The organism is Microbispora rosea (genome assembly GCF_900156315.1).
Classification (GTDB): Bacteria; Actinomycetota; Actinomycetes; order Streptosporangiales; family Streptosporangiaceae; genus Microbispora; species Microbispora rosea.
In genome coordinates this window covers 228955-281226 of sequence record NZ_FTNI01000008.1, presented here as the reverse complement: position 1 = coordinate 281226, position 52272 = coordinate 228955, and the positions used below count along the sequence as shown (strand labels likewise).

The window sequence follows — 52272 nt, the reverse complement described above, 5'->3', positions numbered from 1 at the left end:
CTCAGAAGGTCCCACGCTCCGGGGCGTTTCACCGTTTGTTTTTCTTTTGTCTTGCTGGTCTTAATTCTTCCCGACCGGCTCTTTCGTGTCAAATCCGCCCCACCGGGACTTCTTGACCCGAAACCCGCCGACCGACAGGAATTTCGACCCCCCGTTTCCGGGGCAACCCCTCTAACTTACCCGAACCCCCACCCCGACGCAAAACCACCGAGAACCAGAAGATCGAAAAACCAAAGGAGCCGCCGGCAACCACCGCGCACACACAAGACAACCACCGAAGTGATCGAAGAGGAGTGCGCCGAACCGCGCCGACACCACAAGATTACCAGGGCCTGCCGACGACTTGGCCCGGGTAGTCTCCAACGCACCCGCGCGGAAACCTATTCCCACAGGTCACCCTGTGGATGGAAGTTCCGCACGAATCGAACGGCGTCCGGCCCGGCTTCATTCCCGTCACGACTCGCCCGCGCGGACAAGGGTAGGGGCCAGGGCGTGCTACGACTGATCCACCTTGCACAGCCTTTCCACAAGGAGAAGGGGTAGGAACGGACGTGACTCGACAGGGGTTACCTCGCGCCCTGATCGTGCTGGTCTGTGCCGCGGCCGCGGTGATCACCCTTGCCGGCGTTCAAGCCGTGGGCTCGATCGTCGGCCCGGTCGTCCTGGCGCTGACCCTCGTCATCGCCGTCGCCCCGATACGCGGCTGGCTGGCCCGCCACAACTCGCCGGTGTGGTTGCAGGTGGCCGTTCCCCTCGCGGTGGTGCTGCTGGTCCTGCTCGGCATGGTCGCGGTGCTCAGCGTCGCCGCCGCACAGCTCGCCATCCTTGCTCCCACGTACGCGGTGCAGTTCAACGCGATGGTGGCCGACCTCCAGCACTGGGCGGCGGGTCTCGGCTACGGAAGTGAACAGCTCAACAAGGCGCTGTCGTCACTCGATTTCGGCAAGTTGATCGGCCTCGCCCAGAGCGTGTTGAGCAGCCTTCTGGGAGTGCTGTCGAGTCTGTTCCTGATCGTCGTCCTGCTGCTGGCCATGAGCCTCGACGCCCCCGTTTTCGCTCGGGTCGTGGACGCCGCGTCGGCCGAACGGCCCGCCCTCGCCCGTGCGCTCAAGACCTTCACGTACAGGACTCGCCGCTACCTGATCGTCTCGACCGTCTTCGGCCTCATCTGCTCGATCCTGGACGTCATCGTGTTGTACGTGCTGAGCGTGCCGCTCCCCCTGCTGTGGGGAGTGCTCGCCCTCATCACGAACTACATCCCGAACATCGGGTTCATTCTGGGCCTCATCCCGCCGGCGCTGCTCGGGCTGCTGGAAGGCGGGCCCAAGACGATGCTGCTGGTGATCGTCGCCTACATCGCCATCAACGTGGTGATCCAGTCGTTCATCCAGCCGAAGTTCCTGGGTGACGCCGTGGGGCTGTCCACCACGGCCACCTTCCTCTCGCTGATCGTCTGGGCGTGGGTGCTCGGCCCGCTGGGCGCGCTGCTGGCGATCCCGCTGAGCCTGCTCGTCCGCGCCCTGCTCGTCGACAGCGATCCGGACGGCGCCTGGGCCGCCGCGCTCATCTCGGGACGGTTGCCGGAGCGCTCCCCCGGGTCCCGCCCCGACTCCCAGCCGGAACAGCCGGAACACCCCGAACCTCGGTGACATCGTCCGGCCGGGTCAGCCCGACAGCCGTTCGACGCCGCGGAGCAGTCGGGCCGTTGTGCCCCTCCCCCAAGTGACCACGCCTGCGGGGGGAGACGCTGGTGGCCGTGGGCGACATTTCGGGTGGACGGCACGGAGCGTCTGCTGAGTGCGCCGCCGCGCTCCGGCTTAGGGTCTGATCATGCGGCGATGGGACAACGACGAGCGCTTCACCGGGATCGCGGACGCTTCAGCGATGGAGCCACAGGTCTCCGCCCTGCTGGGCGTGATGGCACGAGACGGGTGGGTGGCGGAGGAGCCCGAGGCGCATCTGCTCCCCCACCTGCGCCGGGCGTGCGGGTCGGAGTGGCTGCTGACCGGTGAGCGCCTGCTCGATGACGGCGTGTACGAGGTGACGGTCTCGCTGGCCGGCGACAGGGAGGGCGTCCACGTGCAGCGCGACGTGATCCGGCTCCTGTCGGCGATCGCCGAGACCGTCTTCTTCGTACGGCAGGCCGCGCCGGGCGTGTTCGAGTGCGTGACCGGGATGCTCGACGGCGACACCGGCTTCGCGAGCCACGGCCACATGGTCCGCCTCATAGTGACCTGAGACCGGCAGGGGCCCGCCTCAGGCGGTGCGGATGCTCTCCCTCTCCCCCGGAAGCGACTCCGGCGTGATCTCCGCGTACCTGCGCCGCCACGGGATCGCCGCGATCAGCACCGGGAACAGCACCAGCGAACCGATCGCCCAGGGCGCGTGCAGCTCGCCCCACTCGGGCCCGTGGAACTGGGTGAGCACGATGTATCCGATCGCCGACCAGAGCGAGCTGCCGATGATCGCCGGCCAGGCCCAGCGGGTGGGCCGGGCGACCAGGAACGGCATGAACCACAGCAGGTACTGCGCGCCGAGGCGCGGTGTGAAGATCATGAAAGAGAGCAGGATCGCGATCGTGACGTCGACCGGATCGGCCTTGCGCCACCAGACGAGGCAGGCGACGATCGCGGCGTAGATCATGTACTGGCCGATCCTCGCCGGGGTCGGATCGAGGTTCCAGTTGCCGCCGCTCACCAGGGCGGTCCAGCCCCAGTCACCCGTGATCGGGCGGACGTCGCTGGGCCGCAGCCCGATGGTGTTGAGCACCTCGGGCAGCTGCCGCCACTCCGTCCAGCCGCCGATCGGGAGCGTCAGCAGGAAAAACACGGGCGCGACGCCGGTCGCGACCAGCGTGACCAGGCGGCTGCGCAGCCCCGGCAGGAACATCAGCAGGGCCGGCACGAGGATCACCGGCCAGCTCTTCGCACAGAGCGCGAGCCCCATGAGCAGACCCGCCCACACGGCCCGGCCGGTCGCCGCGCGGTCCTCCTCCGACGGGTGGACGACGCGCCGCATGATCTCGCCCGGCGAAATCCAGGGCAGCGGCAGGTCACGGTTCGCGAGCCGCATGTGGGCCCAGGGCAGGGGGTCGGGCCGCCGCCAGTCTCCCGGGCCGCGCGCCACGACGTACGCCGCGACCCCGAAGACCAGGGAGACCGGCTCGACCTGGCCGTGCACGGAGGCGACGAGGATCGCGAGGGGGTTGCAGGCGTACTGGAAGGCGCGCAGCTTCTCGGTCCGCGCCCCGGCCAGCTTGCCGACCAGCGGGATCAGCACGATGTCGGCGACCACGGTGACGATGCGACCGGCGTACTCCCAGGGGATGCCCAGCCACAGCAGCAGGCCGTACATGTACGGGATCGTCGGCAGGAAGTGCCATCCGCCGTTGCTCTCGAGCACCGGATCGCGGTGGTCGAGGATCGCCACGCCGGCGGGCTGGAAGCTGTTGACGTAGTCGACGGGCTGCCAATGGGTGTCCCAGGCCGACAGAACCATGATCAGCACGCGTACGGCGACGCCGAGCGTGAGCGTGACGGCCAGGGACGGCCGCCAGCCCTTCCATTGGGCGACGATGGCGAGCACGACGCCCGCGACGAGGACGATGCTGGTGGGGATCGCGTATTCCATGACGTGCCAAGCCTGCCTGACGAATGGCGAACAGGCGACTTGTTCCCCGATTCGAGGCACCGGCCGTCGCGGTCCGTCACAATTCGGGGTATTGTGACCACGGAGCGTTACATCCGGGAGACTTCGATGAAAATTCGCCTGTGGATCACCGTTGCCGTGGCCGTGATCGTCGGGATGTTGATCGGCCTGCTCGCCCCCACGAACGGGGGCGACCGGCACGGCGGGTAAGGGGGGTCGTCCCCGCCGGGCCGGCCGCCTGCTCATGGGCGCCGGACTCGCATCGGTCCGCACTCACATCGGTCCGAGCTCGCATCTGACCGAGCTCACATCGCGCGGGCGGCGAGGGATCCGGTCCGGCGGGCCGTGCCCGGATCCCTCTTGCCTTCGACAGGTGGACGGGTCAGAAGCCCGCGGTGATCCTCGTGAAGTCCCAGTCGTTCTGGGCGATGCCGCTGCAGTTCGACACCACGCCGCCGCCCGCGCAGCCGCGGTCGCGGTTGACCGCCCAGAAGGCGAGCCGGCCCAGGCCCTTGGACTTGGCCCAGTCGCGGATCTGGGTCCAGGTGGCCACAGAGGTGAGCTCCTGCTGGTCGGACAGGCCGTTCATGCCGGAGATGCCCATGTGCGCGTACGCCTGGGCGTCGGTCCAGCCCCAGGCCGCCTTGAGCGCGTTCTTCAGCCCCTCGGCCGCGTTGACGGTGTTCTGGTACATGTTCGCGCCGCCGCCGAAGTCGAACGGCATGATCGTGTAGTTGTCGATGTTCACGCCCAGCGCCTTGGACTGGTTGATCAGCCGGGTGCCCCACCAGCTCGGGCCGGTCGTGCTGGTGCCGAAGGTGACGACGACCTTGACGTTCGGGTTGTTCTGCTTGACGATCTTCAGTCCGCCGAGGATGCGGTCCTGGACGGCCTCGTTCTCGAACTCGTCGCTGTTCTCGATGTCGAAGTCGACCGCGGCCGGGTTGTAGGCGTTGATGACCTGCTGGACGGCCGAGGCGAAGGCGGACGAGCTGGAGCAGTTGGGGCCGAGCTTGTTGCCCGACCAGCCGCCGAAGGAGATCTGGACGTTGCCGCCCGCGGCCTTGATCTGCGAGATCGCGCTGGCGTCCGCGCTGCCGGACAGCGGGCGGGAGCCGTCCCAGGCCGGGGTGCAGCCGCCGCCGGAGAGCATGAAGGCCATCGTGAACTGCCTGACCCCGGTGGCGTTCATCACCGTCGCCGGGTTCGGCGGGTTGCCCCAGCCCTCGTACAGGTAGGGCGCGCCGGGGAGCTTCCCGCCGCTCGCGGGACAGCCCGTGGTGGTGCCGGTCACCGAGCCGCTCGCCGCGGACTCGCCGTTCGAGTTGTACGCCTTGACGGTGTACGTGTGGGTGGTGCAGGTGCCGAGGCCGGACACCGTGGTGCTGGTGCCGCCGACGGTCGCCTTGACCGAGGTGCCCTCGTAGACGCGGTAGCCGGTCACCGTCCCGCTCGACGCGCCCCAGGACAGCGAGATCGACGAGTTCGTGGTGCCGGTGACCGACGGGTTGCCGGGCTTGCCTGGCGCGCCCGACGGAGGCGTCGGCGACGGGCTCGGCGACGGGTTGCCGCCGCCGCTGACCATCTTCCAGAGGGCCGGGACGATCGGCGGCTCCCAGCCGGTCAGGGACGTGTGCGCCTGGATGCACTCGTAGTCGGCGCCGTTGTAGGTCACCCGGGCGCCGATGGCATACCAGGTGTTCGGGGCCCATGCCGGGTAGGCCAGCATGACCACGCTGTTCGGGGCCGCCGAGGCGGACGCGGCCGTACCCGCGACCAGTCCGGCGACGGCCAGGAGGAGGGAGGCGAGCAGAGCGAGGGCCGTCCTCGCGCGCCGGCCCGTACCGAAGCGAAGCTGCATTTCTCCTCGCAAGGGGTGGGGGGTGGGTGGGGGGGATCACTTCAGGGCGTCGAGATACGCCCTGTGGGAACGGGAGAATTCGGAGCCCGAGTACGTGTCCCAGTTGACGGACCAGGCCATGAGGCCGCGCAGGCCGGGGAAGGTTCCGTGCGGCCGGTAGGAGCCGCAGCCCGTCCCCTTCGCCAGGCAGCCGAAGGCGCTCTGTACCTCGGCTGTGCTCGTGTAGCCGTTGCCGGCGTACGGCGCGGCCGGCAGGCCGATCGCGACCTGGTCGGGACGCAGCGGCGGGAAGGTGGCGCCACCGGCCACGGGGAAGCCGGTGAGCAGCATGTCGGTCATGGCGACGTGGAAGTCGGCCACGCCCATCGTGTGGTACTGGTTGTCGAGGCCCATGATCGGCCCGGAGTTGTAGTCCTGGACGTGCAGCAGCGTGAGGTCGTCACGCAGTGCGTGGATCACGGGCAGGTACGCCCCGGAGCGGGCGTCGGCTGTGCCGTTCCGGCCCGGGCCGTAGAACTGGTAGCCGAGCTGGACGAAGAACGTCTCGGGGGCCATGGTGAGCGTGAACGTCGCGCCGTACCTGGCCTTGAGCGCCTTGATCGCGGAGATGAGGTTCACGACCACCGGGGTGGTCGGGTTGCGGAAGTCGGTGTCGCCGGGGTTCAGCGACAGCGAGTGGCCCTCGAAGTCGATGTCGAGACCGTCCAGGCCGTATCTGTCGATGATCGCGGCGACCGACTGGACGAATTTGTCCCGGGCGGCGGTGGTGGTGAGCTGGACGATGCCGTTCTGACCGCCGATCGAGATCAGCACCTTCTTGCCGGCCGACTGTTTGGCGCGGATGGCCGCGACGAACTCGGCGTCGCTCTCGACGTTCGGGCACTCGGTGGCCGGACAACGGGTGAACCGGACGTCGCCGGAGGTGGGCGAGGTCGGCTCGCCGAACGCCAGGTCGATGATGTCCCACGCGTCGGGGACGTCGGCCATCCGCACGTAGCCGGACCCGTTGGCGAACGAGGCGTGCAGGTAGCCGGCCATCAGCCGTTTGCCGCCCGGCGGCGGGCTCGGCGAAGCCGAGGGTGAGGGCGACGGGGACGGTGATGGGGACGGCCTCGGGCTCGGGCTCGCAGACGGGCTCACCGACGGGGACGCCGACGGAGATGGAGAGGGCGAGGGCGGGGTGCCGGGGCCGTCGAGGACGATGTCGTCGGCGTAGTAGGCGCCCTGGCCATACCAGCCGTTGACGTAGATCGTCACACTCGTCGTGGACGATCCTGTGGTGAAGGACGTCGACAACTGTGACCACGACGAACCCGGCGACCCCCACGTCTGGGTGTTCACCCCCGCGCCTGTCGCCCCGAGGAACACGTAGTTCCCTCGCACCCACGCCGACAGCGCGTACGTCGTGGACGGCCTGACGCTGATCGCCTGCTCACACCGGGCGTAGTCGCTGCCGGCCGGGGTCGCGGACAGAGCCCTCGACCCGCCGTGGACCGGGCTCGACACCGCCTGCGCCGTGGACGCGCACGTCCAGCCCGACAGACCCGACTCGAACCCCGCGTTGGCCGCGATGTTGGCGGCGAGGGCCGGGCCGGTGAACGTCGCCGTGAGCAGGTCGGCGAAGGCGACGGACGCCGCCGCGCCCAGGCCGATGAGCTTCTTCATGTGCCTCATCCCGTGTACGAAGCGAAGATCTTGGAGAACTCGTAGGGCGACTGGGCGATGTTGGTGCAGGAGTAGAGCGCGCCGGTGCAGGCGTTTCGGTCGCGGGTCGTCTCCCAGAAGGCCAGCAACCCGAGGTGCTTGTCCTTGGCGAAGGCGACGAGTTGACGGGCGTCGTCCTGGTTGTAGATCCGGCCGTCGTCGTTCTGGCCGAGCATCGGCGTGACCCCGGCCATCCGCCACACCTGGGCGTCGGACAGGCTCGGATACAGGCTCTTGAGCTGCCCGAATGTGCTGTTCGCCGCCTGGACCGCCGCGTCGCCGTAGTCGACGGACTGGTAGTAGTCCATGGCCATGACGTTGACGACGTCGAGCCTGACCCCGGCGTCGCGGGCCGACCGCACCACGTTGAGGCCGTCGGCGGTCAGGCCGCTCGGCAGCACGGGCAGCGTGAGCGAGATCTTCAGGTCGGGGTGGGCCTGCTGCAGCCGGGCGAGCGCCTGGGAGCGGCGGGCGATGGACGCGGGCTCGGCCGCCGCGGATCCCTCGATGTCGAGGTCGATGTACTTCAGGTCGTAGGCGGTGACGACGGCGTCGTACTCGCCGGTGAGCGCGTTCACGTCGGTGCACGCCTGGGCGAGCTCGATGCCGGTCGCGCCGCCGAAGGACACCTTGACGTCCCCGCCGCCGGCTCGGATCGCGTCGATCTGGTCCTTCGCCCACTTCTGCCGCGGGTCGTACGCGTTGAACCACATCGCCTTACAGCCCGAGGCGGTGACGAACGCGAGGGTGAAGCTCTTCAGGCCGGAGGCCGAGGCCATCGCGCTCAGGCTCGGCGTGGGCCAGGCGCCCATGTCCACGTACGGCGCGGCGCGCAGGGCCCCGGGCGCGGGCGGCGGCGAACTCGGAGACGGGCTCGCGGATGTGCTGGGGGACGCGCTCGGCGAGGGGGACGGCGAGGTCGTCGCGCCGTCGCACGGGCCGCCGTCCAGGCGGCAGGCGACCGGCCTGCCGGGTCCGCCGTTCACCCAGCCGAACGTCGTCGAGGCGCCCGGAGCAAGGCCGCCGTTGTACTCGCGGTTCCTGAACGCGTAATGGTCGCCGGAACGCGTCATGAGCGCGTCCCAGTAGGACCCGACCGTCGAGCCTGCGGGAAGGTCGAACTCGACCGTCCAGCCGGAGATCACGGCGGTTCCGGTGTTGGTGATGGTGTAGCGGCCCTGGTAGCCGGAGCCCCAGTCAGAATCGGCCGAGAAGACGGCCTTGACCGTGGCGGCCTCGGCGGGCAGCGCGACGAGAGCGAGCGCGAGTGCGGCCATCGCGGCGAGCGCACGCCAGACATGCCTGATCTGCATGGACACAACCTCAGTGGGGGGTGAACGGGGAGGTCATGGGAATCCGTACGGCCGGCGCCTGACGGAGGCGGCCGATCGGAACAGCACCGGCCGTACGGCACTCAAGGGCGTCTGGTGACGGGACGCGAGACGAGAACGCTAGGGGTGAGGAAGGGCCATTTCCGGCTCCCGATGTTTCTTCTTTTAGGAAAGTTTCCTAAGAGTTGTACGGATCGTAGCTTCGCGGTCGCTGGTTCACAAGACCCAATTCGACAGCGTTCCTAACGAACCGTGTCATCGCCGGTCGAGGCGCGGGGCCGGGTTATGCGCGTGTTAAGGACCGATTGCTCGTCCCTTGAGGCAGGCACGTTGTGGCGGCTCAGCGCGCTCCGGCGAAGCGGGCCCGGATCAGAGTGGGCGGCTTTCGAGGTGGGTGGCTCAGCGCAGGATCGCGCCCTCGCGGACGGCGTGCCGGCCGTCGCGCTGCGCGTTGACGAAGTCGACGAGGCCGACCAGCTTCTCCAGGTCGAACCCGGCGTCGATGCGATCGGCGTCGGCGGGGAGGTAGACCGTGAGCAGATAGTGGCGGCCGGTGGCCGCGCCGAGCGCGTCGAGTTGCGCGCGGAACTCGGTCAGCAGGGCCGTCAGGTTCCGCCTGTCGTCGGCACCGGTGTGGTTGCCCAGGTGGCCCTCGCCACCGGGCCACTCCCAGTCGACGTCGATGCCGTCGAAGACGCCCGCCGCGCTGCCCGGGCCGCCCCTGCCCTCGGCGCCCGGCAGGTCACCCCTGATGTAGGTGTCGAGACACGACTTCACGAACCTCTGCCGGGTGGCGGCGGTCCGCGCGACGTCCGAGAAGTATTTGGAGTAGGTCCAGCCGCCGATCGAGATGAGCGCCTTCAGGCCGGGATGCCGGGCCTTGAGCTTCTTCAGCTGGTTGAAGTTGCCGGCGAGCGGAGCGTCCGGAGGGTCGGCGACGCCGTCCAACGACTCGGCCGCCGTGAAACCGCGCTGGTAGTCGGCCCAGGCGTCGCCCGCGCCGTCGCCCTGGTCGGGGTCGTTCGGGTCGGGCGCGGGCGGCCGGGTGATCCCGCTGAGACAGGCCGGCGACTCGGGGTCGATGTTCGCGAAGGCGTAGAGGACGTGGGTCAGCCTGCCCGCCAGCCCGCTGGTGTCGAGGTCGCGCACGGTGGACGTGGCGCCGTACGCGCCGCGCTGCGAGACGTAGCCGACCCGGATGCGGCCCGGCGAGGGGGACGGCGACGGCGTGACGGTGACGGTGACCGTGACCGTCACCTCGGGCACGGCAGCGGGAGCGGCCGCATGTACCGGTGCCGCGTGTGCGGGAGCGACGGCCTGTACGGGAGCGGCCGCCTGCGCGGGGGCGACCGCGGCCCGCACCGGTGCGGGCTGTGCCGGTGCGGCGGCCCTGCGCACCACGACACGTGACCGGGCCTGCGTCTGGCCGACGGTCGTGGCGCCGGTCTCGGTGGCGCGGGCCGGGCCGTACCAGACCACGAACAATGAGGACAGCACGGCGCTCAGGACCACGACGGCGAAAGCGCCACGCATGATCGCTCCCATGGTGGCTCCGAACAGGGACGAGCCTCCGCGACGGGGCGCGGAGGCGTGAAGAGGAATGCCGCGGGAGCGTAGTGACGTCATCGCCGGGCGGACAAGCGGCGCAGTCTTAAGCCCGGATTATGCGTGACTCATGTCGCAGGTGGGCGCGTTCCAGCGGCCCAACCTGCGGTTACCCATGATGCCGCCCTTCTCTGCAAGTTTCACCTTCGCCGCGATCAGCGAGACCGCCGGTCCCCTGCCGGCGCCGTGCCCTCCCATGCTCTCCCGTGCTCTCTCGTGCCAGCCCGCGCCCTCCCGTGCTCTCCCTTGCCAGCGCCGTGCCAGCGCTGCGCCAGCCCCCTGCCAGCGCGGGCGGAGACCGTCGGAGCATGACGTACGCGATTGAGGTCCGCGGCCTCGTGAAGAGATACGGCGACAAGGCCGCGCTGGCGGGGGTCGACTTCGCCGCGCCGCCGGGCACGGTGCTCGGCGTGCTCGGCCCGAACGGCGCGGGCAAGACCACCGCGGTCCGGATCCTCGCCACGCTCGTCTCCCCCGACGAAGGCCGCGCGGCGGTCGGCGGGCATGACGTGGTGAAGGCGCCGGCGGTGGTACGGAAGCTGACCGGGCTGACCGGCCAGTACGCGTCGGTGGACGAGAAGCTGACCGGGCGGCAGAACCTGGTGATGAGCGGGCGGCTGCTCGGCATGAGCCGGGCCACGGCCCGGGGCAGGGCGGCGGCGCTGCTCGGGGAGTTCGGCCTGGAGGACGCCGCCGACCGGGCGGCGGGGTCCTACTCGGGTGGCATGCGGCGGCGGCTCGACCTGGCCGTCAGCCTCGTCGGCCGGCCGTCGATCGTCTTCATGGACGAGCCGACGACCGGGCTCGACCCGCGTGCCAGGGCGGACCTGTGGCGCATCGTGCGCGAGCAGGTGGCGGGCGGGGCGACCGTGCTGCTCACGACGCAGTACCTGGAAGAGGCCGACCAGCTCGCCGACGAGATCGTGCTCATCGACCACGGCGTGGTGGCCGCGAGGGGAACGCCGGGCGAGCTGAAGGCCAGGGCGGGCGACCGGCGCCTGGAGATCCGGCCCGAGCACGACGCCGAGAAGGCGGAACTGATCCTCGCCGAGGTCACCGGGCTGACCCCGCACCGCGGCGAGAACGGCCTGCTCAGCGTGCCGCTGCTCAACCCGGCGGTGAGCCTGGCCGTGTTCCTGCGGCTGGAGGAGGCCGGTGTCTCCCTCGCCGAGCACGCCGTCCGCCGGCCCACGCTCGACGAGGCGTTCCTCGCCCTCACCGACACCACGACCTCCGGGAGGACGCCTTGACCGCTGCACCCACGACACGAGTGAGACCGACCGACGACAGCGGGGAGAACGCGATGACCGCCGTGCCGTCCACGACCGGGCACCGGGGCGCGCTCGCGCAGGGCATGACCCTCGCCTGGCGGAGCCTGGTGCCGCTGCGGAACGAGCCCGGCCGGCTTGTCCAGCTCCTGCTTCAGCCGGTCTTCATGGTCGTGGTCTTCGTCCTGATGTTCGGGGCCATGTCCGGCGACACCGAGCACGCCGCGCGCTATCTGCTGCCCGGCGTGCTCACGCAGGTGGCCCTCATCTCGACGAACACCACGGGCATGAACCTCGCCGAGGACATCGTGAACGGCGTGTTCGACCGGTTCCGGAGCATGCCGATCGCCCGCTCGGCCCCGCTGATCGGGCGGGTGACCGCGGACGCGCTGACGACGACGGTGATCATCGTGGTGGCCCTGGCCGCCGGGCTCGCGGCCGGGTTCCGGATCACCGCTCCACCCCTGGAGGCGCTGGCCGGCCTGGCCCTGCTGTTGCTGTTCACGCTGGCCCTGAGCTGGGTGTCGGCCTGGCTCGGGCTGAAGGCCAAGTCCGTCGCCTCGATGCAGGGAATGGCGACCGCCGTCCTGCTGCCGCTGACGTTCGGCAGCAGCGCGTTCATCCCCCCGGCCAACCTGCCGGGCGTGCTGCGCTGGTGGTCGTCGCTCAACCCGATCTCGCACCTGGCCGACGCCGTCCGCGCGCTGCTCACCGGCACTCCCGTGGGACCGCACGTCTGGGTCACCCTGGCCTGGGCCGCCGCGGTCACCGCGTGTTTCGTCCCGCTCGCCGTACGCGCCTACGCCCGGAGGATCCGGTGAACGCCGTCCCCGTGCCGGCCTGGGCCGGTGAGCTCCCCGACGGCCGGGACGCGTGGACGCCCATGCGCGACGGCGCACGACTCGCCGCGACCGTCTGGCTGCCCGCGCCCCATGGGCGGCATCCCGTCCTGCTGGCCCGGACCCCGTACGGCAGAGGGCCCTACGGCCCGGGTCTGCGGCTCGACGTCGCCCGGCTGCTGTCCGCGGGGTACGCGGTCATGGTGCAGGACGTCCGCGGCACCGGCGAGTCGGAGGGCGACCTGCGGTTCCTCACCGGGGAGGCCGCCGACGGGTACGACACGGTGACCTGGGCCGCGCGCCAACTGTGGTGCGACGGGCAGGTCGGCATGTTCGGCGACTCCTATCTCGGCATCGCGCAGCTTCTCGCCGCGAGCGAGCGGCCGGACGGACTGCGGGCCATCGCGCCCTCCGTCTCCCCCGCCGGGCTGCACGACGTGGTGTACGCCGGCGGCGTCCTCAGGCTGGGCATCGTCCTGCCGGTCCTGGCGGCCGTCATCGCTCCCCTGCACCTGGCACGCCGCGCCCGGCGCGGTCCCGGGGAAAACGGTCTTCCGGCCGCCCCGGCGGCCCGGCTCGGCGAGATGCTCCGGCGCCTGCCCGTCGGGGACCAGCCGGAGATCGCGGACCTCTTCCCCTTCTACGCCGACTGGCTCGCGCATCCCGATCCGTCCCACGAGCTGTGGCGGGACGCCGATCTGGAGGCGCGCTACGACAAGATCGAGGTGCCGGCACTGCTGTCGACCGGGTGGTACGACTACTTCCGCGACAGCACCATCCACACCTACCGGGCTCTGCGCGACGGTGCACGTCTCAGGGCCCGCCTCGTCGTCGGCCCGTGGACCCACGCGTTCCGCGAGCGGACGCTGGCCGGGCGCGACCACGGCCCGCACGCGAGCGGGGAGGCCCTCGACTGGACGGGCCTCCACCTCGACTGGTTCGGCCACTGGATGCGCGGCACGCCGCTGGGGGACGACGCGAGGGTCCGGGTGTTCGTCACGGGCGCCTGCGAGTGGCGCGCGATGGCCGACTGGCCGCCGGAGGAGAGCGAGGCCGTCCGTTACCACCTGGGTGACGGCGGCACGCTCGGGCCCGAGGCGGCCCGCACACTCGTGCCCGAGGCAACGCTGCGGGCCTGCTTCCTGTCCGACCCCGGCGACCCCGTCCCGACGACGGGCGGCGACGTGATCGAGTTCCTCCCTCCGGGGCCGGGGCCCGTGGACCAGCGGCCGCTCGCCGGCCGGGCCGACGTGCTGCGCCACACGACCGCGCCGCTGCCGGCGCCGCTGGAGGTCATGGGTGCGGCCGAACTGGTGGTGACCGCCGAGTCAGACGCGAGGTGTTTCACGGTGACGGGCAAACTCGTGGACGTGCACCCCGACGGCCGGGAGGAGATCCTCGTGGACGGCATCGCCCGGGTCGAAGGCGGCGGCGCCCAGCCGGAGAGGGTGCGTGTCCTCCTCGGGAATCTGGCCCACGCCTTCGGGGCAGGACACCGGGTGCGGCTGGAGGTGGCGGGGTCGAACTTCCCCAAGTACGCCCGGCACCCGGGCTCGGCGCGGGTCACGATCAGCGCGCCGTCCTACCTGCTGCTCCCGGTGGCGGGCAGGCCGAGGTCCTCGGGCGACGCCGTGCGGCCGCGTTCGTAGGCGGCGTCGAAGTCCGGGCCCGCCGCCTCGCGCGCCGCCGTGAGCGCCTCGGCGGCCTCGGCGTCCGCCCGCCAGCCCTGGTGGGCGGCGTCGGCCGCGCCGAAGAGCGCCGCGGAACGCACCGCGTCGCCCCCTGCCAGGGCGATCATGGCCAGCCCGGCCAGCACGGTCGAGAGGACCGGCGGGTCGGGGGCGCCGCCGAGGGCGTCCAGCGCCTGGTGATGACGCGCGAGCGCGCCGCCGAGGTCGCCCCTGGCCAGCAGCGTCCTGCCATACTCGGCGTACGCCGACGCGAGCAGCTGCGGGATGGTGAGGTGTTCCCGCAGCACGGCCAGGGCCTTCTCGTACGCCGCCACCGCGCCGTCGAGATCGCCCCCGCTCCGCGCCACCTTCGCCTCGCCCATGCTCACCTGCACCAGCGCGTACGGCGAGACGCCGGCGGCCACGTGGGAGCGGGCGGCCGTCACGTCCGCCGCGGCGCCCTCGGCGTCGCCCGCCTGGAGGCGCAGCGCGGCCAGGCGGGTCAGCGTGGAGATCATGTCGTCCGCGCTGACCCATCCGGCGGTCAGCCCGGCGATCTCGCCGATCAGGTCGGTCGTCGGCGCGCCCCGGCGGGCGCGGAGGGCGGCCAGCGTGAGCAGGGCCTCGCTCAGCCCCCAGCGCTCCCCCAGCGCCCGGAACCTGCGCACCGCCTCCGCGACGTCCTGTTCGCTGCCACTGGGCGAGCCGAGCGACCCGCCCCTGATCATGAGCGCCGAGCCGGCCAGCCAGGGATCGTCCGAGCCGGTGTACGCGTCGAGCATCGCGGCCGCCTCCTCCCTGCGTCCGGCCATCGCCGTCACGACCGCCCGCAGGATCGGCAGCATCGGATGCACCTGGCCCTCGCGGAGGGCCTCGTCGATGAGGTCGCCGAGCTCCCGGCGGATCTCCTCGACCCGGGCGGGCTCCGTCCAGATCGCGCCGAGCCGGGTGACCGTGACCGCGAACCGGCACCCGGCGTAGGCGCGCACCAGCCCGGCGGGCGGGCCCTCGGGGACGAGTTCGAGCACCTGCCCGGCCCAGGCGGCCGCCTGCCCGCGATGTCCGCGCAGCCACCAATACCAGCTCAGCGTGCCGCACAGGCGCAGCGCGGTCTCCGCCTCCCGGGAGTCGACGGCCCAGCGCAGGGCGGCGTTCAGGTTGTCCTGCTCGGCGGTCAGCCTGGCCATCCACTCCAGCTGCCCGGCTCCGCGCAGGCGCGGCTCGGCATCCTCGGCCAGCCGCAGGAAGTGCGCCGCGTGCCGGCGCCGGTAGCGGTCGAGCTCACCGCTGTCCGTCAGCCGACGCAGCGCGTACGCCCGGATCGTCTCCAGCATCCGGAACCGGCCGTCGCCCGGCGTCTCCAGCAGGGACTTGTCGACCAGGGATGGCAGCACCGCCACCACGTCGAGGCCGTCGCCCCCGCAGACCAGCTCCGCGTCGTCCAGCGTGGCCCCGCCGGCGAACACCGCGAGCCGCTCCGCCAGCGTCCTCTCCTCGGGCGCGAGCAGGTCCCAGCTCCACTCGACCACCGCGCTCAGCGTGCGGTGCCGCGGCAGGGCCGTACGGCTCCCGCCGGTCAGCAGGCGGAACCGGTCGTCGATGCGGGCCGCGAGCCGCTCGGGGCCGAGCGCCCTGATCCGTGCCGCGGCCAGTTCGATGGCCAGCGGCATCCCGTCGAGGCGGCGGCAGATCGTGACGACGTGCGGGGTCGTGTGCTCGTCGAGGGCGAAGCCGGGACTCACCGCGCGGGCGCGGTCCACCAGGAGGCGTACGGCGGGATACTCGCCCGCCTCGCGGGGGGTGACGCTGGTGACCCCCTCCGGGGGCAGGCCGAGGGGCGGGATCGGGGCGAGGGTCTCCCCCGGCACGCCGAGCGGCTCCCGGCTGGTGGCGAGCACGCGCACTCCCGGGCAGCGGCGCAGCACGAGCTCGGCCAGGCCCGCCGCGGCGTCGATCACGTGCTCGCAGTTGTCGAGGATGAGCAGCGGCTCGCGCCCGGAGAGGGCGGCGACCAGGCGTTCCGCCGGGTCCTGCGGGTCCCGCCGCCAGTCCCCGCCCACCCGCGGCTCGGCGTCGGCGCCCAGCGTTTCGAGCACGGCCCGCACGACGTCCGCGGGGTCCGTCAGAGGGGCCAGCTCGGCCAGCCACGCCCCCTCGCCCGTGAGATCGGCGGCGCGCAGGGCGGTCTCGACCGCAAGGCGCGTCTTGCCCGCCCCGCCGGGGCCGACGACCGTGACCAGCCGGGAGTCACGCAGCAGGGCCGCGAGACGGGTGACCTCCTCCTCGCGGCCCACGAACGTCGTCGGCGGCGCCCACGCCCTGCCCGCCCGTATGCCGGGGACGCCCGTGCCGGGGATGCCGGGGATGCGCTTCAGCGGCGGGCTGGGCGCGATCGGATCCTGCTGCCCGCGCAGCACGTCGAGATGGGCGGCCCGCAGCTCCGGACCCGGATCGACTCCGAGTTCGTCCGCGAGCGCCCTTCGGACCCGCTCATACAGGGCAAGGGCCGCCGCCTGCCTGCCCGAGCGGGCGAGCGCGCGCATCGCCAGGGCGGACAGCCGCTCGCGCAGCGGATGGGCGGCCGCCTCGGCCGACAGGTCCACCTCACGGCCGAGCGCGAGGTGCGCGGCGGCGCGGGCCTCGACAGCGGCCAGCCGCCGCTCCTCCAGTCGCGCCGCCGCGGCCGCCAGATAGGACACCGTGCGCAGATCGGCCAGGGCGGGTCCGCGCCACAACGCCAGCGCCTCGTCCAGTTCCGCGCACGCGTCGTCCAGTTCCGCGCCGGGAACCTCGCCGTCCGCCATCCGGTCCGGCAGCGCGCCCGTCGCGTACGGCAGGGTCAGTGCGGTGAACACGTGGGAGTCGACCTGCGCGGGCTCGACGTCGAGCACATAGCCGCCGTCGCGCCACAGCACCGCGCCCGGGCGCCCGAGCGCCGCACGCAGGCGTTTCACCAGCGTCTGCAGCGCGTTCGAGGCGTTGGCGGGTGGGTCGTCCTCCCACAGCGCGTCCACGAGCCGGTCGGCCGGGACGAGGCGGCCGGGCCGCAGGGCCAGCGCGGCCAGCAACGCGCGCACGCGCGTGCCCGCCACCGCGACCGGAGCCCCGTCGTCGTCGAGGACCTCGAGCGCGCCGAGGAGACGAACCCGCACGCCGGTCTATCCTGCCAGCCACCGGGCGGCCCGCGTCGCCCGGCCGTCGCGCGGTCGCTCAGACGGCGCCCACGAGGGTGACGACGCCGGCTCCCACCAGGGCGAACGCCCACATCCTGTCGAGGTTGAACCAGGCCCGGCGCAGGACGGCGACGCCGAGGAACTCGTACACCACGACGGCGACGACGGTCGCCGTGAGGAACATCGCGAGCGTGTGCACCCCGGCGACGAGCATGCCGCCCGACAGGGCGTGCCCGTGGTGGCTCGCCGGCATGCGGGTCAGCACGGGCAGCAGCATCAGGCCCGCGCCGTGCACCGACGACATCAGGAACGACCAGGCGGCCAGTTGCGGCAGCGACAGCCGCATGCCCACCCAGCGGAAGTGCCGCCGGGAGAGCAGGTGCCACAGGCCGAACCCGACGAGCACGACGCCCGCCCCGATCGAGAGGGCCGTGGCCGTCACGATCGACCCGGTCGCCGACACGGCGAGCACCACGAGGGCCACCGACGCGAGGTGGCCCAGCGCGATGACCGGCAGGGACTGCAGCAGCAGGTCGCGGCTGCGCTCCTGCAACCCACGGGCGACGGCGAACAGCCAGCCCATCGCGGGGTTGATCCCGTGGAAGGCGCCGAGCAGGATCACCGCGGTCAGTGTCACGGGTAGCAGTAGGAGTCGGAGGACGCGTCGCCGCCCTGCAGCCGGACCTGGTGCGGGCGCAGGCCGCGGAAGTCGTCGCCGTGCGGGAAGAACCCCTCGTCCAGCGTGAACGGCTCGGCGTCGATCTTCGCCATCCAGGCGCCCACGCCGTCGGGGTAGAACTGGTCGTCCCAGGCGCCGTACAGCGAGTTGGTGACGTAGATCCGGCGGCCGTCGCGGCTCACCTCGACCATCTGCGGGCCGCCGGAGAGCCGCTCGTCCGGCGCGGCCGGGTGCGCCTGCCGCCGCACGATGCCGCCGAGACGGACCGAGCCGATCTCGACCGGTTTGAACGGGTCGGACACGTCAAACTGCTTGAGCTCTCCGGTGCCCCAGCACGACACGTACAGGCGCTGATCGTCCACCGACAGGTCGATGTCGGTCACCAGCGGCGGCACCGCGCCGAACGGCTTGAGCACGTCGGGCAGGTCGTCCGGCGAGGCGGGCTCGGCCGGGATGGTGATCACCTTCTGGGCCGCCCAGCGGGAGCCGTCCCCGTGCCTGACATCTCTGTGCCACACCCACACGGAGGCCGACAGGTCCTCGACGCTGACGACGACCCCGGCGAAGCCGTACGTCTTGGTCGGGTCGTGCGCGGGGCGCAGCTCCAGCGTCATCTGGTGCTGGTCGCCGAGGTCCACCTCCTGGACGTGCCTGCGCTTGCGCAGGTCCCAGAAGTGAATCTTGTGACCGTACTTGCGGCCGAGCAGCAGCTCGCCGACCACCCCGTTCTCGATCATGGAAGGCGTGCCCCACTCGGACGTGATCATCACGTCGTGGTTGATGTGCCACCAGAAGTCGTACGCGAGGTACTGCGGGCCGCGGTCCACCTCCCACCGGCCCAGGACCTCGAAGGAGTTGTGGTCGAGGATCGCGATGCCGCCGGGCCCGTCGTCGCCGTAGCCGCCGAGCGCGCTGACGTACAGGCCCTCGGGACCGCAGTGCACGGTGTGCGGGCGGGAGTAGCCGGCCCGCTTGCCCAGCTCCTCGGCCTCGATGACCTTCACGAGCACCGGGCTGACCCGGTCCTTGGTGTCGTAGACGTAGATCCGCGACGACCGCAGGCCGGGGACGATGAGGTAGCGCCGCTCGACGTGGGGGTGCGGCGCGTACGGGCACAGCGCGCTGCTGCACGCGTTCCAGCCGAAGTGGTGCAGCTCGTCCCCCGTGTACGGCAGGTCGGTCCAGCCGACCACGGTCCCGTACGACGGGGAGCCGGGGTCGGTGTCGAGCACGGCGAGCGCGTCGGGCCGCTGAGCCGACCGGTCGAAGGCGGCGACGTAGGCCAGCTTCTCCGGCGGCGCCTCGGCGGCGTCCCTGGGCGAGGGATAGAACGTGGGGTCAGGCTTCCACAACGTCATGCACCCCAGGATTCTCCCGAGTTCCCTACCAAGTCAATAGGAATCTACTGACTGTGACCGGCGCCTGGATAGGGCTATAACAGGACATGCGATTTCGTGACGGGAGCGAGCATGTTCTTCGGGATCACCAATATCTGGACCTACATCGCAGGATCGTTCCTGATCATCCTGCTGCCCGGGCCGAACTCGCTGTTCGTGCTGTCCACCGCGGCGCAGCGCGGCGTGCGGCAGGGCTACCGGGCGGCGGCCGGGGTCTTCGCCGGCGACTCGGTCCTCATGTTCCTGTCGGCCGCGGGGGTGGCGTCGCTACTGAAGTCGACGCCCGTCCTGTTCTCGATCGTGAAGTACTCGGGCGCGATCTATCTGGCGTGGATCGGCTTCGGCATGCTCCGCGGCGCGTGGCGCTCCCTGCGCGCCTCCCGCGACGGGACCGCGGCCTCCCCGATGACGGAGGCGGCCCAGGTCACGGAGACGGCACAGGTCACCGATGCCGCACAGGCCTCGGAGACGGCCCAGGCCATGGGTGCGGCACAGGCCTCCGGGCCGGCCGCCCCGGCGCCGGTGGGCAACCCGTTCCGTAAGGCGTTCACGATCAGTCTGCTCAACCCCAAGGCCATCTTGTTCTTCGTGGCGTTCTTCGTGCAGTTCGTGGACCCGTCGTACGGCGCGCCCGCGCTGTCGTTCCTGATCCTGGCGCTGATCGTGCAGGTCTTCAGCGTGACCTACCTGAGCACGCTCATCTTCGGCGGCACGCTGCTCGCGACCCACTTCCGGCGCCGCCGCAAGCTGGCCGCCGGGCTCACCTCGGGGGTCGGCGCGCTCTTCCTCGGCTTCGGCGCCAAGCTGGCGACCGCGACGCTGACCTGACGCTTCCCGCGTCGTCGGCCGTGCTCATTCGCCGCGCATGTCGGCGAGGGCGTTCTCGAAGGCGTCCATCGCCCGCTGGATCCGGTCCCAGCCGGCCGACGGCAGCCAGGCCATGACCCGGACGACCCCGGCCTTCTCGCACTGCTCCAGGGCGCCGGGGTCGGCCGGTGCGGACAGCATCACGACCTCGACGTCCCTGCCGGCCTCCTCGGCCCGCCGGAACAGTTCGGGGACGCGCTCCAGGATTCCGGGGCCGTAGTTGGGGAGCCACCCGTCCCCGTAGGAGAGCACGCGGTCGAAGACACGCGGCCCGGCGCCGCCCACCAGGACCGGCGGGTAGGGCTTCTGCGCCGGTTTGGGCCACGACCAGACCGGGCCGAAGGACACGAAGTCGCCGTGGAACTCGGCCTCGTCATGGGTCCAGATCTCCTGCATCGCCCGCACGTGCTCCCGCATCACGGCGAAGCGGCGGGCCGGGTCGACACCGTGGTGGCGCAGTTCCTCGCGGTTCCATCCGGCGCCGATGCCGAACTCGAACCGCCCGCCGGTCAGGTTGTCCACGCTCGCCACCGTCTTCGCCAGGCCGAGGGGCTCGTGCTCGGGGACCAGGCAGATGCCCGTGCCCACACGCAGCCGGGTCGTCGCCGCGCCCGCGGCCATGGAGGCGACGAACGGGTCGTAGCTGTGCCAGTAGCGCCGGGGCAGTTCGCCTCCCCACTCGTCCTTCGGCGTCTGGCCGGCGGGCGGCACCGGGATGTGCGTGTGCTCGGTGAACAGCAGGGCCGTGTGGCCGCGCCGCTCGACGAGCCGGGCCAAGACATCAGGACGAACCGCATCATCCGTTGCGAAGTAGCCGAAACCCGAGTCCATGCCTCAACGTAACCCGCGTCCACCGCCCTCCGGGTAAAGCGCTCAGCAGCCTCCGGTAAAGCGCTGACCAGGGGTTTCCCATCCGCCGGGACGCCTGCGAGAGGTATGCCGTACCGTTATGAGGCGCGGGGGCGGTTCGCGCATTCGGCCCCCGCGGGCGTGACGGTCAGGTACGGTAAGCCACCGACGATGCCGCCCAGCCCGGGGGTTTCCACCCACTATGTCCGGGTAGGCGCGTTGCCCAACTACAGCGTCGGTCTCCCCCACCGGCCCGTTGGAGTCGCCATGAATCACACACCCTTCGCCTTGCCACGGCTCACCGCGCTGATCAAGCAGGCGGTGCCCAGGCTCCTCGAAGGCGTGGTGGCCCCCCTCGTGGTCTTCTACGCGGCCCTCGCGGTGCTCGGCCTGCGCGGCGCGCTGATGGCCGCGGTGTCGTGGGTCTACCTGGGCGTCCTGTGGCGCATCATCCGGCGTCAGCCGGTGCCGGGGACGATGATCATGGCGACGATCGCGATCACCTTCCGCACCGTGATCGGGTTGTGGACCGGCAGCCCCGTCCTCTACTTCATCCAGCCGGAGCTCGGCACGATCTGCATCAGCATGGTGCTCCTGGCGTCGGTGCGGATGCGCCGCCCGCTGGTCCAGCGGCTCACACTCGACTACATCCACCTGCCGTCGTTCGTGCTGCGGCACGAGCGCGTCCGCACCTTCTTCGCCCGGATCACCCTGCTGTGGGCGTTCGTCCTCCTGGCCAACTCGGCCATGAGCATCTGGCTGCTGCTGCACGAGTCGATCGGCGACTACCTGATCATCCGCACCGCCGCCGTCGCCGTCGTCACCGGGCTGGCCTTCGTGGCGTCCATCTGGGCGTTCCGCCGGGTCCTGCGGCGACTGCACACCGAGGTCCCGGCGATCACCCGTTAGCTGTCCAGCCGGTGCGTGCGCACCGCCTCGTCGCCGCGGGTGTGCCGGGCGTCGAACGCGAAGGCCGTCACCTTCCACCCCTCGGCCTGCCGTACGAGCCGGAGCCGGTAGACGCCCCACACCTCGAACATGCCGCCGCCGAGCGCCGCGTCGAGCAGGTTGTAGGAGTAGCCCTTGGTGGTCACGTGCGCCTCGGCGCCGTCCACCGTCACGGCGAAGTTGCTCACGGTGTGGAAGCTCTGCTTGCGGGCGTGCAGGCCGGTGCGCCACCCGTCCACGAGGGCGTCGGCGCTGATCCTGGCCGGTTCCCCGCCGTTGAGGCTGGTGAAGTCGGCGTCCACCTCGTCGTCGAACAGCTCCCGGCACACCGGCCAGTTCTTGGCGTCCACGGTGTCGAAGACGGCCGTGACGACGTCCACGATCTCGGCCCGGTCCACCAGAGCGGCGATCTCATCCATGCGCCCCATCCTGCCCTACGCGATCTGTGATAGGCACGCATGTCATGGGTACCGCACTGGTCACCGGCGCCTCACGAGGTCTGGGCGCCGTCATCGCCGAACGGCTCGCCGCGGACGGCTGGCACGTCGCCGTCAACTACGCCAACGACACGGCCGGGGCCTCCGCCGTCGTCGACCGCATCACCGCCGCAGGCGGCTCGGCCGGCCTGGCCCGGTTCGACGTCACGGACGAGGAGTCCGTACGGGAGGGAGTGGCCGCGCTCGGGCAGGTCGGCGTGGTCGTCAACAACGCCACCGGCCCACAGCCGCTGATGCCGGTGGAGAAGCAGACCTGGGAGGACCACCTCGGCCAGCTCCGCTTCTTCGTCAAGGCCCCGCTGCTGATCCTGCAGGCCGTGCTGCCCGGCATGCGCGAGGCCCGTTCCGGCCGGATCGTCAACGTGGGCAGCGAGGTCGCCGACCTCGGCAACCCGGAGTTCGGGCACTACGTCGCCGCCAAGGCCGCGATGCACGGGCTCACCCGGTCGTGGGCCCGGGAGCTGGGGCCGTACGGGATCACGGTGAACACCGTCGAGCCCGGCTGGATCCCGGTGGAGCGGCACGCGGACGTCCCCCCGGAGGACTACACCGGCTACCTGCGCGACGTCCCGCTGGGGCACATGGGCGTGCCGATGGACGTGGCAGAGACGGTGGCGTTCCTCGCCTCCCCCGGCGCCCGGTTCGTCACCGGGCAGCGGCTCGCGGTCAACGGCGGCAAGACGATGAGCTGACCCCGCCCGGTCCGCCGTACGTTAAGAATCATGTGATTCGCGAGCTCTTTCGGCAAAAAATCGGTTAATGTCCGTTCATGTCCGGCGCATATTTTCCCCGTATCCAGACTGTCACGGGCGCCGTCCCCGTCTCCGAGATCGACGGGCCCGTGCTGCCGTACGAGCACCTGCGCACCGACACCCGCTGGGGGATCGGCGTGGACTCCGATCCCCATCGGTGGCTGGACGAGGAGCGATATGTGCTGGCCGAGGTCAAGCACCTCGGCAGGGAGCAGGCGCTGGGGCTCGTCGTGGAGCACAGCTGCATCGGGATGGCCCGTGACCCCGCGGCGCTCGCCCGGATCTCGATGGCCGCGCGGGTCCTCATCGTGGCCGCCACCGGCTTCGCCGCGCAGCCGTTCGCGGGTGAGGCCGTCACCCGCTATGGCGTGGAGGACCTGACCGCCGACCTGCTGCACGAGATCGGCGCCGGACTCGACGGGACGGGTGCGCGGCCGGGCGTCATCGTCGCCGCCGCGTGGGACGAGACGCCCACTCCCGCCGAGGAACGGGCCGTCACCGCCGCCGCCCGCGCCTCGCTGCGCACCGACCTGCCCGTGGCGGCGGGCGGCCTGGAAGTGCTGGAACTCCTGCTCTCGCAGAACGTCCCCGCCCGGCGTCTGGCCGCCCGCGCGGGCGACCCGCTGGTCCAGCGCAAGATCGCCGAGACCGGCGCGTACGTGAGCGTGGACGACGCCGAGGACGTCCTCACCCTCCTCGACGGCGGGCACGCCGAGCGCGTCCTGCTCAGCAGCGGCGTACGGCTGCGGGAGCACCTGTCCGGCTACGGCGGGCAGGGCTACGGCCGGCTGTTCTCCACGGTCCTCCCCGCCCTGCGGGAGGCCGGCGTGGACGCCGACACCCTGCGTCTCATCACCAACGACAACCCCCTTCGCTGGCTCACCGCCTGACCGCGGCGCGCGGACCGGGCCGCGATCGCACGGGCCGCCTCATCCGCCGGCGTCCACGCGAGTGCGCCGCAGGGTGAGCCGGAAGGCGCAGCCCGGAGCGGCGGGAGTCCCGGACGTGACGGTGAGGTCGCCGCCGTGGGCCCGGGCGATCTGCCGGGCGATGGGCAGGCCGAGACCAGTGCCCGGCACGTCGCGGTGGCCGCGCCAGAACCGCTCGAACACCCGCTCCCGTTCCTCCTCGGGAATGCCCGTCCCCCGGTCGGTGACCGTGACCACGGCCAGCTCCGGTGTGAGGCCGACCTCCACGCTCACGGGCGTGCCCTCGGGGCCGTAGCGGACGGCGTTGTCGACGAGGTTGGCGACGGCGCGGGTCACCGTGGCCTCGTCGACTCCGCACACGGCCTCCCGCGGGCCCTCCAGGGACAGCGTCATCAGCCTGCCCGCGGCCAGGATCTCGGCGTGCCGGAGCACGCCACGCGCCACCTCCATGAGGTCGGCCGGGCGGCGGTCGAGCGTACGGGCGCGTCCGCGGGCCTCGGTCAGCAGGTCGTCGATGATCGACCGCAGCCGCGTGGCGACGCTCCGCGAGCGGAGCAGCCCGTCGCGGTAGACCTCCAGACTGGGCCGGGGATGGGCGAGCAGGACCTCGGCGTTGGTCATCAGCACGGTCAGCGGGCTGCGCAGCTCATGGCTCGTCTCCTCCAGCAGCCGCCGCTGGGTCGCCGCGGCCAGCGCCAGCCGGTCCAGCATCGCGTCGAATTCCGCGGCCAGCGCCAGCACCTCCGGCGGCCCGTGATCGAGCCCGATCCGGCGGCTCAGATCGGTGCCGCCGATGTCCTGGGCGACCTTCCGCACCCGGTTGATCGGAGCTACAGCCCGGCCCGCCCACCACCAGGCCGCCGAGGCCGCGGCCGGGGCGAGCGCCAGGAGAGTCCAGGAGATCCACGGGGAGCGGTGCGCCGAGGCGCTGCGCACCTGCTCGGCCCCGTCGAGCACCTGCGCGGTCGTCTCGGTGTCGGTCACCAGGACCACGCCGAACAACAGCAGCGGAGGGACATAGAACCCCAGGAAGGCGAGCACGGCCAGCCGGACACGCAGCGAGCGCCAGTGCCGCCTCACTCCCCCTCCAGGCGGTAGCCGGCGGCGGTGACGGTGGTGATGACAGGCGGATCGCCGAGCTTCCTGCGCAACCGGCTGAGAATCACCCGCACCGACGCGGTGAACGGGTTCGCGTTGGCGTCCCATACGTGCTCCAGCAGGTCCTCCGCCGACAGCACCCGCCCGGGGTGGTGCATGAAGTAGCGCAACAGGGCGAACTCGCGTGACGTCAGCTCCAGCTCGGCCCCCGCGCGCCGGGCCCGGTGGGCGGCCTGGTCGAGCTCCAGGTCGCCCACCCGCAACAGGGGACCGTACTGGTCGCCGCGGCGGCCCAGCGCCCGCAGCCGGGCCATCAGTTCGGCGAAGTGGAACGGCTTGACCAGGTAGTCGTCGGCCCCGGCGTCCAGCCCGGCGACGCGGTCGCCGACCGCGTCCCTGGCGGTGATCACGAGGGTCCGCCGGGGACGACGCAGGCCGGGGTCGCCGGCGAGCCGGCGCAGCAGGTCCAGGCCGTCGCCGTCGGGCAGGCCGAGGTCGAGGCAGGCCACGTCGTAGGCGGTGACCCGCAGCGACTCCTCGGCCTCCCTGTACGTCGCCGCAACGTCCACCGCGTAGGACTCGTTGCGCAGGCCGAGCGCGACCAGTTCCGACAACTCGGGGTCGTCTTCGACGAGGAGAACGCGCATGGCCGGGTCAGCCGGACCGCTCGGCGACGGCGGCGCCCCGTGCGCCGGTGAGGGTCATCCGGCGGCCCTCGAACGCGATCTCCACGTGCGGGCCCGCACCGGTGGGGTCGTCAGGGCGGAACCGCCCGGCTCCCGACGGCACGAACGTCAGCGCCGGCGGCTTCGCCGGAACCTCGGCGGCCTGCACCCCGCCCTGGTCGTTGACCGCGTACCAGCCCAGGACCGGCCCCTTGCCGGTGGTGAGCACGATGTAGGTGCGGGTGTCGGCCCCCTGGGTGATCGTGCCGGCCAGGGAGAGGCCCGAAACCGCGCCGAAGGCTTTTTCGAGGGAGGCCCGTTCCCTGCGGCCCTCCTGGGTCTGTCCGTTCAGCAGCGCCAGCACCCGCTGTTCGTGCGCGCGCAGCGCCGCCCCTGTGCTGCCCGACTCGGTGCCGCCCTCGCCGGGTGACGTCAGCGCGCGGACCGCGTCGGCTCCGGCCGCGGAAACGGTCAGTTTCCCGCCTTCGGCGGCCACCTGGAACCTGCCTCCCCCGTCGAGCCGATATGTCCCGACGATAGCGCCGAGGTCGCCACCGCGGGCGGCGGCCGGAGGTCTGGGCAGCGGACGGCCGGCCAGCAGCGCCGGCCCGACCGCCTTCAGCAGCGCCTCGGCCGTGATCCCCGCTGTGTTCGACGCTGTGTTCGACGCTGTGTTCGACGCGACGGCGACGGCGCGCCGCTGGGCCGGGACCCAGGCGACGACCGTGTTGTGGCCGACGTCCCCGCCGCCGCCGGCGGCGCTCAGGAACCGCTCGCCGTACAGCGACGGGTCGTAGGCGACCCAGCCGGGCGTCTCCGACCTTCCGTCCCCGAGCGGCCACCCCGGGCGGGCGGCGAGCGCGGCCGACGCGGGCGTGACCACCTGGCCGGTGAACAGCGCGTGCGTCCACGACGCCAGGTCCGGGGTGCTCATCGCCAGCCCGCCGTTGCCTTCCAGCCCCCAGTACGGCCCGGAGAAGCCGCCCTGGTGTCCCGGCCTCCCGTCGTCCAGGTATCCGACCGCTCTCGGGCCGGGCGCGGCCGGACGCCCGTCCCAGAACCCGCCCGCCACCCGCCCTCCAGGGAGCCGCAGGACGGCCGAGCCCAGGTAGCCGCGGTAACCCCGGCCCGACAGGTGCTCGACGACAAGGGCCAGCAGCGTGTATCCGGAGTTGGAGTAGACGTATCCGGTCCCCGGCGGGAAGGCGAGCTTCAGCCTGCCGATCGCCGCCAGCGCCTCGTCCGGCGACAGCCGTTCGTAGTCGTCTCCGTGCGTGCCGTTGAGCCCGCTGGTGTGCAGCAGGAGCTGCCTGACCTTTGCCTCGGCCACCGGCCCGCGCAGCCGCGGCAGGATCTTCCCCACCCGGTCGTCGAGCGACAGTTTCCCCTCGTCGGCGAGCCGGAGGATCGCGGCCGCGGTGACCGCCTTGGTCACCGACCCGATGCTGAACACCGTTTCGGGCGTGTTCGGCCGGCGAGCGGCGGCATCGGCCATCCCGTAGGCGGCACGGCACTCGAACGCGCCGTCTTTGAGTATCGCGATCGACCCGCTGAACCCGGCGGCGGCCCAGGCCGTGAACGCGGCGTCCATCCGGGGGTCGCACGCGGGCGCCCCAGACGTCCGCGCCGGCCGCCCGGGCCCGGCGGCGCACGCCGCCGTGAGCAGGGCGATGACGGTCGTTCCCGCCAAGAATCTACGCATGCGGGAAACGTACGGAGCGCCCCGCAAACCTGATGTGAACGGAAACCCGGCCGCCGGGGCGGCGAGACGGCCTTCCCCGTCAGGAGTCGAAGCCGACGCCGAAGGCGTCGAGGGTGCGCAGCCAGGCGTTGCGGCGGCCCTCGTGCTCGTCGGCCCGGGCGATGGCCCAGCGGGTGAGCTGGATGACGCCCGACCGCACCGGCTCCGGCGGGAAGGGCACCGGCTTCTGCCGCACCATGCGCAGGTCCGTACGCTCGGTCACCCGGCCCTGCAGCAGGTCGAGCATGACGTTGCCCCCGAAGCGGGTGGCGCCCACGCCGAGGCCGGTGTATCCGGCGGCGTAGGCGAGGCGTGAGCCGTACGCGGTGCCGAAGAAGGCGCTGAACCGGCTGCAGGTGTCGATGACCCCGCCCCACCTGTGCGTGAAGCGCAGGCCGTGGAGCTGCGGGAACGTCTCGAAGAAGTGCGTGGCGAGCTTCTCGAATGTGGCGTCGCGCTGGTCGTACTCCTGCCTGACCAGGCCGCCGTTGTGATAGACGGCGTCGTAGCCGCCCCACAGGATCCGGTTGTCGTCGGTCAGGCGGTAGTAGTGGAACCGGTTGGCCGAGTCGCCGATGCCCTGGCGGTTCCGCCAGCCGATCTCCGCCAGCAGGGCGTCCGGCACCGGCTCGGTCATCAGCGCGTAGTCGTACACCGGCACGAGGAAGTGCCTGAGCCGGCGCAGCAGCGGAGGGAAGGCGCCGGTGCCGAGCGCCACCCGCCCGGCCCTGACCCGCCCCTTCGGCGTCTCCAGTTCGAGCGCGACGCCGTCGTCGTGCAGGGAGCGCACCGGCGTGTGCTCGAAGACGCGCACGCCGAGCCGCACGCAGACGTCGCGCAGCCCCCACGCCAGCCGCGCCGGGTCGACCATGGCGACGCCGTCGCGGTCCCACACGCCGCCGAGGTACGTCGGCGAGTCCACCTCGGCCCGCACCTGCTCGCGGTCGAGCCGCTCCAGCCGGAGGCCGAGCGAGGCCGCCCCGCCCACCTCGTCGTCCAGCCCGGCGAGCTGCCACTCCTCGGTGGCCACCCGCAGCTCGCCGGTCCGTTCGAAGGAGCAGTCGACGCCATGGCGGGCGAGGGTCGCCTCGATCTCGTCGAGGTTCTCCCGGCCGAGCCGTTCCAGCGTCGCGATCTCCGCCGGCCAGCGGTCCTGCCCGTTGCCGAGCCCGTGGGTCAGGCTCGCGGCACAGAACCCGCCGTTGCGGCCGGAGGCGGCCCACCCGACCGCGCGGCCCTCCAGGAGGACCACGTCGAGCGAGGGGTCGCGCTCCTTGGCCATCAGCGCGGTCCACAGGCCGGTGAACCCGCCGCCGACCACCGCCAGGTCCGCCGTGGCGTCTCCCGTCAGCGGGGGCAGCGGCTCGGGCGCGATCGGCCGATCCAGCCAGTACGGCTTGCGCTCCGCGTCGGCGAGCGCCTTCGACGGAACCACGGTCTCACTTCCTCACGCGTTGGCGCGGCGGCGGGCCAGGAGGGCGTTGGCCACGGCGATCAGCACACCGGCCGCGAAGATCAGCGTCCCCATGACGTTCACCTGCGGCGGGAGGCCCACGCGGGTGGCGCCCCAGATCCACAGCGGGAACGTCATGGTGCCGCCGGAGTTGAAGTTGGTGATGACGAAGTCGTCGATCGACAGCGCGAAGGCCAGCATCGAGCCGGCCAGCACGCCCGGGAAGATCATCGGCAGGGTGACCAGCCGGAACGTCGTCCACGGTCCCGCACCGAGGTCGCGGGCGGCCTCCTCGAGGGAGGAGTCGAGCGTCATCACCCGGGCCCGCACGGTCACGGCCACGAACGAGATCGAGAACATGACGTGCGAGATCAGGATCGTCCAGAAGCCGAGCGGCACGGCGAGCGTGACGAAAAGCGACAGCAGCGACGCGCCCATCACGATCTCGGCGCAGGAGATCGCCGCGAACATCACGAGGTTCATCGCCCCGGAGCCGCGGAAGCGGTAGCGGCCGAGCGCCAGCCCGATCAGCGACCCGAGCACCCCGGCGATCAGCATCGTCAGCACGGCGATGAGCAGCGAGTTCACCAGCGCCTGGGTGAGGTCGCCGATCTCGAACAGCTTGCCGTACCACTTGAACGTGAAGCCCTGCCAGGCCGTGTTGTATCGGCCGTGGGTGTCGTTGAAACCGAACAGGATCATCACGGCGATCGGCAGCACGAGCCACGCGATCACCAGCCAGGTGTAGATCTGCAGGCCGCGGCCTCGCAGCAGGCCACCCTTCATCGGGCCGCCACCTCCAGCACGTCCTCGGTGCCGAGCGCCTTGGCGTACGCGAAGATGCCCACGAGCAGCAGGGCCATCAACGTGAACGACAGCGCCGAGGCGGTCGGATAGTCCTGGTTGACCAGGAACTGGTTCTGGATGACGTTGCCGATCATCGTGTTGCTGGTGCCGCCGAGCACGGAGGCGTTGACGTAGTCCGACGTGGCCGGGACGAACGTCATCAGCACGCCGGCGAACACGCCCGGCAGCGACAGCGGCAGCACCACGCGCAGGAAGGTCTGCGCCTTGCTGGCGTAGAGATCCTGCGCGGCCTCCAGGACACGCGGGTCGATCCGCTCCAGCGCCACGTACATCGGCAGGATCATGAACGGCAGGAAGTTGTAGGCCAGGCCGCCGATCACCGCCGCGCTCGTGGCGAGGATGTGGAAGTCCTGCGGCACCAGGCCCAGCGACTTCAGCGGCCCGAGCAGCAGGCCGTTGTCGGACAGGAAGAACTGCCACGAGATGGTGCGCAGCACGAACGACACCAGGAAGGGCAGCAGCAGGAGGAACAGGTAGATCGACTTGCGGGTGCCGCCCTTGAAGGCGATCCAGTACGCCACGGGGAACCCGATGACGATCTGGATCACCGTCGAGACCAGGCCGTACACCAGGGACCTGACGATCTGGTCGTGGTAGGTGCTGATCCCGTCGACGTAGCTGTGCCAGTTGAAGGTGAACGCGTAGCCGTTGACGACATCGCCCGACTGCAGCGACAGCGACAGCATGACGACCGTCGGGACGACGAAGAAGATCGCCAGCCAGAGCGTGCCGGGGAAGAGCAGCAGGTATGGCGTCAGCGCAGCCCTGAGCCTGCTCATGACGTCGTGATCGCCTGGAAGATGGACTCGAACTTCTTCTGCTCCTCCGGCGTCTTGCCGTTCACGTAGTTGCGGAGCCTGGCGGAGTCCTGCTCGCTCGGGAACACCAGCGGACTGCTCGCCACCTCCTCGAGGAGCTTCTTGTCGTCGCCCGTGGCCTTGGCGGCGTCGGCGGCGATGACGTCCTTGGCGGCCGGGACCGGCGTCACGTAGTTGATGTACTCCGCGAGGTGCGCCGCGACGTTCACGTCGTAGAAGAAGTCCATCAGCATGATCGCGTCGACCGGGTTGGTCGCGGTCTTCGGGATCGTCATGTTGTCGGTCCAGATGGTGCCGCCCTCCTGCGGGACCACGAACTTGAGGTCCGTCCCGTCGGAGACGTTCTTCTGGAAGACGTCGCCCGACCACGCCATCGTGAGCCAGATGTCACCCTTGGCGAGCGGGTCGGTGTACGCCTGGTCGTAGTACTTGCGCACGATGCCGGCGTCGCGCTGCTCCTGGAGCTTGGCCGCGGCCTTCTCCCAGTCCGCCTCGGTGGACTTGTCGGGGTCCACGCCGATCGCGAACAGGCCGAAGTTGGCGATCTCCTGGGAGTCGGACATCATGCCGACCTTGCCCTTGTACTTGGGGTTCCACAGGTCGGCCATGCTGGTCGGCGGGGTGTCGACGTACTTCGGGTTGTACGCGATGCCGGTGATGCCGGAGGCCCACGGGATGCTGTAGACGTTGCCGGGGTCGAACGACTCCTGCTTGTACTCCGGCGCCGCGTTGGCCGCGAAGTTCGGCAGCTTGGAGTGATCGAGCGGCGCCAGGTAGCCGAGCTGCACGAGCCGCTGGAAGTGGAGGCCGTTGGTGACGACCATGAGGTCGTAGTCGATCGACTGCCCGGCGGCGAGCTGCGGCTGGATCTTGGCGAACCAGCTCGGCATCTCGAGGATGACCTCTTTGTAGTTCACCGTGATGCCGGTCTGCTGGGTGAACTGCTTGAGCTCGGGCTGCTTGGGGTCCATGTAGAGCGGCCAGTTGGCGAAGTCCACGTGGCCGTTCTTCGTCTTGCCGGACCAGAACTTCTCCACCTCGGACTGGGCCTGCGCGGAGGAGGACGGCCTGGCCGTGCCCTTGCCCTGCACGCCGCAGGCCGCCAGAGCGAGCCCGGCGGCCGACAGGCCCGCGAGCCGGAAGGCGTCGCGCCTGCCGAGCCGGCGCTGGGTCATGCCGCGGAGGAGGGCGGGGTCCTGCCTGTATGGGTCGTTCATAGGAGTTCGTGCTCCGGGTTCGCTGTACCGGGTTCGCTGTACAGGGGGTTCGGGGATTCGTGGCGGGAATGCGTCGAGGGGATGCGTGGCGGGGATGTCGACGGATGGAGCCGGCGCGGGGATCTACCGCAGCGCGTAGGAGTGCCAGGGCTGCCAGGAGAGCCAGACCGCGTCGCCTCGCTCGGCGGTGATCGTGCTGTCGTTGGCGTTCTGCTCGAACACCGTGATCTCGGCGCCGTCGCCGAGCCTCACGACGTAGCTGTTGTAGGTGCCGAGGTAGACGACCTCGGAGACCGTCCCCCGCACCACGCTGAGGTCGCCTTCCGGCTGGTCCTTAGCGATTTTGATCTTCTCGGGCCGGACCGTGAGGTCGACCGAGGCGCCGGCCGCGAGCGCGCCGTCGGCGGGGACGAGGATCCGGTCGCTCGCGCCGAGCGCGAGCACGGCGGTGTCGCCGGTGATCTGCTGGACGGTGCCGCTCAGCAGGTTGGACGTGCCGATGAACCCCGCCACGAACTTGCTGGCGGGCCGCTCGTAGATCTCGCGCGGTTCCGCGAGCTGCTCCACGAGGCCGTCGTTCATGACCGCGATGCGATCGCTCATCGTCAGCGCCTCGCTCTGGTCGTGCGTCACGTAGACGAACGTGATGCCGACCTCGCGCTGGATGCGCTTGAGCTCGATCTGCATGGCCTGGCGGAGCTTGAGGTCGAGCGCGCCGAGCGGCTCGTCGAGCAGGAGCGCGCGGGGGCGGTTGACCAGGGCCCGGGCGAGGGCGACGCGCTGCTGCTGGCCTCCCGACATCTCCTTCGGCCGGCGCTTCTCGCGGCCGACCAGGTCCACGACCTCCAGGATCTCGCCGACGCGGCGCTTGATCTCCGCGTCGGGGACCTTCTTGCGCTTGAGCCCGAACGCGACGTTGTCCCAGACGTTCATGTGCGGGAACAGCGCGTAGGACTGGAACACCATGTTGATGTCACGCTTGTTCGGCGGGACGCTCGTGACGTCCTCCCCGTGGAGCCTGACGACCCCCTGTGTGGGGTCCTCGAACCCGGCGATCATCCGCATGCTGGTGGTTTTGCCACAGCCTGAGGGGCCGAGGAGGGAGAAGAACTCCCCCTCCGCAATGGCGAGGCTCACGCCCTTGACCGCCCGTACGACCTCGCCGTGCGAGACGTACTCCTTGACCACGTGGTCGAGTTCGATGGCGGGCACGTCTCCTGATACGGGGGCAGCCGCGACGGCTGCCCCCGGGCCCGCCTGGATCTCTGTCATTCCAGGCTTATCCCTCTTTTTCGCTAGGTACCCGGCCGGAGCTGGGAGCACCTATTCGCCGATGTAGTGCATGACGTGCTTGACTCGGGTGTAGTCGTGCAGGCCGAAGACGGACAGGTCCTTGCCGTAGCCCGAGTGCTTGAAGCCGCCGTGCGGCATCTCGGACACGAACGGGATGTGGGTGTTGACCCAGACGACGCCGAAGTCGAGCCGCTTGGACATCCGCATCGCGCGGCCGTGGTCGGAGGTCCACACCGAGCCGGACAGGCCGTAGCGGACGCCGTTGGCCTTGGCCAGCGCGTCGGCCTCGTCGGTGAACGTCTGAACGGTCATGACAGGACCGAAGATCTCGTCCTGGACCATCTCGTCGTCCTGCTTCAGCCCGTCCACCACGGTCGGGGCGAAGAAGAAGCCCTTGTCGCCGACGCGGGCGCCGCCGGTGAGGACCTTCGCGTGCTCGGGCAGCCGCTGGAAGAAGCCCTCGACCCGGGTGAGCTGGTTCGCGTTGTTCAGCGGCCCGAAGTAGGCGTCCTCCACGTCGAGACCGCCCAGCTTGGTGGCGGCGGCGGCCTCGGCGAGCGCGGCGGCGAACTCGTCGTGGATGCTCTCCTGCACGAGCACTCGGCAGGCGGCGGTGCAGTCCTGGCCGGCGTTGTAGAGGCCCGCACCGGCGACGGCCTCGGCGACGGCCTTGATGTCCTTGACGTCCTCGAAGATCACGACCGGGGCCTTGCCGCCCAGCTCCAGGTGGACCCGCTTGACGTCGTCGGCGGCGGTCCTCGCGACCGCCATGCCCGCGCCCACCGAACCGGTGATCGCCACCATGCTCGCCGACGGGTGGCCGACGACCAGCGAGCCGGTCTCCCGGTCGCCGGTCACGACGTTGAAGACGCCGGCGGGCAGGACCTCACCGAGGATCTCGGCCATCTTCAGCGTGGAGACCGGGGTGGTGTCGGACGGCTTGAGCACGATCGTGTTGCCGGCCGCGAGAGCGGGGGCGATCTTCCACACCGCCATCATCATCGGGTAGTTCCACGGCGTGACCTGACCGATGACGCCGATCGGCTCGTGCCGGATCACCGAGGTGTGGTCGGCGAGGAACTCACCGGCGGTGGGACCCTCCAGGGTGCGGGCCGCACCGGCGAAGAACCGGAAGTGGTCGGCGGCGACCGGGGTCTCGTCCTCGGCCATGCGGGCGCGGGGCTTGCCGGTGTTGCGGCACTCGGCCTCGTTGATCTCGTCCGCGCGGGCCTCGATCGCGTCGGCGACCTTCAGCAGCAGCGCGGCGCGCTCACCCGGCGTCGTCTGTCCCCACGTCTCGAAGGCGGCCGTCGCGGCGGCGTACGCGGCGTCGACGTCCTCCTGGCCCGACACCGGCGCCTGGGCGTAGACCTCGCCCGTCGTAGGGTCTACGACATCGGAGAAACGGCCGCTCGCGGCGTCGACGAACTTCCCGTTCACGAAGTTCTGGAGACGGGTGGTCACCGTTGACCTCCTGGTGGTGGCTGAGTTGTCGCGACTCTGACAGAGGAAGGAGCCTACGACAAGGGATTTCGTCGCTAAGATACCAAATTGCTACGAAATCGCTTGACGCAAGCGATGGAGCTGACACCATGTCAGACCACGATCGCAACATGTCAAAAACGATGCTGTAACACCAGGTCGCTACGGCGATCGAAGCCCGCCAAGAGAGGACACCCCCCGAGGATGACGACTCCGCCTAAGGCTCGCGCGGCTGCCGCGAAGGGTGGGCCGGTGGTGCTCGACGAGATCTCCAAGCAGATCATCGAGCAGCTTCAGATGGACGGGCGAAAGCCGTACGCCGCCATCGGCAAGGCGGTGGGGCTGTCGGAGGCCGCCGTACGCCAGCGCGTGCAGCGCCTGCTCGACCTCGGCGTCATGCAGATCGTCGCCGTCACCGACCCGCTCACCCTGGGCTTCCCCCGCCAGGCCATGATCGGCATCAAGTGCGAAGGCGACCTGGAGCAGGTCGCCGACGAACTGTCGCAGATCCCCGAGATCGACTACGTGGTGCTCACGGCCGGCTCGGTCGACATCATGGTCGAGGTGGTCTGCGAGGGCGACACCCACCTGCTGGAGATCCTGGGCAAGATCCGGGCGATCTCCAGCGTGCGTGCGACCGAGACGTTCGTCTATCTCAAGCTGCACAAGCAGACCTACTCCTGGGGCACCCACTGACGACGGCCACCGGCCCCGGACTTCCGGGGCCGACGCCCTCAGCCCTCCAGCAGACGGCCCCCGGACAGCTCCAGCCACCGGTCGACCCCGACCTCCGTCAGGAAACGCTCGTCGTGGCTGACCACCACGAACGCCCCCTCGTACGCGGCGAGCGCGCTCTCCAACTGCCCCACGCTGACCAGGTCGAGGTTGTTGGTCGGCTCGTCGAGCAGCAGGAGCTGGGGCGCCGGTTCGGCGCACAGCACACAGGCCAGCGTGGCGCGCAGCCGTTCGCCGCCCGACAGCACGCCCACCGGCAGGTGCGCACGCGCGCCGCGGAACAGGAAGCGGGCGAGCAGGTTCATCCGCTCCGCCTCCTGCATGCCGGGGGCGAACGCCGCCAGGTTCTCCGCCACCGTGCGATCCACGTCCAGCAGGTCGAGCCGCTGCGACAGGTAGGCGACCCTGCCGTCGGCCCGCCTGGTCGTGCCGGCGTCCGGCTCGAGTTCTCCGCCGATCAGACGCAGCAGGGTGGACTTGCCCGCGCCGTTGGGGCCGGTCAGCGCGATGCGCTCGGGGCCGCGGATCGCCAGGTCGATGCCCGGCTCGGCGAACAGGCCACGGGCCCGCAGGCCCTCGCCGAGGAAGACCGTCCGCCCGGCGGGCACGTTCGTCCCCGGCAGCTCCAGCGTGATCTTCTGGTCGTCGCGTAGCGCCCGGCCGGCCTCGTCGAGCCTGGCCTTGGCGTCGCTGACGCGGGCGGCGTGCATCTGGCCCGCCCGACCGGCCGACTCCTGGGCGCCCCGCTTCATGTTCCCGGCGAAGATCCGCGCCAGCCCGGCGTTCTTGAGATTGCGTGCGGCGTTGCCCGCGCGGCGCTCGGCCCGCTCGCGCGCCTGCTGCATCTCCCGCTTCTCGCGCTTGAGCTCCTGCTCGGCGCTGCGCACGCTCCGTTCCGCGGCCTCCTGCTCCGCGCGTACGGCCGCCTCGTAGGCGGTGAAGCCGCCGCCGTAGAAGCGGACCTCCCCCCGGTCGAGCTCGGCGATGCGGTCCATGCGGTCGAGCAGGGCCCGGTCGTGGCTGACCACCAGCAGGCAGCCGTTCCAGTCCCCGAGCACGTCGTAGAGCCTGCGGCGCGCGCCGAGGTCGAGATTGTTCGTCGGCTCGTCCAGCAGCAGGACGTCCGGCCGTTTGAGGAGCTGGGCGGCCAGACCGAGCGAGACGACCTGCCCGCCGCTCAGCGTGCCCAGTGTGCGGCCGAACGCGAGGTCGCCGAGCCCGAGCCGATCGAGCTGGGCACGGGTGCGTTCCTCGATGTCCCAGTCGTTGCCGATCGTGGCGAAGTGCTCCTCGGCGGCGTCGCCCGACTCGATGGCGTCGAGCGCGGCGATCACCGGGGCGATCCCGAGAACCTCGGCCACGGTCAGGTCGCCGGTGAGGGGCAGGCTCTGCGGCAGATAACCGAGCACGCCGCCGACGGACACGCTCCCGCCGCGGGGCCGGTACTCGCCGGCGATCAGCTTGAGCAGCGTGCTCTTGCCCGCACCGTTCGGAGCGACAAGGCCCGTACGGCCACCGCCTACCGTGAAGGACAGGTCGCTGAAGACGGGCGTGTCGTCAGGCCAGGAGAAGGACAGGCTGGAACAGATGATGAACGCATCGGACATGCGAGAGACCTCGTACGTGATCCGGGCGCAGCGGAGCGGCCCGGCAAGGGGACAGGGATCAGGGGACGACCGAGAGGGCCACATCGGCGGCGGTCATACGCGCCTGCCGGGGCCGGTCAACCTCCGGTATCACCCGGAGATGTCGTCCTCACCTGCCACGTCTGGTCTCCTAGCCTGGAATCACGAGCGGCCGACACCATAGCAGTTCGACGCCGCCGCCTGTCAATCCGAGGCGTTGGCCGGGGTCAGCCGATCCGGGCGACGGCACGCACGGGAGACCCGTCGGCGGCGTGAAGGCGCAGCGGCAGCAGGGAGGCCTCGATCGGGCGGCCGGCGGCCTGGACCTCCAGCAGCGGGCCGAGGTTGCGCAGGTTCTCCGCGATCACGGCGTGCGCGCCGCACAACACGCGGTGCGCCAGCAGATCGGCGGGAGCCGGGGTGGGGTCGACGCTGAGTGCGTCGACGCCGACGGTGCGCACGCCCGCGGCGACGATCAGGCGGGCGGCCTCGGCGTCCAGGTAAGGGTGGGCCAGGTATTCCGGAGTTCCCCAGTGCTCGTCCCAGCCGGTCGCAACCAGCAGGACGGTCCCCGGCCGCAGCAGTGCGGCCACCGGCTCCAGCATGGAGGGGCTGACCGGCGAGCGCGGCGGCAGGCCCCGGGCGTCGAGGACCGCCGCCGGACCGAGGAAGCGTTCCAGCGGCAGGTCGTCGAGCGTGGGCAGCGTGTCGTCGATGTGGAACGGCGCGTCCACGTGGGTGCCGGACTGCGACCCGAGGTGCAGGCCGAGGACGTTGACGCCCTCGACCGCCACCGTGAGGGCGGGCGCGATCTCCACCTCCGGGTCGCCTGGGTAGACGGGCATGCCGCTCACGACCGGCACCGACAGGTCGACGATCACGGCTTCTCCCTCGGGCGTCAGGCCTTCCCCAGCGCGAGCAGGCCGATCAGATCGTAGGCCACGTGGGAGGCCGCGACCGAAGTGATCTCCGCGTGGTCGTACGCCGGGGCGACCTCGACCACGTCCGCGCCGACGATGTCGCACCCGGCCAGGCCGCGCAGGATCTCCAGCAGTTCCCGGCTGGTCAGGCCGCCTGCCTCGGGGGTGCCGGTGCCGGGCGCGTGCGCCGGGTCGAGCACGTCGATGTCGATCGACAGGTAGAGCGGCCGGCCGCCGATGCGCTGCCGCAGCGCGTCGGCGACCTCGTCCACGCCCCGGCGCATCACATCCGCGCTGGTCACGATGCCGAAACCCAGCCGGCGATCGTCCTCCAGGTCCCTCTTGCCGTACAGCGGGCCGCGGGTGCCGACGTGGCAGACCGCCTCGGTGTCGAGGATGCCCTCCTCGACTGCTCGGCGGAACGGCGTGCCGTGCGTGTATTCGGCCCCGAAGTAGGTGTCCCAGGTGTCGAGGTGCGCGTCGAAGTGCAGCAGCGCGACCGGGCCGTGCCGCCGTGCGGCGGCACGCAGCAGCGGCAGCGCGATCGTGTGGTCGCCGCCGACGGTGACGAGCTTCGTGCCGTCCTCCATGAGGCCGGAGGCGGCCTCATCCACGGTCTCGACGGCGTCGCGGATGTCGAACGGGTTGCACGCGATGTCCCCGGCGTCCGCCACCTGCATCTGCGCGAACGGCGAGACGTCCAGGCCCGGGTGGTACGGCCGGAGCAGACGGCTGGCCTCCCGGACGGCCGCGGGGCCGAACCGGGCGCCGGGACGGTAGGAGACCCCGCTGTCGAACGGCACCCCCACCACCGCGACGTCGGCGTGCCCGACCTCGTCCAGCCGCGGCAGCCGCGCGAAGGTTGCCGGTCCGGCGAATCGCGGGATCCGGGAGGAGTCGACGGGTCCCCGGGGCTCTGTCATGACGTGCGCTCTTCCTTCCAGTAGAGGTCGGTCCGCCGGTCACGATGGACGTCGTTGCGGGGGCCGCTGGCCTTGTTCCGCGCGTGCGTGAGGTCGCAGTCGGCGACCAGCACGGCGGGCCCGTCCCGCAGCACGGGACCCGCCAGAGGGTATCCGTCGGGGCCGATCAGGGAGGTGCCGCAGACCCAGTCGACGCCGCGCTCCGCTCCGCACCTGTCGGCGACGGCGACGAACATGTGGTTGGCCGCAGCGGCGATCTGGGCGTAGGCGACCAGCACCGGGCGCTCCCCCTCCGGGACAGGAGAGGCGGGCCAGTTGGTGGAGACGGCGAGCAGGTCGGCCCCGGCGAGGCCCACGGACCGCACCCACTCGGGAAACTCCAGGTCGTAGCAGACCATCATGCCGATGCGGCCGAGCGCGGTCCCGACGACCGGGGCCGGCCCGTCGCCGGGGGTGAACACGTCCTGCTCGTCGTGCCACAGGTGGGCCTTGCGGTAGACGGCCCTGGTGCCGGTGGCGTCGACCATGACCTGGCTGTTGCGTACGGCCCCGCCGGCCACCTCGCAGAACCCGCCGACGATCACGAGGTCGCGGTCGCGGGCCAACCGCCGCCATGCGGTCACGGTCGGGCCGTCGGCAGGCTCGGCGAGGCTCCTGGCCTCCTCGGCGCCGGTGAAGACGTAGCCGCTGTTGACCAGCTCGGGCAGCACCACCAGCCGGGCCCCGGCCTCGGCCGCTTCCCTGATCGCCGCCTCGGCGGCGGCGCGGTTCGCCTCCGGCTCGCCCACCCGCAGCGGGAGCTGCGCCACGGCGACCCGCGTCACGGCCGCACCCCCGCGTTCGCCCCCGCGTTCGTTCCCGGGTTCGCCCCCACGTGCGCCCCCGGCCGCACCACCGTGCGCAGGCCGGTGCCGGCCCGCAGGTCGGCGAAGGCCGCGGGCAGATCGGCGAGTCCGGCCTCGGCGCCGACCAGCCGGTCGAGCGGCAGGCGCCCGGACAGGTAGAGGCGGGCCAGCCGGGGGAAGTCGACCGCGGGCACGCTGGAGCCGTAGTTGCAGCCGAGGATGTTCTTGCCCTGGTCGGCGAGGTCGAACGGGTCGAAGGAGACCCGCGTGCCCAGTGCGGTCATGCCGACGAGGACCGCGTTGCCGCCCGCGCGCAGCAGCCCGGGCAGCGCCTCGATCGTGGCGGCCCGGCCGATGGCCTCGAACGCGTGATGCGCCCCGCCGGTGATCTCCAGCACCGTCTCCGCCAGCGCCGGGTCGTCGCCGCGCAGGGTGTGCGTGGCGCCGAGTTCCGCGGCCAGGTCGAGCCGCCGGCCCGACAGGTCAACCGCGACGACCGGCTGGGCGCCGGCCAGACCGAGGCCGAGCACGACCGCCTGCCCGACGCCGCCGCATCCGATGACGACGGCCGACTCCCCCGGCCGCACCCCCGCCGTGCGCACGGCGGCCCCGACCCCGGTCGTCACCGCGCACCCGATCAGCGCCCCCACCGGAAACGGCACCTCGTCCGGAACGACGATCGCTGCGGTCTCTGGCACCACGGCGTACTCGGAGAACGTGCCGAGCCCGAGGAAGGGCAGCACGGGCGTGCCGTCCTCGTCGGACAGCGGGGTCGAGCCGTCCGGCAGCGTGTTGGACACGGCCTTGGTGTTCGAGCACAGCCAGGCGCGGCCGGCGGCGCACGCCTCGCAGCGGCGGCACGGCGCGAACCACGACAGCACGACGTGGTCGCCGGGCTTGACGTCGCGCACGGCAGGGCCGACGGCCTCGACCACGCCCGCGCCCTCGTGTCCCAGGACGATCGGCTCCTCGACCGGCCAGTCCCCGTCGAGGACGTGCAGGTCGGAGTGGCAGACACCGCTCGCCTCGATGCGGACGAGGACCTGGTCGTCCCGGGGGCCGGCCAGACGCAGCGCCCGGGTTCGCAGTCCCTGCCCCGGCACGAGGACGGCGGCGTTGGTGACGGTCATGTGGTTCCTTCCTCAGACGACATCCGGCGGCACTCAGGACGCGACGAGCTCACGCTCACTGGCTACCACGACGTCCTCCTCGGACGAGACGTCGAGCGTGCGGCACAGCAGCAGGTAGACGCCGCCTCCCACGATCAGCCCGACGGCGAACGCGACGTCGACGCCGCCCATGGCCTCGGCCACCGGGCCGGTGAAGAAGCTGAGCACCACGAAGGGGACCATCGCGGCCAGGCCCAGCAGGTACGAGACCAGCCCGCGCCACGCCCACATGCCGTAGATGCCGTCCTTGCGGAACAGGTGCGTGATGGCGTAGTGGCCACGCCGTACGAAGAAGTAGTCGACCAGGTTGACGGCCGTCCACGGCACGAGCACGTACAGCATGATCAGCTGCACGTTGGTGAAGGCGGTGGAGAAGTCGCCGATGAGCAGCATCCCCACGAGTGCCCACACCACGGCCAGCACGAGGACGGTGACGATCCTGATCGAGCGGGTCGGCCGCACCGGCCGCAGGGTGTCGACGGCGGTGACGACGGTCAGCATGCCGCTGTAGGCGTTGAGGCCCATGGTCGCGACCAGCACGAGCACGGACACGACGGTGAGCACGCTGCCGAGGCCGGTCAACACGTTCTCACCCGCGTCGTGGATGCCGACGAGCGTGTCCGTGACGCCGAGCCGGGTGGCCATCCACGCACCGATCGGGATCAGCCACAGCGGCGCGGCCGAGGCGCCGCAGAAGACCGACCACACGATGTGCGAGGTCTTGGTGCGCCGGGGCAGGTAGCGCGAGTAGTCCGAGACGTACGGCGCGTACGTGATGTTGTACGAGGCGGCGACCGCGAACTGGACCATGAAGGCGACCCAGGTGAATCCGCCGGAGGCGGGGGCCGCCTGCCCGCCCGCGCCCCCGAACAGGATGGCGGCGGTCAGCACGAGCCACAGCGGCAGCGAGATCCAGAACAGCACCTGGAACGCCCGGTGGAGCCAGTCGTAGCCGTAGATGGCCAGCACCGCGGCCACCACGGTGATGACGAGCCCGATCACCGGCTTGCCCCAGCCGAACACCGCGTTCAGGCCGTTGTCGATGATGACCGTGTCGATGACGTTGAAGCCGACGTACGTGAAGAGCGTGCCGCCGAGCGCCACGATGACGCCGCGATACCCGAGCTGGGCCCGCGACTGCACCATCTGGGGCAGCCCGAGCCACGGGCCCTGCGAGGCGTGGAAGGCCATGAAGAAGGTGCCGAACAGAATGCCGAGCGCGCTCGCCAGCGAGGTCCAGCCGAGCGACAGCCCCATCGCCGGGCCGATGAAACCGATCGCGACGGTGTACGGCTGGAAGTTGCCGCAGAACCAGAACGGGCCCTGGTGCCAGACCTTGCCGTGCCGCTCGCTCTCGGGGACGTAGTCGATCGAGCGGACCTCGATGGCGCCGGTCGAGGCGGAGGGGGCAGCCGTCGTCATACATTCCTCCAGGTCAAGGGGGAGACGGCTTGAGTGTGCCTAACGGCTCCAAATCAGAACAATTGGGTCAATCACCGGAAATAGGCTAGGCGTTGTGGACGGCCACAACACGGTCGAGGACCTGCTGCGCTCCCCCGCGCTGCAGTTGCAAGTGCTGGCGGGCGAACGCGGGCTCGGCAGGTCGGTGTCCTGGGCCCACGTCAGCGAGCTGGAGGACCCCACGCCCTGGCTGCTCGGGGCCGAGGTCATCATGACGACCGGCATCGGGGTCCCGCGCGCCGCCGCCGCCCAGCGCGCGTACCTGGAGCGGCTCGACGACGCCGGGGTGGCCGCGCTCGCGCTCAGCGCGGGCCTGCACGTCCCCCCGCTGCGCCGGGCCTTCCTCGACGCCGCCGAAGACCGCGGATTCCCCGTGCTGGAGGTGCCGCTGGCCGTGCCGTTCATCGCGATCGCGCAGGAGGTCGCGGCCGCGGTCCAGGCGGACGCCCGGCAGCGGCTCGGGGCACAACTGCAGGTGTTCGGCGCGCTGCGCTGGCTCGCCTCGGAGGGCCTGGACACGGCCGGACTGTTCCGGCGGCTCGAACGGCTGTCGGGCTACGAGATCTACCTGACCACGCCGCAGGGCCGCCCGCTGCTGCCCGGCGTGGCGGCGCCCCCGCCGGGCGTACGCCTGCCCGCCTCGATGGACGCCCCGCCGACGATCCCCGGCGGATTCGCGCTCCCGGTCCCCGCGCCCGGCGGCCCTGCCGGGTTCCTGGTCGCCTTCGAGCGGGAGGGTGCCAGGCCCGCCGGGCTCGCCGTCGTCCAGCACATCGCGACCGTCGCCGCCCTGCGGGTGGCCATGGTGCGCAGCGAACGCGAGACGCTGCGGCGGCAGGGCGCGGAGACGCTGGCCGAGCTGCTGCAGGACGTGCTCGACCCGGAGACCGCGCGGCGCAGGCTCGCCCTGGCTGGCCTCGCAGCCGACCGTGACGTCGTGCTGCTCGTGGTGCGCGACGCCGCCGACGACGCCGTCGTACGGGCCCTCGGCGAGCATCCGCACCTCATGCTCCGTCGCCATCGGGACCTGTACGTGCTGACGGCGGCGGACGCCGGCACGGCGGAACTGGAGGCGGTGCCGGGGATCGCGGCCGGCGTCAGCCGCGCTCTCGCACCCGGGTCGTCGCTGCGCGTCGCCCAGCGCGAGGCGCTGTGGGCGGCCTCCCGCGCCGCCGAGTCGGGCCGGCCGCTGGTCGCCTACGGCGCGGACACCACCGGCCGGTGGCTACCCGGCGACGTGGGCGTGCTGGCCGCCCTCGTCGAGCACGTGCTCGGCGACGTCCTGCGGTACGACGCCGAGCACGGATCCGAACTGGTCACGTCGGTGCGGACCTGGATGGAGCGGGACCGCCGCGTCGACGACGCCGCGCGGGCCCTGCACGTGCACCCCAACACGCTGGCGTACCGGCTGCGCCGCTTCGGGGCGCTCACCGGGCGTGACCTGTCGGCGACAGGCGACTTCGCCGAGGTGTGGCTGGCCATCCGCGCGGCGTCCCAGCTCGGCGGCCTTTGACCTCCCGGGCGAGCGCGTGGGTCAGGGACACCGCTCCAGCACGCCCGCCATCTCGGCCAGGAAGCCGTCCACCTCGCCGATCGCGTAGCCGGGCCGGAACACGACGGTCGCGAACGTCGCCCTCCTGACCTGCTCCGCCGTGAGCGGCTCGGCCGCCGTCCCGCGCAGCGTCGCCACCATCCGGTCGAGGAACGCGTCGACCTCCTCCTCGCGGTAGCCCATCCCGAGCCGCCCGGGGCGGAAGGCCACCCGCTCCACCCGCGCCGCCTGTGCCTCCCGCCAGCTCGGGGACCCCGGCGGCGGCGCGGCCCGGGCGGCGGTGACATGGGCGGAGGTGGCACGGGCAGGTGCGGACGGGGCGATCGTGCCGGCGGCGCCGCCGGACCCCGGCCGGCCCGTGCCCGGCGCACGGTCATCGAAGCGCTTCGCCTCGGGCACTCCCGCCGGGTCCTTCGTGGCCACGAGACCGTCCGACGCTCCCGCGGCATCCGCCGCGGACCCGGAACCACTCGCCCCGGGCCGTTTCGCGACCTCCCCCGCGCCGGACGCCGGCGTCGCGGCGGCCTGGCCTCCCCTGGCCTCGACCGCCACGATGAACGCGTCGAGCGCGAAGTCCACCGCCGTCTCGTTGTAACCCCCGAGCTTGACGGCGAACCTGGCGTTCCTGATCTCGTCGGCGGTCACCGGCGGCCCGTCGAGCGGGCCGAGCCCGAGCGTCCGCTCGATCCTGCGCACGAAGGCGTCGACCTGGCCGGGGTCATAGCCCAGGCGCACGGCCATGACGTGGGGAAAGCGGTTCACACCACACCTCCCTGCCCGTTGCCGACGCCCGTCCATTTTGACGGGAGTCCCAACAGAAAGGCGAGACCCAAAGATCGCCCGATGCTCGTACGCAGGGAGGAACATCCCGATAGGCTCAGAAAACTATGCGGATCGCCAGCCTCTCCTTCCGATATGGACGGCGCGACCCCTGGATCCTGTCCGACGCCGGCCTGGTCCTGAACGCCGGAGACGTGATCGAGGTCACCGGGCCCAACGGCACCGGCAAGTCGACCCTCCTGCGACTGGTCGCCGGACTGCTCCGGCCCGTACGCGGAAGCGTCGAGGACCGCCCCCGGGTCGTCGGCTACGCCCCCGAGCGGTTCCCCGCCGACCAGCCGTTCACCGTGGCCTCCTACCTGCGGCACATGGCGGCGGTCCGGAGGGTGGGCACGGAGTCGATCGGCCGATGGAGCGAGCGGCTCGGCATGGACCACCTGCTCGGGCAGCGTCTGCCCGACCTGTCCAAGGGCAGCGCCCACAAGGTGGGTCTCGCGCAGGCGCTGCTCGCCGAGCCGGGGCTGCTCGTGCTCGACGAGCCCTTCGCCGGTCTCGACACCGCCACCCGGGCCGAACTCCCCAGGATCATCGGGGAGATCAGCGCGCGCGGCGGCATCGTCGTGGTGAGCGACCACCAGGGTGATCTGCGTTCCTTCCCGGGCCTGCGCCGCTGCGAGGTCCGCGATCGGGCCCTGCGGGAAGTCGACCCGGTCGAGGAGACCGGCGAGGCGGCCCTGACCGTGCTGGAGGTGACGGTGGCCGCGTCGAGGGCCCTCGGACCTGGCCGACCGCCTGCGCGCCGAGGGCTGCACGGTGAATATCACGGGGCGCACCACGGCCCGCTTCGCCGGGGAGGCCGCCGAATGACACCAGTGATCGCGCTGGCGAGGTTCCGCCTGGCCGGGTACGTCGCCTCACACCGGGCGCTGCAACCGCTGATCGCGTTGCTGGCGCTGCTGGCGGTCCTCTACGCCGGTGCCATTCCCGCCGGTCAGGAGATCGGGGCCACCGCGGACTCGGCGGCCATGCTCGTGCCGGTGCTCGCCTGGGCCGCGCGCGGCCTGCTCGACACCGAACCCGACGAGCAGCGCAGCGTCGCCCTGTCCGCGCTGGGGGCGAAGGAGCTGCTGAGCGGCCTCCTGGCGGCGTTCGCGTCGCTGCTCGTCCTGGCCGCGATCGCCGAGGCCGCGCTGCTCCTCCGCCTCGCCGCCTCCCCCACCCTCACCGTGCTGCTGGTCGGCGTGTGGCTGCACCTGCTGTCCGCGACGGCGGGCCTCGCGCTCGGGGCGCTGACGAGCCGTCCCATCCTGCCCTCCCCGGCGGTGTCCACGATCGCCCTGATCCTCGGCTACCTGTCGATGCTGGTGCTCAGCATGGCCGGCGCCCACTGGCTCACCGTGCCGGTGATGGGCTGGATGCGGGACGCGCATCACGGGGTGCTGCTGTCCGGGCTGCCCCTGATCACCGTGCAGTCGCTGCTGTGGCCCGCGATCGGCCTGGCGGCCTACACGTGGCTGCGCCGCACGCGGCCCTAGTGCACCACTGCACCGGTCGGCGACGCGCCGATCGTCGGCGCGCCGGTCATCGGAAGGCCGGCTGTTGGAAGGCCGGTTATTGGGGCGCCGCGGCGAGCTGCCCGCACGCCCCGTCGATCTCCCGCCCCCGGGTGTCCCGCACGGTGACGGCGACGCCGTGCGACTCCAGGCGGCGTACGAACGCCCGCTCGTCCTCGGGACGCGAAGCGGTCCACTTCGAGCCGGGCGTGGGGTTGAGCGGGATCAGGTTCACGTGCACGAGCTTGTTCTTGAGCAGGCGCCCGAGCAGGTCGGCCCGCCACTCCTGGTCGTTGATGTCCTTGATCAGGGCGTACTCGATGGACACGCGGCGCTTGGTCTTGGCCGCGTAGCTCCAGGCCGCGTCGAGCACCTCGGAGACCTTCCACCGGGTGTTGATCGGCACGAGCGTGTCCCTGAGCTCGTCGTCCGGGGCGTGCAGGGAGACCGCGAGCGTCACCGGCAGGCCCTCGTCGGCGAGCTTGCCGATCGCCGGCACCAGGCCGACCGTCGAGACCGTGATCCCACGCGCCGAGATCCCCAGACCCTCCGGCGCGGGGTCGACCAGGCGGCGGACGGCGCCGATGACGGCCTTGTAGTTGGCCATCGGCTCGCCCATGCCCATGAAGACCACGTTGGTCACCCGCCCGGGCCCGCCGGGGACCTCGCCGCGCGCCAGCGCCCGCGCGCCCGCGACGACCTGCTCGACGATCTCGGCGGTGGACATGTTGCGGGTGAGCCCGGCCTGGCCCGTCGCACAGAACGGGCAGTTCATGCCACATCCGGCCTGGGAGGAGACGCACATGGTGACGCGGTCGGGGTAACGCATCAGGACCGACTCGACCAGCGAGCCGTCGAACAGCTTCCACAGCGTCTTGCGCGTCGTGCCGCCGTCACAGGTGATCTCGCGTACGGAGGTCAGCAGCGGAGGCATGAGCTGCTCGACCAGCCGCTCGCGCAGCGCGCCCGGCAGGTCGGTCATCTGCTCGGGAGAGCCGGTCAGCCGGGTGAAGTAGTGGCGGGAGAGCTGGTCGGCGCGGAACGGCTTCTCCCCCAGCTCCGCCACCGCCGCCCTGCGTTCGGCCATGGTCAGGTCGGCGAGGTGGCGCTGCGGCTTGGCCCTGCGGGGCGCCACGAAGGTCAGCTGCCCGGTCTTCGGCTGCTCGCTCACGCAAAACCCTTTCCATCATCCGCGGCAGTGGTCTTAACGACCGGCGCGCGCGGCTTTACATTCTGTCTGGCGGTCGAATCCCGGAGGCGTACGAGAGGTGAGGTGTGGACACCACTGTCGTGCTCACCAGCACCAACCCCTACGGGAGCCGCACACTGACGATCGAAGCCGACCGGACCTCCTCCGTAGCTTACCTTCGTGACGCGAAGGGGATCGTCCACGGAGCGGTCTGGCTGGCCAACCACGTCCCCGCACCCGCCGAGGCCGATGCGGGCCGGGCGGCCGCCGGGCTGCCGCCGGTGATGCCCGAGGCGCACACCGCGCACCCCTCCGGCCGGCCGCCCCTGCACGCGGAGTCGCTGTCGGTGCTGTGGTTCGAGGAGGGCGACGGCGTCGCCCTGTACGAGAACGACGCGCTTCTGGCGGTCATTCCGGCGTGGGCCGACCTGGAGCGGGGCATGCCCGGATACGCGCGGGACGCCGTCGGGGAGTCGCCCTATGCCTGGCCGCTCGGCGAGGCGCTGGAGGGCCTGTCCCCCCGGGTTGCCAAGGCCCGTGCGTACTGGCAGTGGCGGCAGGCGGACGGCAGCTGGGCCACCTACCAGCAGTTCGTGCTCGGGCATCTGGACAGCAGGCTCGGGCCGCCCGGCCGTTACTGGGACGTCTCCGGCGACCGGTTCCCGCTGGTGGGCGTCAGCGAGCGCCCGCCCACGTTCACCCGGGACTACACCGTGCTGTCCACGGTCGGCATGAGCTGCCAGCGGATGCCCGCCGCGGAGATGTACGACACGGCGTGCCGGGTGGAACTCGCGCTGGCGACCAGGCAGGATCCGAGGACCGCCGCACGGCTGTTCGCCTGGCTGGGGCAGTATCCGTGGCGGTCGGTCACCTGGCTGGGGCACGGGCACACGGCCCGCTGGTTCCAGAACCCGGTCACGTTTCCCCTGGACGGCGGGCACCAGGGCGTGCTCATGCTGATGGACCCGCCCGGGCTACCGGACATGTCGGGATTCACCTTCGGCGGCGACGCCGTACGGTGGCTGTGGCTGCTTCCGCTCACCGAGTCGGAACTCCGGCTCGTGGCCGATCACGGCCATCGGGCGATCAGCGAGCGGTTGGCGATGACCAGCCGGATCTGACGCGTTCCGCGCGCTGGGCCGGGAACGCGGGCCGGGCGGCGGTCAGGCGACCGGGACCAGCAGCGTGAGCAGCAGCCACACGGGGACGAGCGTGAACAGCAGCGAGTCGAGGCGGTCCATGGCCCCGCCGTGCCCTGGCAGCAGCGTGCCCATGTCCTTGACGCCGATGTCGCGTTTGATCACCGACTCGACCAGGTCGCCGAGCGTCGCGCACACGACTCCGGCCAGGCCGACGACGGCGCCCTCCCAGTACTCGCCCTTCAGCAGGAAGTGGACCAGTAACGCGCCGCCCACGACGCAGGCGAGGGTGGACCCGGCGAAACCCTCCCAGGTCTTCTTCGGGCTGATGAGCGGCGACATCCGGTGCTTGCCGAAGAAGATCCCGGCGAAGTACCCGCCGATGTCGCTGCAGACGGTGACCGCGACGAAGACGATCACACGATCCGGCCCGTCCTCGGGGGCCAGCAGCAACGGCACGAACCCCGCCAGCAGCGCCGGGTAGACCGCGACGAACACCGCGGCGGTCGCGTCCCTGACGAAGCCTTCCGCGCCCTGGAACATGCGCCAGGCCAGCAGCACCATCACGGTCACGCCGAACGCGCCGACCAGGAACGTCGTGCCGCCCCAGAACGGCCCGAGCACCATGGCCGCCATTCCGGCCAGCAGAGGCGGCAGGGGCACCCGGATGCCGAACCCGTCGAACGCCTTGACGATCTCGTGGATGCCGACGCCGACGGCCACCAGGACCACGACGAGGAACGCGACCTTGACAAAGTAGAGCGAGCCGATGACCACCGCGCCGAGCGCGACGCCGACCCCCACCGCGGCGGGGAGGTTGCGGCCCGTGCGGCCCGAGGGCTTCTTGACGGCATCGCCGGACGCGCCGCCAGGGGCGCCGGTGCCCGCCGGGTTCCGGTCGCCGGCGGCAGCAGTTCCGTCCACAGCGTCCCACTCTCTATATGCGTGTGATCCTTGCGCCGTCCCGCTCTCGCGGGTGCGGCGCAAGGATCACGGTCGTGCCGTACGGCCCGCTTTCCGGGCCGCGACGTCAGACCTCGAGCAGCTCGGCTTCCTTGTGCTTCAGCAGCTCGTCGATCTTCGCGACGTGCTTCTGGGTGAGGTCGTCGAGCTCCTTGACCGCACGATGGACCTCGTCCTCGCCGGCCTCGCCGTCCTTGACGAGCTTGTCGAGGATCTCCTTGGCGTGCCGGCGGATGTTCCGCACGGACACACGGCCGTGCTCCGCCTTGTTGCGGGCGACCTTGATGTACTCCTTGCGGCGCTCCTCCGACAGCTCGGGGAACACCACGCGGATCACGATGCCGTCGTTGCTCGGGTTGACGCCAAGGTCGCTGTCGCGGATGGCCCTCTCGACCGCGCTCAGCGAGCCCTTGTCGTACGGCTGCACGAGCACCATGCGCGCCTCGGGGACGTGGAACGACGCGAGCTGCTGGATCGGCGTCTGCGATCCGTAGTAGTCAACGCTGATCTTGTTGAACATCGAGGGCGTCACACGGCCGGTGCGGATGCTCGCGAAGTCGTCCTTGGCGACCGTCACCGCCTTGTCCATCTTCTCCTCGGCCTCGAGGAGGGTTTCGTCGATCACTGCGGCTCCCTACTTCCCTGCCGGACTCACCAGCGTGCCGATCTTCTCACCACGGACCGCCCGGAGGATGTTGCCCTCGCCCATGAGATCGAAGACCACGATGGGCAGGCCGTTGTCCATGCACAGGCTGATCGCGGTGGCGTCCATGACCCCGAGGCCCCGCGTCAGCACCTCACCGTAATCAAGCTGGTCGAATCGGACCGCATCGGGGTTCTTGCGCGGGTCCGAGTCGTACACGCCGTCGACCTGGGTGCCCTTGAGCAATGCCTCGGCGCCGATTTCCAGTGCGCGCTGCGCGGCACAGGTGTCGGTCGAGAAGAACGGCGAGCCGAGCCCCGCGCCGAAGATGACCACGCGGCCCTTCTCCAGGTGGCGGATCGCGCGGCGCGGCAGGAAGGGCTCGGCCACCTGCTGCATCGTGATCGCGGTCTGCACACGGGTGTCGATGCCGCGCTTCTCCAGGAAGTCCTGCAGGGCGAGACAGTTGATGACGGTCCCGAGCATGCCCATGTAGTCGGCACGGGCGCGGTCCATGCCCCCCTGCGACAGGGCGGCTCCGCGGAACATGTTGCCGCCGCCGACGACGACGGCAACCTGCACGCCCTCACGGACCGCTTCGGCGACCGAGTCCGCCAGCTGGGCGACGACGCGCGGGTCGATCCCGAGGGACTCCCCGCCCGCGAACGCCTCACCCGACAGCTTCAGCATCACCCGCTTCCAGCGCAGCGGCCCGTCGTACGACGAAGCCGCCGGCGTGGCGGGTCTGGTGTTCTCCTGCACGGCGGCGGCCTCCTCGGATGTAGCGCGGGTCGAAAAGCTCCTGGCAGTAAGCCTAAGCCTGGCCGACCTTGTAGCGGGTGAAGGCCAGGACCTTGACGCCGGCCTCGTCCGCGACCTTCGCGATCGTCTTCTTGTTGTCCTTCACGAACGCCTGCTCCAGCAGAGTGAAGTCCTTGTACCAGCCGTTGACCCGGCCGTCGACGATCTTCGGGATGGCGGCCTCGGGCTTGCCCTCCTCGCGGGTCATCTGCTCGAACAGCGACCGCTCCTTCTCAACGACCTCGGCGGGCACCTCGGCGGGGCTGAGGTACTTCGGGGCCATCGCGGCGGCGTGCTGGGCGATGTCCTTGGCGATCTCGGCGTTCGGCGTGTCGAGCTGCACGAGCACGCCCACGGCCGGCGGGAGCTGCGGGTCGGTCTTGTGCATGTAGGAGGTGATGAAGCCACCCTCCAGCAGCGCGAACCGGCGGATCTCGATCTTCTCGCCGAGCGCCGCGTTGGCCTCGTCGAGCAGCTCCTTGACGGTCTTGCCGTTCAGCTCGGACTCGAGCAGGGTCGGCACGTCGGCGGGCTTGGTCGCGACGATGTGCGCGACGATGTCGGCGGCGAGCTCCTGGAAACGCTCGTTCTTGGCGACGAAGTCGGTCTCGCAGTTGAGCTCAAGCAGCGCCGCGAGGGAGTCGCCCTCGTGCTTGACGGCGACCAGGCCGTTCGACGCGGTGCGGGCCTCGCGCTTGCCGACGTCCTTGGCGCCCTTCAGACGCAGGATGTCGACGGCCTTGTCGAAGTCGCCCTCAGACTCCTCGAGCGCCTTCTTGCAGTCCATCATGCCGGCGGCGGTCAGCTCGCGAAGCCGCTTGACGTCGGCCATGTTTACGGAAGCCATTGTCCAATTTCCTCTTCGGGACCCGGATGCGAATCGTCTGGGGGGTGGGCACCCGTGCCGAGTGCCCACCCGGTGAAGCCCTCAGCGCGGCGGGCGTCGCCCTACCGCACCGGAACCAGGTCGCTGCCTGGGAGATTCCCGCCGTCGCGGCCGGCATGAGGCGCCGCGCCCGGCGGGAATCCGTGGTCGTTCGTCAGGCCTGCTCGCCCTGCTCGGCGGCCGGAGCCTCGGCGGCCTCGGCGGCCGGAGCCTCGGCGGTCTCGGCAGCCGGAGCCTCGGCGGTCTCGGCGGCCGGGGCAGCCTCGGCAGCCGGAGCGGCCTCGCCGCCCTCGAGGAGCTCACGCTCCCACTCGGCCAGCGGCTCGGCGGCGGCGACGCCCGCGGGCTTCTCGTCACCGCGGCCGGCGCCCGCACGGGTCATGAGACCGTCGGCGACGGCGTCGGCGATCACGCGAGTGAGGAGGCTGACGGCGCGG

General features: G+C 71.3%; 45 protein-coding genes (1 of these 45 only partly in view). 13 read left to right on the top strand and 32 right to left on the bottom strand.

Features of this window, described 5'->3' with window-relative positions; translation table 11 throughout:
• The first annotated feature begins 551 nt into the window (after positions 1-551).
• Positions 552-1649, top strand: a complete 1098-nt coding sequence (locus tag BXA11_RS14615; RefSeq protein WP_076434953.1) for an AI-2E family transporter — start codon at positions 552-554, stop codon at positions 1647-1649.
• Positions 1650-1830: 181 nt separating this feature from the next.
• Positions 1831-2238 carry a hypothetical protein gene (locus BXA11_RS14610; protein WP_076434952.1) on the top strand — a complete coding sequence of 136 codons (408 nt, stop codon included), beginning with the start codon at positions 1831-1833 and terminating at the stop codon, positions 2236-2238.
• Between the two features lie 18 nt (positions 2239-2256).
• On the opposite strand, the gene BXA11_RS14605 is transcribed toward BXA11_RS14610, so the two are convergent.
• The 5 genes from BXA11_RS14605 to BXA11_RS14580 all read right to left on the bottom strand — a co-directional run bounded on the left by BXA11_RS14605 (position 2257) and on the right by BXA11_RS14580 (position 10077).
• Entirely contained in the window at positions 2257-3630 is a 1374-nt protein-coding gene (locus BXA11_RS14605; RefSeq protein ID WP_076434951.1) for a hypothetical protein, read from the bottom strand.
• Positions 3631-4030: 400 nt separating this feature from the next.
• On the bottom strand, positions 4031-5509 hold the full coding sequence (locus BXA11_RS14595) for a carbohydrate-binding protein (RefSeq protein WP_076434949.1): 1479 nt from the start codon (positions 5507-5509) through the stop codon (positions 4031-4033).
• Positions 5510-5545: 36 nt separating this feature from the next.
• Positions 5546-7174: a chitinase gene (locus tag BXA11_RS14590; protein ID WP_076434948.1), complete on the bottom strand. Its 1629-nt coding sequence runs from the start codon at positions 7172-7174 to the stop codon at positions 5546-5548.
• A 5-nt stretch (positions 7175-7179) separates the two neighbouring features.
• Positions 7180-8526 carry a cellulose binding domain-containing protein gene (locus tag BXA11_RS14585; protein ID WP_076434947.1) on the bottom strand — a complete coding sequence of 449 codons (1347 nt, stop codon included), beginning with the start codon at positions 8524-8526 and terminating at the stop codon, positions 7180-7182.
• A gap of 417 nt (positions 8527-8943) precedes the next feature.
• Positions 8944-10077, bottom strand: a complete 1134-nt coding sequence (locus BXA11_RS14580) for a glycoside hydrolase family 18 protein (RefSeq protein WP_239105257.1) — start codon at positions 10075-10077, stop codon at positions 8944-8946.
• Between the two features lie 380 nt (positions 10078-10457).
• Here BXA11_RS14580 and BXA11_RS14575 point away from each other — a divergent pair, with 380 nt between their 5' ends.
• The 3 genes from BXA11_RS14575 to BXA11_RS14565 are packed head-to-tail and all read left to right on the top strand — an operon-like array spanning position 10458 to position 13905.
• On the top strand, positions 10458-11399 hold the full coding sequence (locus BXA11_RS14575) for an ATP-binding cassette domain-containing protein (protein WP_076434945.1): 942 nt from the start codon (positions 10458-10460) through the stop codon (positions 11397-11399).
• Between the two features lie 20 nt (positions 11400-11419).
• Positions 11420-12238 carry an ABC transporter permease gene (locus BXA11_RS14570; protein ID WP_083744231.1) on the top strand — a complete coding sequence of 273 codons (819 nt, stop codon included), beginning with the start codon at positions 11420-11422 and terminating at the stop codon, positions 12236-12238.
• Positions 12235-13905 (top strand): CocE/NonD family hydrolase, encoded by a 1671-nt coding sequence (locus BXA11_RS14565; protein ID WP_076434944.1) that lies wholly within the window; start codon positions 12235-12237, stop codon positions 13903-13905. Before BXA11_RS14570 ends, BXA11_RS14565 begins: the two co-directional genes overlap by 4 nt.
• Here BXA11_RS14565 and BXA11_RS14560 read toward each other — a convergent pair.
• Genes BXA11_RS14560 through BXA11_RS14550 form a run of 3 tightly spaced genes read right to left on the bottom strand, consistent with a single transcriptional unit; the run spans position 13839 to position 19136 of the window.
• On the bottom strand, positions 13839-17078 hold the full coding sequence (locus BXA11_RS14560) for an AfsR/SARP family transcriptional regulator (protein ID WP_076434943.1): 3240 nt from the start codon (positions 17076-17078) through the stop codon (positions 13839-13841). The genes BXA11_RS14565 and BXA11_RS14560 overlap by 67 nt on opposite strands.
• Before the next feature lie 58 nt (positions 17079-17136).
• Positions 17137-17736, bottom strand: coding sequence for a hypothetical protein (locus BXA11_RS14555; protein ID WP_076434942.1), 600 nt, complete (start codon positions 17734-17736; stop codon positions 17137-17139).
• Positions 17733-19136: a selenium-binding protein SBP56-related protein gene (locus BXA11_RS14550; RefSeq protein WP_076434941.1), complete on the bottom strand. Its 1404-nt coding sequence runs from the start codon at positions 19134-19136 to the stop codon at positions 17733-17735. The genes BXA11_RS14555 and BXA11_RS14550 overlap by 4 nt, the downstream gene beginning before the upstream one ends.
• 111 nt (positions 19137-19247) lie before the next feature.
• Between BXA11_RS14550 and leuE the strand changes: the two genes are divergently transcribed.
• Entirely contained in the window at positions 19248-20003 is a 756-nt protein-coding gene (gene leuE / locus BXA11_RS14545; RefSeq protein WP_076434940.1) for a leucine efflux protein LeuE, read from the top strand.
• A gap of 24 nt (positions 20004-20027) precedes the next feature.
• Here leuE and BXA11_RS14540 read toward each other — a convergent pair whose 3' ends face one another.
• Positions 20028-20819 carry an LLM class F420-dependent oxidoreductase gene (locus BXA11_RS14540; protein ID WP_239105258.1) on the bottom strand — a complete coding sequence of 264 codons (792 nt, stop codon included), beginning with the start codon at positions 20817-20819 and terminating at the stop codon, positions 20028-20030.
• 339 nt (positions 20820-21158) lie between these two features.
• On the opposite strand from BXA11_RS14540, the gene BXA11_RS14535 reads away from it, so the two are divergent.
• Positions 21159-21800 carry a VC0807 family protein gene (locus BXA11_RS14535; RefSeq protein WP_030511687.1) on the top strand — a complete coding sequence of 214 codons (642 nt, stop codon included), beginning with the start codon at positions 21159-21161 and terminating at the stop codon, positions 21798-21800.
• Here the strand turns inward: BXA11_RS14535 and BXA11_RS14530 are convergent.
• Positions 21797-22258, bottom strand: coding sequence for a nuclear transport factor 2 family protein (locus tag BXA11_RS14530; RefSeq protein ID WP_051762595.1), 462 nt, complete (start codon positions 22256-22258; stop codon positions 21797-21799). The two genes, BXA11_RS14535 and BXA11_RS14530, sit on opposite strands and share 4 nt — an antisense overlap.
• Before the next feature lie 44 nt (positions 22259-22302).
• On the opposite strand from BXA11_RS14530, the gene BXA11_RS14525 reads away from it, so the two are divergent.
• Together BXA11_RS14525 and BXA11_RS14520 are read left to right on the top strand one after the other, a co-directional pair.
• A complete protein-coding gene (locus BXA11_RS14525) occupies positions 22303-23028 on the top strand; it encodes an SDR family oxidoreductase (protein WP_076434938.1) in 726 nt (241 codons plus the stop codon).
• Between the two features lie 77 nt (positions 23029-23105).
• Positions 23106-23978, top strand: a complete 873-nt coding sequence (locus BXA11_RS14520) for a phosphotriesterase family protein (protein WP_076434937.1) — start codon at positions 23106-23108, stop codon at positions 23976-23978.
• 39 nt (positions 23979-24017) lie between these two features.
• On the opposite strand, the gene BXA11_RS14515 is transcribed toward BXA11_RS14520, so the two are convergent.
• The 9 genes from BXA11_RS14515 to BXA11_RS14475 form a co-directional block, all read right to left on the bottom strand.
• Positions 24018-25097: a HAMP domain-containing sensor histidine kinase gene (locus BXA11_RS14515; protein WP_076434936.1), complete on the bottom strand. Its 1080-nt coding sequence runs from the start codon at positions 25095-25097 to the stop codon at positions 24018-24020.
• The gene (locus BXA11_RS14510; protein ID WP_076434935.1) at positions 25094-25762 is read right to left on the bottom strand and encodes a response regulator transcription factor; all 669 of its coding nucleotides are present in this window, start codon (positions 25760-25762) and stop codon (positions 25094-25096) included. The genes BXA11_RS14515 and BXA11_RS14510 overlap by 4 nt, the downstream gene beginning before the upstream one ends.
• Positions 25763-25769: 7 nt before the next feature.
• A complete protein-coding gene (locus BXA11_RS14505; protein WP_083744230.1) occupies positions 25770-27482 on the bottom strand; it encodes a serine hydrolase domain-containing protein in 1713 nt (570 codons plus the stop codon).
• A 79-nt stretch (positions 27483-27561) separates the two neighbouring features.
• The gene (locus BXA11_RS14500; RefSeq protein WP_030511693.1) at positions 27562-28956 is read right to left on the bottom strand and encodes an NAD(P)/FAD-dependent oxidoreductase; all 1395 of its coding nucleotides are present in this window, start codon (positions 28954-28956) and stop codon (positions 27562-27564) included.
• 12 nt (positions 28957-28968) lie between these two features.
• Positions 28969-29760: an ABC transporter permease gene (locus tag BXA11_RS14495; protein ID WP_076434933.1), complete on the bottom strand. Its 792-nt coding sequence runs from the start codon at positions 29758-29760 to the stop codon at positions 28969-28971.
• Positions 29757-30620 (bottom strand): ABC transporter permease, encoded by an 864-nt coding sequence (locus BXA11_RS14490; RefSeq protein ID WP_076434932.1) that lies wholly within the window; start codon positions 30618-30620, stop codon positions 29757-29759. Before BXA11_RS14490 ends, BXA11_RS14495 begins: the two co-directional genes overlap by 4 nt.
• Positions 30617-31876, bottom strand: a complete 1260-nt coding sequence (locus BXA11_RS14485; protein ID WP_076434931.1) for a polyamine ABC transporter substrate-binding protein — start codon at positions 31874-31876, stop codon at positions 30617-30619. The genes BXA11_RS14490 and BXA11_RS14485 overlap by 4 nt, the downstream gene beginning before the upstream one ends.
• Before the next feature lie 123 nt (positions 31877-31999).
• The gene (locus tag BXA11_RS14480; RefSeq protein WP_076434930.1) at positions 32000-33148 is read right to left on the bottom strand and encodes an ABC transporter ATP-binding protein; all 1149 of its coding nucleotides are present in this window, start codon (positions 33146-33148) and stop codon (positions 32000-32002) included.
• Between the two features lie 51 nt (positions 33149-33199).
• Positions 33200-34633 (bottom strand): gamma-aminobutyraldehyde dehydrogenase, encoded by a 1434-nt coding sequence (locus tag BXA11_RS14475; RefSeq protein WP_076434929.1) that lies wholly within the window; start codon positions 34631-34633, stop codon positions 33200-33202.
• A 222-nt stretch (positions 34634-34855) separates the two neighbouring features.
• On the opposite strand from BXA11_RS14475, the gene BXA11_RS14470 reads away from it, so the two are divergent.
• Positions 34856-35347: an Lrp/AsnC family transcriptional regulator gene (locus tag BXA11_RS14470; protein ID WP_030511698.1), complete on the top strand. Its 492-nt coding sequence runs from the start codon at positions 34856-34858 to the stop codon at positions 35345-35347.
• Positions 35348-35385: 38 nt separating this feature from the next.
• Here the strand turns inward: BXA11_RS14470 and BXA11_RS14465 are convergent, their stop codons facing one another.
• The 6 genes from BXA11_RS14465 to BXA11_RS14440 all read right to left on the bottom strand — a co-directional run bounded on the left by BXA11_RS14465 (position 35386) and on the right by BXA11_RS14440 (position 42290).
• A complete protein-coding gene (locus BXA11_RS14465) occupies positions 35386-36993 on the bottom strand; it encodes an ABC-F family ATP-binding cassette domain-containing protein (RefSeq protein ID WP_076434928.1) in 1608 nt (535 codons plus the stop codon).
• Between the two features lie 245 nt (positions 36994-37238).
• The gene (locus BXA11_RS14460) at positions 37239-37892 is read right to left on the bottom strand and encodes a cyclase family protein (RefSeq protein WP_076434927.1); all 654 of its coding nucleotides are present in this window, start codon (positions 37890-37892) and stop codon (positions 37239-37241) included.
• A 17-nt stretch (positions 37893-37909) separates the two neighbouring features.
• Positions 37910-38854 (bottom strand): agmatinase, encoded by a 945-nt coding sequence (gene speB / locus BXA11_RS14455; RefSeq protein WP_030511701.1) that lies wholly within the window; start codon positions 38852-38854, stop codon positions 37910-37912.
• Positions 38851-39678: a nitrilase-related carbon-nitrogen hydrolase gene (locus BXA11_RS14450; protein WP_076434926.1), complete on the bottom strand. Its 828-nt coding sequence runs from the start codon at positions 39676-39678 to the stop codon at positions 38851-38853. Before BXA11_RS14450 ends, speB begins: the two co-directional genes overlap by 4 nt.
• Positions 39675-40829, bottom strand: coding sequence for an alcohol dehydrogenase catalytic domain-containing protein (locus BXA11_RS14445; RefSeq protein WP_076434925.1), 1155 nt, complete (start codon positions 40827-40829; stop codon positions 39675-39677). Before BXA11_RS14445 ends, BXA11_RS14450 begins: the two co-directional genes overlap by 4 nt.
• Before the next feature lie 33 nt (positions 40830-40862).
• On the bottom strand, positions 40863-42290 hold the full coding sequence (locus BXA11_RS14440; protein ID WP_076434924.1) for a purine-cytosine permease family protein: 1428 nt from the start codon (positions 42288-42290) through the stop codon (positions 40863-40865).
• A 94-nt stretch (positions 42291-42384) separates the two neighbouring features.
• On the opposite strand from BXA11_RS14440, the gene BXA11_RS14435 reads away from it, so the two are divergent.
• A complete protein-coding gene (locus tag BXA11_RS14435) occupies positions 42385-43842 on the top strand; it encodes a PucR family transcriptional regulator (RefSeq protein ID WP_030511705.1) in 1458 nt (485 codons plus the stop codon).
• 21 nt (positions 43843-43863) lie between these two features.
• On the opposite strand, the gene BXA11_RS14430 is transcribed toward BXA11_RS14435, so the two are convergent.
• Positions 43864-44643 carry a DivIVA domain-containing protein gene (locus BXA11_RS14430; RefSeq protein WP_076434923.1) on the bottom strand — a complete coding sequence of 260 codons (780 nt, stop codon included), beginning with the start codon at positions 44641-44643 and terminating at the stop codon, positions 43864-43866.
• Positions 44644-44768: 125 nt separating this feature from the next.
• On the opposite strand from BXA11_RS14430, the gene BXA11_RS14425 reads away from it, so the two are divergent.
• Positions 44769-46196: an ABC transporter ATP-binding protein gene (locus tag BXA11_RS14425; protein ID WP_076434922.1), complete on the top strand. Its 1428-nt coding sequence runs from the start codon at positions 44769-44771 to the stop codon at positions 46194-46196.
• Between the two features lie 76 nt (positions 46197-46272).
• Here BXA11_RS14425 and rlmN read toward each other — a convergent pair whose 3' ends face one another.
• On the bottom strand, positions 46273-47385 hold the full coding sequence (gene rlmN / locus BXA11_RS14420; RefSeq protein WP_030511709.1) for a dual-specificity RNA methyltransferase RlmN: 1113 nt from the start codon (positions 47383-47385) through the stop codon (positions 46273-46275).
• A 104-nt stretch (positions 47386-47489) separates the two neighbouring features.
• On the opposite strand from rlmN, the gene BXA11_RS14415 reads away from it, so the two are divergent.
• Entirely contained in the window at positions 47490-48524 is a 1035-nt protein-coding gene (locus BXA11_RS14415; RefSeq protein ID WP_076434921.1) for a suppressor of fused domain protein, read from the top strand.
• A 42-nt stretch (positions 48525-48566) separates the two neighbouring features.
• Here BXA11_RS14415 and BXA11_RS14410 read toward each other — a convergent pair whose 3' ends face one another.
• The 5 genes from BXA11_RS14410 to rpsB form a co-directional block, all read right to left on the bottom strand.
• Positions 48567-49466, bottom strand: a complete 900-nt coding sequence (locus BXA11_RS14410; protein ID WP_083744228.1) for a phosphatidate cytidylyltransferase — start codon at positions 49464-49466, stop codon at positions 48567-48569.
• Positions 49467-49572: 106 nt separating this feature from the next.
• Positions 49573-50130, bottom strand: coding sequence for a ribosome recycling factor (gene frr / locus BXA11_RS14405; RefSeq protein WP_030511712.1), 558 nt, complete (start codon positions 50128-50130; stop codon positions 49573-49575).
• Between the two features lie 9 nt (positions 50131-50139).
• Positions 50140-50910 (bottom strand): UMP kinase, encoded by a 771-nt coding sequence (gene pyrH, locus BXA11_RS14400; RefSeq protein WP_030511713.1) that lies wholly within the window; start codon positions 50908-50910, stop codon positions 50140-50142.
• A 52-nt stretch (positions 50911-50962) separates the two neighbouring features.
• Positions 50963-51796: a translation elongation factor Ts gene (tsf, locus tag BXA11_RS14395; protein WP_030511714.1), complete on the bottom strand. Its 834-nt coding sequence runs from the start codon at positions 51794-51796 to the stop codon at positions 50963-50965.
• Between the two features lie 193 nt (positions 51797-51989).
• Positions 51990-52272, bottom strand: partial view of a 30S ribosomal protein S2 gene (gene rpsB, locus BXA11_RS14390; RefSeq protein WP_076434920.1) — the end only. Its footprint extends 626 nt past the window's final position; only the last 283 of its 909 coding nucleotides appear in the window; the start codon falls outside the window, past its right edge; the stop codon is at positions 51990-51992.

What these genes read in the sequence shown, in the direction of transcription:
- BXA11_RS14610 (WP_076434952.1), top strand. Translation starts at nt 1,831, where the DNA reads ATGCGGCGATGGGACAACGACGAGCGCTTCACCGGGATCGCGGACGCT.
- BXA11_RS14605 (WP_076434951.1), bottom strand. Translation starts at nt 3,630, where the DNA reads ATGGAATACGCGATCCCCACCAGCATCGTCCTCGTCGCGGGCGTCGTG.
- BXA11_RS14595 (WP_076434949.1), bottom strand. Translation starts at nt 5,509, where the DNA reads ATGCAGCTTCGCTTCGGTACGGGCCGGCGCGCGAGGACGGCCCTCGCT.
- BXA11_RS14590 (WP_076434948.1), bottom strand. Translation starts at nt 7,174, where the DNA reads ATGAAGAAGCTCATCGGCCTGGGCGCGGCGGCGTCCGTCGCCTTCGCC.
- BXA11_RS14585 (WP_076434947.1), bottom strand. Translation starts at nt 8,526, where the DNA reads ATGCAGATCAGGCATGTCTGGCGTGCGCTCGCCGCGATGGCCGCACTC.
- BXA11_RS14580 (WP_239105257.1), bottom strand. Translation starts at nt 10,077, where the DNA reads ATGCGTGGCGCTTTCGCCGTCGTGGTCCTGAGCGCCGTGCTGTCCTCA.
- BXA11_RS14575 (WP_076434945.1), top strand. Translation starts at nt 10,458, where the DNA reads ATGACGTACGCGATTGAGGTCCGCGGCCTCGTGAAGAGATACGGCGAC.
- BXA11_RS14550 (WP_076434941.1), bottom strand. Translation starts at nt 19,136, where the DNA reads ATGACGTTGTGGAAGCCTGACCCCACGTTCTATCCCTCGCCCAGGGAC.
- leuE (WP_076434940.1), top strand. Translation starts at nt 19,248, where the DNA reads ATGTTCTTCGGGATCACCAATATCTGGACCTACATCGCAGGATCGTTC.
- BXA11_RS14535 (WP_030511687.1), top strand. Translation starts at nt 21,159, where the DNA reads ATGAATCACACACCCTTCGCCTTGCCACGGCTCACCGCGCTGATCAAG.
- BXA11_RS14530 (WP_051762595.1), bottom strand. Translation starts at nt 22,258, where the DNA reads ATGGATGAGATCGCCGCTCTGGTGGACCGGGCCGAGATCGTGGACGTC.
- BXA11_RS14525 (WP_076434938.1), top strand. Translation starts at nt 22,303, where the DNA reads ATGGGTACCGCACTGGTCACCGGCGCCTCACGAGGTCTGGGCGCCGTC.
- BXA11_RS14520 (WP_076434937.1), top strand. Translation starts at nt 23,106, where the DNA reads ATGTCCGGCGCATATTTTCCCCGTATCCAGACTGTCACGGGCGCCGTC.
- BXA11_RS14510 (WP_076434935.1), bottom strand. Translation starts at nt 25,762, where the DNA reads ATGCGCGTTCTCCTCGTCGAAGACGACCCCGAGTTGTCGGAACTGGTC.
- BXA11_RS14505 (WP_083744230.1), bottom strand. Translation starts at nt 27,482, where the DNA reads ATGCGTAGATTCTTGGCGGGAACGACCGTCATCGCCCTGCTCACGGCG.
- BXA11_RS14495 (WP_076434933.1), bottom strand. Translation starts at nt 29,760, where the DNA reads ATGAAGGGTGGCCTGCTGCGAGGCCGCGGCCTGCAGATCTACACCTGG.
- BXA11_RS14490 (WP_076434932.1), bottom strand. Translation starts at nt 30,620, where the DNA reads ATGAGCAGGCTCAGGGCTGCGCTGACGCCATACCTGCTGCTCTTCCCC.
- BXA11_RS14485 (WP_076434931.1), bottom strand. Translation starts at nt 31,876, where the DNA reads ATGAACGACCCATACAGGCAGGACCCCGCCCTCCTCCGCGGCATGACC.
- BXA11_RS14480 (WP_076434930.1), bottom strand. Translation starts at nt 33,148, where the DNA reads ATGACAGAGATCCAGGCGGGCCCGGGGGCAGCCGTCGCGGCTGCCCCC.
- BXA11_RS14470 (WP_030511698.1), top strand. Translation starts at nt 34,856, where the DNA reads ATGACGACTCCGCCTAAGGCTCGCGCGGCTGCCGCGAAGGGTGGGCCG.
- BXA11_RS14465 (WP_076434928.1), bottom strand. Translation starts at nt 36,993, where the DNA reads ATGTCCGATGCGTTCATCATCTGTTCCAGCCTGTCCTTCTCCTGGCCT.
- speB (WP_030511701.1), bottom strand. Translation starts at nt 38,854, where the DNA reads ATGACAGAGCCCCGGGGACCCGTCGACTCCTCCCGGATCCCGCGATTC.
- BXA11_RS14445 (WP_076434925.1), bottom strand. Translation starts at nt 40,829, where the DNA reads ATGACCGTCACCAACGCCGCCGTCCTCGTGCCGGGGCAGGGACTGCGA.
- BXA11_RS14440 (WP_076434924.1), bottom strand. Translation starts at nt 42,290, where the DNA reads ATGACGACGGCTGCCCCCTCCGCCTCGACCGGCGCCATCGAGGTCCGC.
- BXA11_RS14425 (WP_076434922.1), top strand. Translation starts at nt 44,769, where the DNA reads ATGCGGATCGCCAGCCTCTCCTTCCGATATGGACGGCGCGACCCCTGG.
- tsf (WP_030511714.1), bottom strand. Translation starts at nt 51,796, where the DNA reads ATGGCTTCCGTAAACATGGCCGACGTCAAGCGGCTTCGCGAGCTGACC.